This window comes from Streptomyces sp. NPDC050732 (assembly GCF_040654255.1).
GTDB lineage: Bacteria > Actinomycetota > Actinomycetes > Streptomycetales > Streptomycetaceae > Streptomyces.
In genome coordinates, this window is record NZ_JBFAHP010000052.1 from 1 (window position 1) to 47136 (window position 47136).

General features: G+C 70.9%; 40 protein-coding genes and 2 tRNA genes. 8 read left to right on the forward strand and 34 right to left on the reverse strand.

The annotated features are described in order from the left end of the window. Positions 1–264: 264 nt before the first annotated feature. From AB0H82_RS33585 to AB0H82_RS33610, 6 genes are all read right to left on the reverse strand, one after another. The gene (locus AB0H82_RS33585; protein WP_362999304.1) at positions 265–1095 is read right to left on the reverse strand and encodes a shikimate dehydrogenase; all 831 of its coding nucleotides are present in this window, start codon (positions 1093–1095) and stop codon (positions 265–267) included. Beyond that, positions 1092–2840, reverse strand: coding sequence for an endolytic transglycosylase MltG (gene mltG / locus AB0H82_RS33590; RefSeq protein WP_362999305.1), 1749 nt, complete (start codon positions 2838–2840; stop codon positions 1092–1094). Before mltG ends, AB0H82_RS33585 begins: the two co-directional genes overlap by 4 nt. Before the next feature lie 124 nt (positions 2841–2964). Continuing rightward, a complete protein-coding gene (ruvX, locus tag AB0H82_RS33595) occupies positions 2965–3459 on the reverse strand; it encodes a Holliday junction resolvase RuvX (RefSeq protein WP_362999306.1) in 495 nt (164 codons plus the stop codon). Then, on the reverse strand, positions 3459–6128 hold the full coding sequence (gene alaS, locus AB0H82_RS33600; RefSeq protein WP_362999307.1) for an alanine--tRNA ligase: 2670 nt from the start codon (positions 6126–6128) through the stop codon (positions 3459–3461). Before alaS ends, ruvX begins: the two co-directional genes overlap by 1 nt. Then, a complete protein-coding gene (locus AB0H82_RS33605; RefSeq protein WP_362999308.1) occupies positions 6128–6460 on the reverse strand; it encodes a DUF6167 family protein in 333 nt (110 codons plus the stop codon). Before AB0H82_RS33605 ends, alaS begins: the two co-directional genes overlap by 1 nt. 7 nt (positions 6461–6467) lie before the next feature. Further along, positions 6468–6923, reverse strand: a complete 456-nt coding sequence (locus AB0H82_RS33610) for a DUF948 domain-containing protein (protein WP_362999309.1) — start codon at positions 6921–6923, stop codon at positions 6468–6470. A gap of 173 nt (positions 6924–7096) precedes the next feature. On the opposite strand from AB0H82_RS33610, the gene AB0H82_RS33615 reads away from it, so the two are divergent. Further along, positions 7097–9229 carry an AAA family ATPase gene (locus tag AB0H82_RS33615; protein WP_362999310.1) on the forward strand — a complete coding sequence of 711 codons (2133 nt, stop codon included), beginning with the start codon at positions 7097–7099 and terminating at the stop codon, positions 9227–9229. Here the strand turns inward: AB0H82_RS33615 and rpsD are convergent. From rpsD to AB0H82_RS33640, 5 genes are all read right to left on the reverse strand, one after another. Further along, on the reverse strand, positions 9217–9831 hold the full coding sequence (rpsD, locus tag AB0H82_RS33620) for a 30S ribosomal protein S4 (protein WP_125511570.1): 615 nt from the start codon (positions 9829–9831) through the stop codon (positions 9217–9219). The genes AB0H82_RS33615 and rpsD overlap by 13 nt on opposite strands. A 341-nt stretch (positions 9832–10172) precedes the next feature. Continuing rightward, positions 10173–11534 carry a replication-associated recombination protein A gene (locus AB0H82_RS33625; protein ID WP_362999311.1) on the reverse strand — a complete coding sequence of 454 codons (1362 nt, stop codon included), beginning with the start codon at positions 11532–11534 and terminating at the stop codon, positions 10173–10175. A gap of 46 nt (positions 11535–11580) precedes the next feature. Then, positions 11581–12210: a vitamin K epoxide reductase family protein gene (locus tag AB0H82_RS33630; RefSeq protein WP_362999312.1), complete on the reverse strand. Its 630-nt coding sequence runs from the start codon at positions 12208–12210 to the stop codon at positions 11581–11583. Between the two features lie 129 nt (positions 12211–12339). Further along, entirely contained in the window at positions 12340–13605 is a 1266-nt protein-coding gene (gene hisS / locus AB0H82_RS33635) for a histidine--tRNA ligase (protein ID WP_362999313.1), read from the reverse strand. Between the two features lie 13 nt (positions 13606–13618). Continuing rightward, positions 13619–14332 (reverse strand): MBL fold metallo-hydrolase, encoded by a 714-nt coding sequence (locus AB0H82_RS33640; protein WP_362999314.1) that lies wholly within the window; start codon positions 14330–14332, stop codon positions 13619–13621. A gap of 168 nt (positions 14333–14500) precedes the next feature. Here AB0H82_RS33640 and AB0H82_RS33645 point away from each other — a divergent pair, with 168 nt between their 5' ends. Further along, positions 14501–15322 carry a peptidylprolyl isomerase gene (locus tag AB0H82_RS33645; protein WP_362999315.1) on the forward strand — a complete coding sequence of 274 codons (822 nt, stop codon included), beginning with the start codon at positions 14501–14503 and terminating at the stop codon, positions 15320–15322. A 134-nt stretch (positions 15323–15456) separates the two neighbouring features. Then, positions 15457–16689: a DUF349 domain-containing protein gene (locus AB0H82_RS33650; protein WP_362999316.1), complete on the forward strand. Its 1233-nt coding sequence runs from the start codon at positions 15457–15459 to the stop codon at positions 16687–16689. Positions 16690–16758: 69 nt separating this feature from the next. Here the strand turns inward: AB0H82_RS33650 and AB0H82_RS33655 are convergent, their stop codons facing one another. The 15 genes from AB0H82_RS33655 to pgsA all read right to left on the reverse strand — a co-directional run bounded on the left by AB0H82_RS33655 (position 16759) and on the right by pgsA (position 32148). Next, entirely contained in the window at positions 16759–19299 is a 2541-nt protein-coding gene (locus tag AB0H82_RS33655; RefSeq protein WP_362999317.1) for a bifunctional (p)ppGpp synthetase/guanosine-3',5'-bis(diphosphate) 3'-pyrophosphohydrolase, read from the reverse strand. Positions 19300–19528: 229 nt separating this feature from the next. Beyond that, positions 19529–20077 (reverse strand): adenine phosphoribosyltransferase, encoded by a 549-nt coding sequence (locus AB0H82_RS33660; RefSeq protein WP_362999318.1) that lies wholly within the window; start codon positions 20075–20077, stop codon positions 19529–19531. Beyond that, positions 20074–21198, reverse strand: a complete 1125-nt coding sequence (gene secF / locus AB0H82_RS33665; RefSeq protein WP_362999319.1) for a protein translocase subunit SecF — start codon at positions 21196–21198, stop codon at positions 20074–20076. The genes AB0H82_RS33660 and secF overlap by 4 nt, the downstream gene beginning before the upstream one ends. A gap of 1 nt (position 21199) precedes the next feature. After that, on the reverse strand, positions 21200–22972 hold the full coding sequence (secD, locus tag AB0H82_RS33670; RefSeq protein WP_362999320.1) for a protein translocase subunit SecD: 1773 nt from the start codon (positions 22970–22972) through the stop codon (positions 21200–21202). A gap of 164 nt (positions 22973–23136) precedes the next feature. Continuing rightward, the gene (gene yajC, locus AB0H82_RS33675) at positions 23137–23598 is read right to left on the reverse strand and encodes a preprotein translocase subunit YajC (protein ID WP_362999321.1); all 462 of its coding nucleotides are present in this window, start codon (positions 23596–23598) and stop codon (positions 23137–23139) included. A 197-nt stretch (positions 23599–23795) separates the two neighbouring features. Then, positions 23796–24893, reverse strand: coding sequence for a Holliday junction branch migration DNA helicase RuvB (gene ruvB, locus AB0H82_RS33680; protein ID WP_362999322.1), 1098 nt, complete (start codon positions 24891–24893; stop codon positions 23796–23798). Between the two features lie 56 nt (positions 24894–24949). Further along, positions 24950–25561 (reverse strand): Holliday junction branch migration protein RuvA, encoded by a 612-nt coding sequence (ruvA, locus tag AB0H82_RS33685; protein WP_362999323.1) that lies wholly within the window; start codon positions 25559–25561, stop codon positions 24950–24952. Then, positions 25558–26133, reverse strand: a complete 576-nt coding sequence (ruvC, locus tag AB0H82_RS33690; protein ID WP_362999324.1) for a crossover junction endodeoxyribonuclease RuvC — start codon at positions 26131–26133, stop codon at positions 25558–25560. The genes ruvA and ruvC overlap by 4 nt, the downstream gene beginning before the upstream one ends. A 127-nt stretch (positions 26134–26260) precedes the next feature. Next, the gene (locus AB0H82_RS33695; protein ID WP_362999325.1) at positions 26261–27013 is read right to left on the reverse strand and encodes a YebC/PmpR family DNA-binding transcriptional regulator; all 753 of its coding nucleotides are present in this window, start codon (positions 27011–27013) and stop codon (positions 26261–26263) included. A gap of 88 nt (positions 27014–27101) precedes the next feature. Further along, a complete protein-coding gene (gene pdxT / locus AB0H82_RS33700) occupies positions 27102–27707 on the reverse strand; it encodes a pyridoxal 5'-phosphate synthase glutaminase subunit PdxT (protein ID WP_362999326.1) in 606 nt (201 codons plus the stop codon). After that, the gene (gene pdxS / locus AB0H82_RS33705) at positions 27707–28621 is read right to left on the reverse strand and encodes a pyridoxal 5'-phosphate synthase lyase subunit PdxS (RefSeq protein WP_362999327.1); all 915 of its coding nucleotides are present in this window, start codon (positions 28619–28621) and stop codon (positions 27707–27709) included. The genes pdxT and pdxS overlap by 1 nt, the downstream gene beginning before the upstream one ends. Positions 28622–28768: 147 nt before the next feature. After that, positions 28769–29314: a hypothetical protein gene (locus AB0H82_RS33710; RefSeq protein ID WP_362999328.1), complete on the reverse strand. Its 546-nt coding sequence runs from the start codon at positions 29312–29314 to the stop codon at positions 28769–28771. 76 nt (positions 29315–29390) lie between these two features. Then, entirely contained in the window at positions 29391–30551 is a 1161-nt protein-coding gene (locus AB0H82_RS33715; RefSeq protein ID WP_362999329.1) for a glycosyltransferase family 4 protein, read from the reverse strand. Then, entirely contained in the window at positions 30548–31480 is a 933-nt protein-coding gene (locus tag AB0H82_RS33720) for a phosphatidylinositol mannoside acyltransferase (RefSeq protein ID WP_362999330.1), read from the reverse strand. The genes AB0H82_RS33715 and AB0H82_RS33720 overlap by 4 nt, the downstream gene beginning before the upstream one ends. Next, the gene (pgsA, locus tag AB0H82_RS33725) at positions 31477–32148 is read right to left on the reverse strand and encodes a phosphatidylinositol phosphate synthase (RefSeq protein WP_362999331.1); all 672 of its coding nucleotides are present in this window, start codon (positions 32146–32148) and stop codon (positions 31477–31479) included. Before pgsA ends, AB0H82_RS33720 begins: the two co-directional genes overlap by 4 nt. A gap of 259 nt (positions 32149–32407) precedes the next feature. Here pgsA and AB0H82_RS33730 point away from each other — a divergent pair, with 259 nt between their 5' ends. Together AB0H82_RS33730 and AB0H82_RS33735 are read left to right on the forward strand one after the other, a co-directional pair. Then, positions 32408–34615, forward strand: coding sequence for an elongation factor G-like protein EF-G2 (locus AB0H82_RS33730; RefSeq protein WP_362999332.1), 2208 nt, complete (start codon positions 32408–32410; stop codon positions 34613–34615). 180 nt (positions 34616–34795) lie between these two features. Next, positions 34796–36463: a hypothetical protein gene (locus tag AB0H82_RS33735; protein WP_362999340.1), complete on the forward strand. Its 1668-nt coding sequence runs from the start codon at positions 34796–34798 to the stop codon at positions 36461–36463. A 54-nt stretch (positions 36464–36517) separates the two neighbouring features. On the opposite strand, the gene AB0H82_RS33740 is transcribed toward AB0H82_RS33735, so the two are convergent. The 4 genes from AB0H82_RS33740 to AB0H82_RS33755 all read right to left on the reverse strand — a co-directional run bounded on the left by AB0H82_RS33740 (position 36518) and on the right by AB0H82_RS33755 (position 41029). After that, complete coding sequence (locus tag AB0H82_RS33740) at positions 36518–37081, reverse strand: HIT domain-containing protein (protein WP_362999333.1); 564 nt, start codon at positions 37079–37081, stop codon at positions 36518–36520. Positions 37082–37141: 60 nt separating this feature from the next. After that, positions 37142–39121, reverse strand: coding sequence for a threonine--tRNA ligase (gene thrS / locus AB0H82_RS33745; RefSeq protein WP_362999334.1), 1980 nt, complete (start codon positions 39119–39121; stop codon positions 37142–37144). Between the two features lie 121 nt (positions 39122–39242). Further along, positions 39243–40466, reverse strand: coding sequence for a hypothetical protein (locus AB0H82_RS33750; RefSeq protein ID WP_362999341.1), 1224 nt, complete (start codon positions 40464–40466; stop codon positions 39243–39245). Continuing rightward, positions 40463–41029 carry a DUF4365 domain-containing protein gene (locus AB0H82_RS33755; RefSeq protein ID WP_362999335.1) on the reverse strand — a complete coding sequence of 189 codons (567 nt, stop codon included), beginning with the start codon at positions 41027–41029 and terminating at the stop codon, positions 40463–40465. The genes AB0H82_RS33750 and AB0H82_RS33755 overlap by 4 nt, the downstream gene beginning before the upstream one ends. Before the next feature lie 168 nt (positions 41030–41197). On the opposite strand from AB0H82_RS33755, the gene AB0H82_RS33760 reads away from it, so the two are divergent. Then, positions 41198–41923 (forward strand): 3'-5' exonuclease, encoded by a 726-nt coding sequence (locus tag AB0H82_RS33760; protein ID WP_362999336.1) that lies wholly within the window; start codon positions 41198–41200, stop codon positions 41921–41923. A gap of 62 nt (positions 41924–41985) precedes the next feature. Here the strand turns inward: AB0H82_RS33760 and AB0H82_RS33765 are convergent. Both AB0H82_RS33765 and AB0H82_RS33770 read right to left on the reverse strand, forming a co-directional pair. Then, a tRNA-Val gene (locus AB0H82_RS33765) sits at positions 41986–42057 on the reverse strand. 39 nt (positions 42058–42096) lie between these two features. Continuing rightward, a complete protein-coding gene (locus AB0H82_RS33770) occupies positions 42097–42543 on the reverse strand; it encodes an SRPBCC family protein (protein ID WP_362999337.1) in 447 nt (148 codons plus the stop codon). A gap of 94 nt (positions 42544–42637) precedes the next feature. Between AB0H82_RS33770 and AB0H82_RS33775 the strand changes: the two genes are divergently transcribed. Beyond that, complete coding sequence (locus AB0H82_RS33775) at positions 42638–45655, forward strand: hypothetical protein (RefSeq protein WP_362999338.1); 3018 nt, start codon at positions 42638–42640, stop codon at positions 45653–45655. A 125-nt stretch (positions 45656–45780) separates the two neighbouring features. Here AB0H82_RS33775 and AB0H82_RS33780 read toward each other — a convergent pair. After that, positions 45781–45852 (reverse strand) — tRNA-Val (locus AB0H82_RS33780). 66 nt (positions 45853–45918) lie between these two features. Further along, positions 45919–46353: a TIGR02611 family protein gene (locus AB0H82_RS33785; RefSeq protein WP_362999339.1), complete on the reverse strand. Its 435-nt coding sequence runs from the start codon at positions 46351–46353 to the stop codon at positions 45919–45921. A gap of 191 nt (positions 46354–46544) precedes the next feature. On the opposite strand from AB0H82_RS33785, the gene AB0H82_RS33790 reads away from it, so the two are divergent. Next, complete coding sequence (locus AB0H82_RS33790; RefSeq protein WP_003959770.1) at positions 46545–46958, forward strand: SsgA family sporulation/cell division regulator; 414 nt, start codon at positions 46545–46547, stop codon at positions 46956–46958. The last annotated feature ends 178 nt before the right edge of the window (positions 46959–47136 follow it).

Below are 47136 nucleotides of genomic sequence, written 5' to 3' on the forward strand. Positions count from 1 at the left end.
ACGCCGGCGGGAAGACCCTCCAACGTCGCGACAAGCGCGGGTCCGTGCGACTCCCCCGCGGTCAGCCAACGCAACCTGCTCAACGGTGTGCTCCTCATGCTCGCGCCTCGAACTGCGGTCTTCGACGGCGCGGCCGGGTGCGCGGCCCTGGCCCGCCACCCCCGATCCTCCCACGACCTGAGGCGTGACCTGCCGTCCGGTCCATCTGACGGACGTCCTCCGGTCACCCCTCGGCCATGCCTCGACCACGGCGCGACCAGGGATTTACCGGGCGGCGAGCGCGCGCTCCCCCGCCTTGCGCATGGCGGCCAGCGGCGCGGGCGCGCGGCCCGTCATCTGCTCGACCTGGAGCACGGCCTGGTGGACGAGCAGGTCGAGTCCGCTGACGACCGCCCCCCCGTACGCCGACCAGCGTGCCGCGAGGTCGGTGGGCCACGGGTCGTACAGCACGTCGAAGAGGGTGGCGGGCCGCTCGGGAACCAGGGCGGCCAGCGCGTCCGTGGTGCCCGCCGGGGTCGTGGCGATCACCAGGGGGGCGGTCAGCGCCTCACGGGCGTCCTCCCAGGCCTCGGTCCTGACCTCCACGTCGAGGCGCTCGCCCCACTGCCGCATCTCAGCGGCGCGGGTGTCGCTGCGGACGTACACGACGACCTCGCCCGTGCAGATCCGGGCGAGCGCGGCCAGCGCCGACGACGCGGTGGCGCCCGCGCCGAGGATCGCGGCCGACTCGACCTGCTCGATGCCGTGCTCGCGGAGCGCGGCGACCATGCCGGGGATGTCGGTGTTGTCGCCGGTACGCCGCCCGTCGGGGCCGAACACCACCGTGTTCACCGCCTCGACGGACATGGCGGTCTCGCTGATCCCGTCGAGCAGCGGCATGATCGCCCGCTTCAACGGCATGGTCAGCGAGAGCCCGGCCCATTCGGGGCCGAGTTTCCCGATGAATTCGGGCAGCGCCGCCTCGTCGATCTCGAAACGGTCGTACGTCCAGTCGCTCAGGCCCAATTCGTCGTATGCCGCGCTGTGCAGCACCGGGGAGAGTGAATGGGCGATCGGGGAGCCGAGGACTGCGGCTCGTCGCTTCTGCGCGCTCATTGCCCCTTCAGGTATTTCTCGCGGTTCCGGTTCTGTTCCTCGTTCGTTTCGGCGAAGAGCGTCTTGTCCTCGCTGACGGAGACGAAGTAGTACCAGTCACCCTTGGCGGGATGCAGCGCCGAATTCAGCGCGACCTCGCCCGGGTTTCCGATCGGCCCGGGCGGCAGGCCCTTGATCTTGTACGTGTTGTACGGGTCCTTGAGCTTGCGGAGCTCGTCGACCGAGCCGGTCGCCAACTCGGACTTGCCGCGCAGGTAGTTCACCGTCGAGTCGAAGTCCAACAGGCCGTACGTCTCGGTGTTGTTGGGCTTCAGGCGGTTGTAGACGACCGTGGCGACCTTCTCGAAGTCGTGCTTGTACTTGCCTTCGGCCTGGACCAGGCTCGCCACGGTGAGCAGTTCGAGCGGGTTCTTGAGGTTCAGGTCCTTGGCCTTCGACGCGAGGCCGAGCTCGTCGTACTTCTCATTGGCGTGGGCGACCATGTTCTTGAGGACGTCAGCGGGCTTCTGGCCCTTGGCGACCGGATAGCTGGCGGGATAGAGGAATCCTTCCAGGGGGTCCTTGATGTCCTTGTTCGTATTGGCCCAGGCGGGCAGTCCGAGGCTCCGCCATTCCTTCTTGGCCACGTTTTCCGTGGTGCCCTTGGCCACGTCGAGGCGGTCGTCGATCTCTTCGTAGACCCATACGTTCCGCTTGCCCTCGGGAATGATGAGGTTGCTGCGGCTCTTCGGGTTGAGCATCAGGGCGACGGCGCTCTTCGCGGACATCTGCTTCTTGAGCGTGTAGACACCCGCCTGAATGGACTTCCCTTGCTGGTGCTGCCCCTGGGCCGAGACGAACGCGTCGACGCTCTTCACGACGCCCGCGTCCTTCAGCTTCTGCCCGATCGTGTATCCGCTGGAGGCCTTGGGGATCTCGACGACGGCTGTCCCCGAGCCGTCGCCCGCGTAGTCCGGCGCCGTGCCGAAACGATCCTGATAGAACTGGTAGCCGAAGTAGCCCACTCCGCCGAGGCCGCCGCCGAAGACCAGCGTGACGACCAGACAGGCGCAGCCGTTGCGGCGCTTCTTGGGCTTCTTTCCGCCACGGCCGGCGCGCCGGTCGCCCCGGCGGCCTGGCCCGTCGTCGTCCTCGGCGTCGTCGCCCGCGAAGAACGCGTGCTCGCCCTGGTCGGGGCCCGGGTCCCAGTCCGTCTCGGACTCGGGCCCGGACTCTGACTCGGGGGGCGCGGCCGGGCGTCGGCGGCCGGGCGGCTCCGGCGGCGCATAGGCGTCCGGCGTGGAGTAGTAGTCGTGGCTCTCCGAGCCGTAGCCGGCCTGCTGGCCGCCGTAGGGGTCCATCGGGTCGGCGCTGTACGGGGCCTGGCCCTGCTGACCGGTGTCCCAGCCACCGTCGCCACCGTTGTAGCCGTGCTCGGGACCGCCGTTGTAGCCCTGCCCTGAGTCGCCGTTGTAACCCTGGTCCGAACCGCCGTTGTAACCCTGGCCGGAGTCACCGTTGTACTGCTGCCGGCCGCCGTACTGCTGTTGCTGCCCGTAGGCCTGCTGCTGACCGGTGCTCCAGTCACCGCCGTACTGGGACTCGTGCGGCTGCTGATGCTGGTGCGGCTGCTGCGGGTACTGCCCCTGGCCGCCGTAGGCGGACATGCCGCCCGAAGGCTGCTGTCCTCCCCATCCGCTGTCCCCGTACAACGGGTCCTCCGGATGCCACGGTTCGGAGCCTGGGCCCCGGCCATACTCAGTCATCGATCCCCTACATGCCGCGAGGCGGGGCCGCCGTCTGGATGGCCGGGCAACCGTTCCGCCTCTTGATGCTGTGCGGCAGCTGTTCGAACGCCGCCGCATCGCGCGGAACGTTACCGTATCGCGATCAGATGACCACTTCGACGCCCTCGCCCGGAGCTTTACCTGACGCCCGTTCGGACTCCAGGGCCTGCTGGAGGATGATCACGGCCGCCGCCTGATCGATGACAGACCTGCCCTTTTTGGACTTCACGCCGGAGGCGCGCAGCCCCTGACTGGCCGTCACTGTGGTCATCCTCTCGTCCACGAGCCTCACCGCAATGGGGGCGACCATGCGGGCGAGGTCCCTGGTGAACGCGCGGACCTTCGCGGCCGCCGGGCCCTCGCCCCCGTTGAGGGAGCGAGGGAGGCCGACGACGATCTCGATCGGCTCGTACTCGTCGGCGAGCTGCTTCAAGCGGCGCTGGGCGGCCGGGACATCGCGCCCCGGCACCGTCTCCACCGGCGTGGCGAGGATCCCGTCGGGGTCGCACGAGGCGACCCCGATGCGGGCGTCACCGACGTCGATGGCGAGGCGGCGGCCGCGGCGCATGCCCCCCGGCTGCCCTGCCTGCTCCGTCATCAGGCCGTCTCGGTGACGAGGCGCTCGACCGCGGCGATGGCGTCGCCGATGGCGGCCGGGTTCTGGCCGCCGCCCTGGGCGACGTCCGGCTTGCCGCCGCCACCGCCGCCGAGGGTCTTGGCGGCCGTACGGACCAGGTCGCCGGCCTTGAAGCCGCGCTCACGGGCGGCTTCGTTGGTGGCGATGACCGTCAGCGGCCGGCCGTTGGCCGTGGCGAAGAGCGCGACGACGGCCGGGCGGTCGCCCTGGATGCGGCCGCGCACGTCGAGGACCAGCTTGCGCAGGTCGTCGGCGCCCGTGCCGTCCGGCACCTGCCCGGTGACGAGGGCGACACCGCGCACGTCCTTGGCGGACTCGACGAGCCCCGCGGCGGCCTGGAGGACCTTCTCCGCGCGGAACTTCTCGATCTCCTTCTCGGCGTCCTTCAGCTTGGCGAGCATGCCGGAGATCTTCTCGGGAAGCTCTTCAGGACGGCCCTTGACCAGCTCCTGGAGCTGGGCGACGACCGTGTGCTCCTTGGCGAGGAAGTTGTACGCGTCGACGCCGACCAGCGCCTCGATGCGGCGCACGCCGGAGCCGATGGAGGACTCGCCGAGGAGCTTCACCAGGCCCAGCTGGGCGGTGTTGTGGACGTGCGTACCGCCGCACAGCTCCTTGGAGAAGTCGCCGATGGTGACGACGCGCACGCGCTCGCCGTACTTCTCGCCGAACTCGGCGATGGCGCCCTGCTTCTTCGCGTCGTCGATCGACATGACCTCGGCCTGGACGTCCAGTTCCCTGGCGAGCACCGAGTTGATCTTCTGCTCGACGTCCGTCATCACGGCCGTGGGCACGGCGGACGGCGAACCGAAGTCGAAGCGGAAACGGCCGGGCTGGTTCTCGGAACCGGCCTGGGCGGCCGTCGGGCCGAGCGCGTCGCGCAGCGCCTGGTGCGTGAGGTGCGTGGCGGAGTGGGCGCGGGCGATGGCGCGGCGGCGGTGGGCGTCGATCGACGCCCACACCGGGGCGCCCACGGTGATCTCGCCGACCTGGACGACACCCTTGTGGACGTGCACGCCGGGCACCGGCTTCTGCACGTCACGGATCTCGACGATCGCGCCGCTGTCCAGGCGGATGCGGCCGGTGTCGCCGATCTGGCCGCCGCCCTCGGCGTAGAACGGGGTGCGGTCGAGGACGATCTCGACCTCGTCGCCCTCGGTGGCTGCGGGCGAGGAGACGCCGTTGACCAGCAGGCCGACGATCTGGGCCTCGTTCTCCGTGAGGGAGTAGCCGGTGAAGTCGGTGGCGCCGGAGGTGTCGGCGATCTCGCGGTAGGCGTGCAGGTCGGCGTGGCCGGTCTTCTTGGCCATGGCGTCGGCCTTGGCGCGGTCCCGCTGCTCCTTCATGAGGCGGCGGAATCCGTCCTCGTCCACGGAGAGGCCCTGCTCGGCGGCCATCTCCAGGGTGAGGTCGATGGGGAAGCCCCACGTGTCGTGCAGCAGGAACGCCTTGTCGCCGGAGAGGACCGTGCCGCCGGCGGCCTTGGTCTCGGTGACGGCGGTGTCGAGGATGTTGGTGCCGCCCTTGATGGCCTTCAGGAAGGCGGCCTCTTCGGCGAGGGCGACGGTCTCGATGCGCTTGCGGTCGGTGACGAGCTCCGGGTACTGCTGCCCCATCGTCTCGATCACGACGTCGACGAGGTCCTTGACGACCGGCCCGGTGGCGCCCAGCAGACGCATGTTGCGGATGGCGCGGCGCATGATGCGGCGGAGTACGTAGCCACGGCCCTCGTTGCCGGGGGTGACGCCGTCGCCGATGAGCATCGTGGACGTACGGATGTGGTCGGCGACCACGCGCAGGGAGACGTCCGAGCCGTGCTCGGCGCCGTAGCGCACGCCGGTGAGCTCGGTGGCCTTGTCCATGACGACGCGCAGGGTGTCCGTCTCGTACATGTTCTGTACGCCCTGCAGGATCATGGCGAGGCGTTCGAGACCGAGGCCGGTGTCGATGTTCTTGGTCGGCAGCTCGCCGAGGATCTCGAAGTCCTCCTTCGAGGTGCCCTCGCCGCGCTCGTACTGCATGAAGACCAGGTTCCAGATCTCCACGTAGCGCTCGTCGTTGACGGCCGGGCCGCCCTCTTCGCCGAACTCGGGGCCGCGGTCGTAGTTGATCTCCGAGCAGGGGCCGCAGGGTCCGGGCACGCCCATGGACCAGAAGTTGTCCTTCTTGCCCAGGCGCTGGATGCGCTCGGCCGGGACGCCGACCTTCTCGCGCCAGATCTGCTCGGCCTCGTCGTCGTCGAGGTAGACCGTGATCCACAGCCGGTCGGGGTCGAGGCCGAAGCCGCCCTTCTCGACGGGGCTGGTAAGCAGCTCCCAGGAAAGCGTGATGGCGCCTTCCTTGAAGTAGTCGCCGAAGGAGAAGTTGCCGCACATCTGGAAGAACGTGCCGTGACGCGTGGTCTTGCCGACCTCTTCGATGTCGGGCGTGCGCACGCACTTCTGCACGCTGGTGACGCGCGGCGCGGGCGGCTTGACCTCACCCAGGAAGTAGGGCTTGAAGGGCACCATGCCCGCGGGGACGAGCAGCAGAGTCGGGTCGTCCGCGATGAGCGACGCCGAAGGGACGACGGTGTGCCCGCGCTCCTCGAAGAAGCTCAGCCAGCGGCGGCGGATTTCAGCCGACTCCATCAGTGGTCCTCATTCCAGTTGTACTGCGTCTTCTTGTGGTTCTTGTTGCTGGTGTGGTTCTCGATGACCGCGAAGCGGTGCGACGCGGGCAGCTCGGCGTCGGGGTGGTCCCGCAGCCCCAGCGCCTCGTCCAGCTCGGCCTCGCGCTCGGCCATGCCGTCGCGGACGTCGAGCGCGAAGTCCTTCAGGCGGTGACCCGCCTCGATCGCCTTGTTCGCGGCCTGCGCGGCGAGGCTCTCGGGGGTCAGCTGCTTGAGCTTGCGGTTGACCTTGGTGGTGGCCCATACGCCGGCGGCTGCGCCCGCGGTGAACCAGAACGTACGGCGGAACATCGCTGCGTCAGTCCCTCTTACTCCGGTTGGCCCGCTTGGTCCGCCGCGCGGACGGCACGGTTCGGCCCACGATCACGGTACGACGGGACGGCTTGACGGGCACTTCCTCCGTGGGGGCGGCCTTGCGGCTGATGGCCCTGCGCACGCCGTAACCGAACGCGGCCACCTTGACGAGCGGGCCGCCGAAGGTGGAGGCGACCGTCGTGGACAGCGCCGACGCGTTCGACGTGACCTCCTGGACGTCGGAGGCGATGGCGTCGACGCGGTCGATCTGCGTCTGCGCGGAGCGCACCGCGGTGGAGGCGTCCGCCAGCAGGGGCACCGCCTGCTCGGTCACGTCCGCGACGAGCTTGGTGGTCGCCCTGAGCGTCTGGGCCAGCCTCGCCAGTGCCACCGCGAGGAAGGAGACCAGGATCGCCCAGAAGACGGCCACCAGGATCCCGGCAACCTCTCCACCGGACACTTGGCACCGCTCCCTGAATCTCGTCCCTGAACTACGTACCTGAACATCTAAAAGTCGTCCTCCGACCCTATCGCGCCGGTGGCGTCGCTCCGTACCGCATTCCCCGCCGCTTGCCCAGGAGTTGTCCGGCCTGTTTGTACGGAGCGCGTTCGACTGGGTACGCTCCGTACCCCATGCGACCTTCCCAGCCCGGCAATCTTCCCCTGGAACTGAACGCCTTCGTCGGGCGCGAGACCGAACTCACCGAGCTCACGGCCGCGTTGGAGGCCGGGCGGCTGGTCACGGTCACCGGGGTCGGCGGGGTCGGGAAGTCCCGTCTCGCCGTGCGGGCCGCGACGCGGTGCGGACCGCGCGACGGCGCCTGGCTGGTGGATCTCACGGCGCTGCGGGACCCGGACCTCCTCGACCACGCGGTCGTCGAGGCCCTGGAGCTGACGGACCACACGAAGAGACCGCCGCGCCAGGTGCTGCTCGGGCACCTCGCGGAGCGGGAACTGCTCCTCGTCGTCGACGGTTTCGAGCACCTCGTCGACGCCTGCGCCTCGCTGGTCCGCGAGCTGCTGGTGCGCTCCGCCGGGCTGCGGGTGCTCGCCGTGGGGCGCCGACCGCTGGAGACCGAGGGCGAGCGGCTCTTCCCGCTCGCGCCGATGCCCGGCCCGGACGCGGCCGCGCTCTTCACCGACCGTGCGGCGGCCTGCCTGCCCGGTTTCGTCCTCGACGACGGCAATCGCGCGGACGTCGTGGAGCTGTGCCGGCGGCTCGACGGCATCCCGCTCGCCGTGGAGCTGGCCGCGGGACGGCTGCGGGCGCTCTCGCCCGCGCAGCTCCTCGCCCGGCTCGACGACCGGTTCCGGCTGCTCACCGGCGCCCGGCGCGACACCCCGGCGCGGCACCAGACGCTGCGGACCGCGATCGGCTGGAGCCACGAGCTGTGCACGCCGCGGGAGCGGCTGCTGTGGTCACGCCTGTCGGTGTTCGTCGGACCGTTCGACCTGGAGGCCGCCGAATACGTCTGCGCCGGGGACGGGCTGCCCGCCGACGATGTGCTCGACGTGCTGGACGAGCTCCTCGCGCAGTCCGTCCTCACCCGCGAGGAGGGGCCCTCGGGGGTGCGCTACCGCATGCTCGACACGGTCAGGGCCTACGGCGCCGACTGGCTGGAGGCGGCGGGCGAGGGCGCGCGGATGCGGCGCAGGCACCGTGACTGGTACGTGGGGTTCGCCACCTGGTGCGAGCTGGACTGGTTCTCGCCGCGCCAGCAGGAGATCGCCGCGCTCGTCGACGCCGAACTGCCCAATCTGCGGGCCGCGTTGGAGTTCTGCCTGACCGAGCGGGACGAGACCCATCTGGGGCAGCACCTCGCCGGGACGCTGTGGTTCTACTGGGTCGGCTGCGGGCGGCTCACGGAGGGCAGGCACTGGCTGGACCGGGCCCTGGAGCTCGACGGCGGCCGCGCGGAGTCACGGCTCAAGGCGCTGTGGGTGCTCGGCTATGTGGCGGTGCTGCAGGGCGACGCGGTCGCCGCGCTGGCCGCGCTGCACGAGTGCCGTGACGGCGCGCGGCACGCGGGCAGCGCGATCGCCGCGGCGTACGCGGAGCACCGCATCGGCTGCCTGGCCCTGGTCACGGACGACCTGCCGCGCGCGGAGGCGCTGCTGCGCGCGGCGCTGGAGCGGTACCGGGAGATCGGCGAGCTCAACAGCAACGTCCTGATGGGGCAGACGGAGCTCGCCATGGTGCTGGCCTTCCGCGGCGAGCTCGCCGCCGCGGTGGAGCTCTGCGAGGACGTGCGCCGGGTCTGCGAGGACCACGGCGAGCGCTGGACCCTCGCGTACGCCCTCTATGTCCTCGGGTACGCGGCGTGGACCCGAGGTGAGGCGGCGACGGCGCGGGAGCTGCTCGCCGAGTCGCTGGATCTCGACCACCGCTTCCACGATCTGCTCGGCACGGTCCTGTCCATCGAGCTGCTCGCGCTGTTCACCGCGGCGGAGGGCGATCCGGCGGAGGCGGCGGTGCTGCAGGGCGCCGCGTCCCGCATCTGGACCTCGGTGGGTCTGCCGCTGTTCGGCTCGGTCCATTTCGGCGGGCCGCACGTGCTCTGTGAGCGGCAGGCCCGTGAGGCGCTCGGCGACGAGCGGTACGAGGAGTGCGTGCGCGCGGGGGCCGCGCTCGGTCTGGAGGCGGCGGTGGCCCGGGCGCTGCGCGGCGGCCCCGGAAACGACCGAACCCGCCGCCTCCCCCACCACGAGGGGCGGGAAGGCGACGGGCTGCAGCAGGGTGAGCTACGTCCGGGTCAGCGGGCGTAGTACTCGACGACGAGCTGCTCGTCGCAGATCACGGGGATCTCCTTGCGGTTCGGGTCGCGGTCCAGGCGGAAGGCCAGGGCCTTCAGGTTCACCTGGAGGTAGCGCGGGATCTCGCCGTCGGGGGCGAAGCCACCCTCGCGCGCGACCTGGAACAGCGGCTTCTCGCGGCTGCGCTCGCGGACCATCACGACGTCGTCGGGACGGACGCGGTACGACGGCTTGTCGACCTTGCCGCCGTTGACCTCGATGTGGCCGTGCACGACCATCTGGCGGGCCTGGTAGATCGTGCGGGCGATGCCCGAACGCAGAACCAGGGCGTCGAGACGACGCTCCAGCTCGATGACCAGGGCCTCACCGGTCTTGAGCTGCGTCTTGGACGCACGCTCGTAGGCACGGACGAGCTGGCGCTCGGAGAGGTCGTACTGCGCACGCAGCCGCTGCTTCTCCAGCAGACGGACCTTGTAGTCCGAGTTCTGCTTGCGCCCACGGCCGTGCTCGCCCGGCGGGTAGGGGCGGGCCTCGAAGTACTTGACGGCCTTCGGGGTCAGCGCGATGCCGAGGGCACGCGACTTCTTGACCTTGGGGCGGGACTGGTTCGGCATGAACCAACCTCTCTGTTCTCTGTGAAATCGGCTTCACCAGTGGTTAGGGGAGGTCGCAATCCGCAGCCTGGGAAACCCGGCTCGTCCTGACGGACGGGCCCGGCAGCCGCTCCCTGGTCTGGGCACAATGTGCAGCACGCGAGTGGCCCACCGACCGATTCCCGGAGTACGAGATGGTGGTGGGCTGCCCGCGACACCTTCGACGGTGCGCGACGCTCCTGGATCCCCCTTGCCCTACGGCGGTGGGGCTCCGGCTGGATGTCCCGTTCTGGTGGTGCCGGTACGAGACCGGACACGGGACGCAGCACTCCGGACAACTATACCGGGTGCGGCGAGATGCCTCAGCCCTCGGGCTGCTCACCCCTGAGGCGGGAGCGGACCCGCTCGACCACGTCGGCGTACCGCGCCTCGGCGCCGTACCTCGTGGGGTGGTAGTAGCGCTTGCCCTCGATGGTGTCCGGCGCGTACTGCTGGGCGGCGATGCCGCCGGGGACGTCGTGCGGGTACACGTACCCCTGGGCGTGGCCGAGCTTGGCCGCGCCCTTGTAGTGGCCGTCGCGCAGGTGGGGCGGGACGGGTCCGGCGAGGCCGCCGCGGACGTCGGCCTGGGCCTGCTGGATCGCGATCGTCGCGGCATTCGACTTCGGGGCGAGGGCCAGGGCGATCGTGGCGTGGCTGAGGGTGAGCGCGGCCTCGGGGAAGCCGATCATGGCGACGGCCTGGGCGGCGGCGACGGCGGTGGGCAGCGCGGTGGGGTCGGCGAGGCCGATGTCCTCGCTGGCGGAGATCATCAGGCGCCGGGCGATGAAGCGCGGGTCCTCGCCCGCCTCGATCATGCGGGCCAGATAGTGCAGGGCTGCGTCCACGTCCGAGCCGCGGATGGACTTGATGAGGGCGCTCGCGACGTCGTAATGCTGGTCGCCGTCCCGGTCGTACTTCACGGCGGCCCGGTCGACCGACTCCTCCAGGGTCTGGAGGGTGATCTCCCGCTCGCCCTTGGCGAGGGCCGAGCCCGCGCCCGCCTCCAGGGCCGTGAGCACGCGGCGGGCGTCGCCGCCCGCGATGCGCAGCAGGTGCTCCTCGGCATCCTCGGGCAGCTCGACCGCGCCGGCCAGGCCGCGCTCGTCGATGAGCGCCCGGCGGAGCAGGGCGCGCAGGTCGTCGTCCGTGAGCGGTTCGAGGGTGAGGAGCAGGGAGCGGGACAGGAGGGGGGAGATGATCGAGAAGTACGGGTTCTCGGTGGTCGCCGCGATCAGGGTGACCCAGCGGTTCTCCACGGCGGGCAGCAGGGAGTCCTGCTGGGCCTTGCTGAAGCGGTGGATCTCGTCGAGGAAGAGGACGGTCTCCTTGCCGTGGCCGCCCATCGCCCGGCGGGCGCCGTCGATGACCGCGCGCACTTCCTTCACGCCGGCGGTGATCGCGGAGAGCTCGACGAAGCGCTTGTTCGTGGCTTTCGAGACGACGTACGCCAGGGTGGTCTTGCCGATGCCCGGCGGGCCCCACAGAAAGACGGATGACGGCCCCGCGGGGCCGCCGCCGCCCTCGCCGACGAGGCGGCGCAGGGGCGAGCCCGGCTTCAGCAGATGCTGCTGGCCGACGACTTCGTCGAGGGTACGCGGGCGCATCCGGACGGCCAGGGGGCTGCTGGACGGATCCTTCTCCTGGCGGTCTTCGGCTGCGGCGGTGAACAGGTCGGGCTCCACGTCGAGAACCCTATGTCACCCCACTGACAATCCCTCCGGGCGCCGGTCAGGCCCAGAGGTCGGCGCCCCAGCGGGTGAGGATCAGCATCGCGATGACGCCGGTGTGCATCACCGGCAGCGCCCAGGTGAAGTCGGCCAGGAAGCTCTTGGCCCAGGCCGGCGCGGGCAGGAAACCGGCCCGGATGTTGAAGGACGTGATGTACCAGAACATCAGGAGCGTGGCGATCCAGGCCAACGTGCACCAGAGGCAGAGCGCGTTGATGTGGTAGAGCGACTGGATCATCAGCCAGGTGCAGAACCCGACGCCGAAGAGCGCGCCCGCGTTGAACGTGAGCCAGTACCAGCGCGGGAAGCGGGCCCCTGCGAGGAGGCTCATGCCGACGCAGACCACGATGCCGTAGGTGACCAGGCCCAGCATCGGGTTGGGGAAGCCGAAGGCCTCGGCCTGCTCGCTCTTCATGATGCTGCCGCAGGCGACGACGGGGTTGATGCTGCAGCCTGGCTGGAAGTTCGGGTCCTTCAGGAGCTCGAACTTGTCGATGGTGATCACCCAGGAGGCGAGCAGACCGGCGGCGCCCGTGATCACCAGAAGCAGGGCGAGCGCACGACTGCCGCCGACGGCGCCGGGCGCGCCCGTGCGCTCCCGCTCGTCCGAGGCGTCGTCCTTCGCTGACATCGTTTTGCTCATCACGCCGTTCCGTCGCTCGATGTGTCCGCGGGCACGCACATTGTGCCGTACGCGCCTGTGTGTCCACCCTCCGATGGACACAAGCAGGCACGGACGATGGACGGATGGGGCGGGGCGCTACTTTCCGAGCCGGTCCTTCAGCACCGTCACGATCTCGTCCGCCGCCACCGCGTCCTGCTCGCCGGACTCCATGTCCTTGAGCTGGACGACGCCGTCCGCCAGATCGCGCTCACCGGCGACGACGGTGAAGCGCGCGCCCGAGCGGTTGGCGTTCTTCATCGCGCCCTTCAGGCCCTTCCCGCCGTACGAGAAGTCAGCCGCGACCCCGGCCCTGCGCAACTCCGTCACCTTGGCGAAGAGGACGCGGCGCGCCTCCTCGCCGAGCGGCACCGCGAAGACGCTGGTGGACGCGGGCAGTGCGAGCTCGACGCCCTCCGCCTCCAGGGCGAGCACGGTGCGGTCCACGCCGAGCGCCCAGCCGACCGAGGGCAGCGAGGGGCCGCCGATCATCTCGGACAGGCCGTCGTAGCGGCCGCCGCCGCCGACCGCGGACTGCGAGCCCAGGCCGTCGTGGACGAACTCGAAGGTGGTGCGGGTGTAGTAGTCCAGGCCGCGGACGAGCTTCTCGTCGTCCTCGAAGGCGACGCCCGCCGCCGTGATCAGTTCGCGGACCTGCTCGTGGTACGCCTTGCACGCGTCGCACAGGTAGTCACGCAGCGAGGGGGCGCCCACCAGCTGCTTCTGGACGTCCGCGCGCTTGTCGTCGAGGACCCGCAGCGGGTTGATGTCGATACGTCGACGTGTCTCCTCGTCCAGGTCCAGGCCGCGCAGGAACTCCTGGAGCGCGGCGCGGTAGACGGGGCGGCACTCCTTGTCGCCGAGGGAGTTGAGCAGGATGCGGAAGTTCCGCAGGCCGAGGGCGCGGTACGCCTGGTCGGCCAGGATGATCAGCTCGGCGTCGAGGGCCGGGTCCTCGGCGCCGATCGCCTCGGCGCCGACCTGGGAGAAGTGCCTGTAGCGGCCCTTCTGGGGGCGCTCGTAGCGGTAGTACGAGCCGGAGTACCAGAGCTTGACCGGGAGGTTGCCCGCCTTGTGGAGGTTGCCCTCCAGGGCCGCGCGCAACACGGACGCGGTGCCCTCGGGGCGCAGCGCGAGCTCGTCGCCGCCCTTGGTCGTGAAGGCGTACATCTCCTTGGTGACGATGTCGGTGGACTCACCGACACCGCGCGCGAACAGCTCGACGTTCTCAAAGCCGGGCGTCTCGATGTAGCCGTAGCCGGAGTTGCGCAGCGGCGCGGCGATCGCCTCGCGCACCGCGAGGAACTTCGCGGAATCGGGCGGAAGCAGGTCGTACGTGCCCTTGGGGGCCTTGAAGGTGCTCACGGGAGTTCTCTCGTCACATTCCTCGTCGCGGGGCGGACGTGTCGTCCGGACCCAGGCCGGCGGCCACCTGCCGCAGATACGGGTTGGTGGCGCGCTCCTGGCCGATGGATGTCTGGGGGCCGTGGCCGGACAGCACCACGGTCGAGTCGTCGAGCGGCAGGCACACGCGGGCCAGCGACCGGAGGATCTCGGTGTGGCTGCCGCCGGGCAGGTCGGTGCGTCCGATGGAGCCGGCGAAGAGCAGATCGCCCGAGAAGAAGACCGAGGGGATCTCGGCCGTCTCGGGCATCTGGAAGGTCACCGACCCCTTCGTATGGCCCGGCGCGTGCGCGACGGTGAAGTCGAGCCCCGCCAGCTTCAGCCCGGCGCCGTCGGTCAGCTCGCGGAGATCATCGGGCTCCCCCACCGTCAGCTCGCCCATGAGAGGCATCCCGATGGAGCGCCCGAGGGCCTTCTCCGGGTCACTCATCATGTACCGGTCGGAGGGGTGGATCCACGCGGGCACGTCATGCGCTCCGCACACCGGGACGACCGAGGCGACGTGGTCGATGTGGCCGTGGGTGAGGATGACCGCGACGGGCTTGAGCCGATGCTTCTTGAGTGCGTCCTCGACTCCCTGGGCGGCCTGGTGGCCCGGGTCGATGATCACGCACTCCTCGCCTGCGGCGGGGGCGACCACGTAGCAGTTGGTGCCCCAGGCCCCGGCGGGGAACCCGGCAATCAGCACGATCGTCCTTCATTTCGTCGTCCGGCGGGAGGGAGCCGCGGCCCCCGGCGGGAGAACGCGGCAGATCAGAGCCTACCGGCGCTGCCGATTCCACAGGTAACCCATATACGGTACGGGGCACTACGCAGCGTATGACGAGACATGCGCGGGAGAAGGGGAGAAGAGCCGGTGGTCAGCCAGGAACAGCGGCGCAAGCAGCTCGCGCGGGAGAAGTTCTTGCGGCAGCAGGAGCGGCGCGAGGCCGCGCGGCGCCGGGTACGGGCGCGCAACGCGGTGATCGCGGGGACGCTCGCGGTGGTCGTGGCCGGTGGCGCCGTGTCGTACGCGGCCGGGGCCTTCGACGGGGACGGCGCGAAGGACGACGCGAACGCGCAGGCGAGCAGCGCGCCGAAGGACCCGTGCGCGAAGGCGGCGCCCGGCAAGGTGAAGCCGCTGAGCTTCGACAAGGAGCCTGCGCTCAGCATCGACAAGTCCGCCGACTACAGGATGGACCTGCGGACGACGTGCGGTGACATCGAACTCAACCTGGACGCGGCGAAGGCCCCGCGCACCGTCAACTCCTTCAACTTCCTGGTGAACAAGGGCTACCTGGACCACACCAAGTGCCACCGCCTGACCACCGGCGGCATCTACGTCCTCCAGTGCGGCGACCCGAAGGGCACCGGCAAGGGCACTCCGGGCTACCGGATCCCGGACGAGAACCTGAAGGACAAGCGCCTGAAGGGGAACGTGTATCCGGCCGGCACGGTCGCCATGGCGAACCAGTACGACGCCCGGGCGAAGAAGGGCAGGAACACCGGCGGCAGCCAGTTCTTCCTCGTCTACCAGGACAGTCAGCTCCCGCCCGACTACACACCGTTCGGGACCATTTCCGATTCCGGGATGAAGGTCCTGAAGAAGATCGCCGCCGCCGGCGAGAGCACCGGGCAGGGCGACGGCGCCCCGAACGCGACGGTCGTCATCGACAAGGCCACCGTCACCAAATCCTGAGCGCCGCCAGGCAAACTTCGGTCGTGCGGGATGCGGACAGCCGCCCCGCCGGTCGCCTATGTTGGCGGTGACGAAACTGTGGACGATGCCGGGGGCCCCGAGGCCCTGCGCAGGCATCATGTGGAGGAGGCGCTGTGAGCAGCGACCCGTGGGGCCGCGTCGACGAGACGGGGACCGTGTACGTGCGTACGGCCGACGGCGGCGAGCGAGTGGTCGGTTCGTGGCAGGCAGGATCTCCTGACGAGGCCCTGGCCTACTTCGAGCGCAAGTACGACGGTCTGGTCGTCGAGATCGGACTTCTCGAGCGCCGGGTGAAGACGACCGATCTGTCGGCCAAGGACGCGATGACCGCCATCGACCACCTGCGCCAGCAGGTCGACGAGGCGCACGCGGTCGGTGATCTGGACGCCCTGAGCAAGCGGCTCGACAAGCTGGTGGAGACCGTCGAGGCGCGCCGCGAGGAGCGCAAGGCGCAGAAGGCCAAGCAGTCCGACGAGGCGCGGCACGCCAAGGAGGCCCTGGTCGTCGAGGCCGAGGAGCTGGCCCAGAGCGAGCAGTGGCGGGCGGCCGGTGAGCGGCTGCGGGCCCTGGTGGACACCTGGAAGGGTCTGCCGCGCCTCGACCGCAAGTCGGACGACGAACTGTGGCACCGCTTCTCGCACGCGCGCTCGGCGTTCTCCAAGCGCCGCAAGGCGCACTTCGCCTCGCTGGACGCGCAGCGCGAAGAGGCCCGCAAGGCCAAGGAGAAGCTGGTCGCCGAGGCCGAGGCGCTTTCGAGCTCGACGGACTGGGGGCCGACGGCCGCACGGTACCGCGAGTTGATGGCCGACTGGAAGGCGGCGGGCCGCGCCCAGCGCGAGCACGAGGACGATCTGTGGAACCGCTTCCGCGGCGCCCAGGACGTCTTCTTCGCGGCGCGCAGCGCGGTCTTCGCGGAGCGCGACGCCGAGCAGGGCGAGAACCTGAAGCTCAAGGAGGAGCTGGCCGCCGAGGCCGAGAAGCTCGTCCCGGTGACGGACCTGAAGACGGCGCGTGCCGCGTTCCGGTCCATCAACGAGCGCTGGGAGGCCATCGGCCACGTCCCGCGTGACGCCCGCCCGAAGGTCGAGGGCCGGATGCACGCCGTGGAGCGTGCCCTGCAGGAGTCCGAGGAAGCCGAGTGGCGCCGGACGAACCCGGAGGCACGGGCTCGGGCCGAGGGTCTCACCGGTCAGCTGCAGGCGGCGGTGGACAAGCTGGTCGAGCAGATCGACAAGGCGCGCGCCGCCGGCAACAACGCCAAGGCCGACAAGCTCCAGAAGGAGCTCGACGGCCGGCAGGCGCTGCTCGACCAGGCCCTGAAGGGCCTGCACGAGTTCGGCGGCTGAGTTTTCGGCACGTTACGGAGAGGGGCTCCCGCACATCGCGTGCGGGAGCCCCTCTCCGTAGTACCGCGTTTACGGCCTTCGCGCCGACGTCACCCGATAGACGTCGTACACGCCCTCCACGCCCCTGACCGCCTTGAGCACGTGGCCCAGGTGCTTGGGGTCGCCCATCTCGAAGGTGAAGCGGCTCGTGGCGACGCGGTCGCGGGAGGTCTGCACGGCCGCCGACAGGATGTTCACGTGCTGGTCCGAGAGGATGCGCGTGACGTCCGACAGGAGGCGCGAACGGTCCAGGGCCTCGACCTGGATGGCGACCAGGAAGACCGACGACTGGGTGGGCGCCCACTCGACTTCCAGGATTCGCTCGGGCTCGCGCGAGAGCGAGTCCACGTTCACGCAGTCGCTGCGGTGCACCGAGACGCCGCTGCCGCGCGTGACGAAGCCGATGATGGGGTCGCCCGGCACGGGCGTGCAGCAGCGGGCCAGCTTGACCCACACGTCCTCGACGCCCTTGACCACGACACCGGGGTCGGCGTTGGAGCGGCGCTTGCTGCGGCCGCGCGAGGGCGGCGCGCTCTCCGCGATGTCCTCGTTGGCGGCCTCCTCGCCGCCGAGCGCCTGGACGAGCTTCTGCACGACGGACTGCGCGGTGACGTGACCCTCGCCGATCGCCGCGTACAGCGACGAGATGTCGGGGTAGCGCATCTCGTGCGCGAGGGTGACCAGGGAGTCGCCCGTGAGGATCCGCTGGATCGGCAGGTTCTGCTTGCGCATGGCGCGCGCGATGGCGTCCTTGCCCTGCTCGATGGCCTCGTCGCGGCGCTCCTTGGAGAACCACGCGCGGATCTTGTTGCGCGCCCGGGGCGACTTGACGAAGCCGAGCCAGTCGCGGGACGGGCCAGCGCCCGCGGCCTTGGAGGTGAAGACCTCCACCAGGTCGCCGTTGTCCAGGGTCGATTCGAGCGGTACCAGGCGGCCGTTGACCCGCGCGCCTATGGTGCGGTGGCCGACCTCGGTGTGCACCGCGTACGAGAAGTCGACGGGGGTGGCGCCCGCCGGCAGCGCTATGACGTCGCCCTTCGGCGTGAACACGAAGACTTCGTTGCGCGACAGGTCGAAGCGCAGGGACTCCAGGAACTCGCTGGGGTCCTCGGTCTCCTTCTGCCAGTCGAGGAGCTGGCGCAGCCACGCCATGTCATTGAGGTGGTCGTCCTTGCCGCCGGCCTTCCTCGGCACGTCGGTGCGCACCTTGGAGGCACCGGCTACGGCCTCCTGCTTGTACTTCCAGTGCGCGGCGATGCCGTACTCGGCGCGGCGGTGCATGTCGAACGTACGGATCTGGAGCTCGACGGGCTTGCCGTTGGGACCGATGACCGTCGTGTGCAGCGACTGGTACATGTTGAACTTCGGCATCGCGATGTAGTCCTTGAACCGGCCGGGGACCGGGTTCCATCGCGCGTGGACGGTGCCGAGCGCGGCGTAGCAGTCGCGCACGGTGTCGACGAGTACCCGAATACCCACCAGGTCGTAGATCTCGGCGAAGTCCCGGCCTCGCACGATCATCTTCTGGTAGACGCTGTAGTAGTGCTTCGGGCGGCCGGTGACGGTGGCCTTGATGCGGGCGGACCTGAGGTCGGCCTGGACCTCGTCGGTCACTATGGCGAGGTACTCGTCGCGCTTGGGGGCCCGCTCGGCGACGAGGCGCACGATCTCGTCGTACATCTTGGGGTAGAGGATCGCGAAGGCGAGGTCCTCCAGCTCCCACTTGATGGTGTTCATGCCCAGGCGGTGCGCCAGCGGAGCGTAGATCTCCAGGGTCTCGCGGGCCTTCTTCTCCTGCTTCTCGCGCTTCAGATACCGCATCGTGCGCATGTTGTGCAGGCGGTCGGCGAGCTTGATGACCAGGACGCGCGGGTCCTTGGCCATGGCGACGACCATCTTGCGCACGGTCTCGGCCTGCGCGGCCTCGCCGAACTTGACCTTGTCCAGCTTGGTGACGCCGTCGACGAGCAGGGCGACCTGGTCGCCGAAGTCGCGCTTGAGGGTGTCCAGGCCGTACTCGGTGTCCTCGACGGTGTCGTGCAGCAGGCCCGCCATCAGGGTGGCGGGGTCCATGCCCAGCTCGGCGAGGATCGTCGTCACGGCGAGCGGGTGCGTGATGTAGGGGTCGCCGCTCTTGCGCTTCTGGCCGCGGTGCCAGCGCTCGGCGACCTGGTAGGCCCGCTCGATCTGGCGGAGCGTGGACGTCTCGATCTTGGGGTCGTTGCTGCGCACTATGCGCAGGAGGGGCTCCAGGACCGGGTTGTACGGGTTCGAGCGCTGGACGCCGAGCCGGGCGAGCCGGGCCCGGACGCGGTTGGAGGAGCCCGTACGCGCGGGCTGGCCGGTGGCGGGCCGGATCGCGGGGGCCGTCGGGTGGTGGTCCGCGGGCGGCTTCGGGCGGGGCTGCTCGGCCGGTTTGTCTCCCCGGGCTACCTCTCCCTGGGCGCGCTGCGCGGCCGTGCCGCCCTGCCCGCCTTCTGCCTTCTTCGCGGGCGCGCCTGAGCCCGCCGCGGCCTGCTGGGCCTGCTGCGCGGCCTTGGCGGCGGTGAGTGGCTGGGACTCGTCTGGCAAGAGCGCTCCCTGTGCGCGATCGGGGTCCCCCGGTCAGGCCCCGAAGAGTCCATGGTATCGATCCTGGGCCGTCGGCTCGCCCTGGGCCGGTGAGACAGCTCTGTACTGGAGAAACGCGAGAGGCGGGGGTCCGATTCCCCGGGGCCGTCCGGGCGGGGACCGGCCGGGACGGCGACGGGCGCCCCGGTGGATACCGGAACGCCCGTCGTGTCGTCCTGCGAACCGTCTGTCAGACGGTGATCAGCGCCTCCAGCGGTGCCCCGTCCAGGGCCTGCGCCAGCTTCTGGCGGCCGTCGAGGAAGCCGAGCTCCATGAGGACCGCGACACCGGCCACCTCGGCGCCCGAGCGGCGGATCAGGTCCAGTGAGGCCGCCGCGGTGCCACCGGTGGCGAGGACGTCGTCGATGACCATGACGCGGTCGCCCGCGTCCAGGTCCTCGGCGTGCACCTCGATCTCGGCGCTGCCGTACTCCAGGTCGTAGCTCTGCTTCAGCGTCGCTCCGGGGAGCTTGCCCGCCTTGCGTACGGGGATGAAGCCGAGCCCGGCGCGGAGCGCGACGGGGGCGCCGAGGATGAACCCGCGGGCCTCCAGGCCGACGATCTTCGTGGCGCCGTGCCGCACGCTGAGGTCGGCGAGCGTCTCCGTGAGCGCGGAGAACGCCACCGGGTCGGCGAGCAGCGGCGTGATGTCCTTGAACATCACGCCCGGCACCGGGTAGTCCGGGACGTCACGGATGCGGCTGAGCAGCAGCTCCGTGACGCCTGCGAGCTCGGTCATCGGCGCTTCCCCGAAGGACGGCCCTTGCCGCGGCCGCGCGACGCGGACTGCGTGCGGGGACCGACGACGGCCGGGGTGGCGTCGCCGACCACGACGTCCTGCGGCTCCTCGTCACCGGCGGGCTCCTGCGCCTCCTGGGACTCCCCCTTGGCCGCGGCCGCCGCGCGCTTGGCGAGCACCCGCTTCTTGAGGGCCTTCATCTGCGGCTCGCGCTCCTTGAAGTCGGCGACGAGCGGCGTGGCGATGAAGATCGAGGAGTACGCGCCGGCCGCGAGGCCGACGAACAGCGACAGCGAGATGTCGTTGAGCATGCCGGCGCCGAGGACGCCGCCACCGATGAAGAGCAGGCCCGCCACCGGGAGCAGCGCGACGACCGTGGTGTTGATGGAGCGCACCAGGGTGCCGTTGATGCTGCGGTTGGCGACCTCGCTGTAGGTGTATTGCGTCTGCTTGGTGAGGTCCTTCGACTGCTCCTTCAAGCTGTCGAAGACCACCACTGTGTCGTAGAGCGAGTAACCGAGGATGGTCAGCAGACCGATCACCGTGCCCGGTGTGACCTCGAAGCCGACCAGCGCGTACACGCCCACGGTGATGGTGATGTCGTGGATCAGCGCGATCAGTGCCGCGAGCGCCATGCGCCATTCGAAGGCGATCGCGAGGTAGATCACCACGAGCACCATGAAGATGGCCAGGCCCTGCCAGGCCTTGTTGGCGATCTGCTCACCCCAACTGGGGCCCACCAGGTCGGCGTTGATGTCGCCGGCCTTGACGTCCAGGTCCTCGGCGAGCGCTTCCTTGATCTGGTCGGACTTCTTGATGTCCACGCCCGCGATCTGGATGCGCATCGCGTCGTCGCCCAGCTTCTGGACGATCGCGTCGTGGCCCGAGGCCTTCTCCGCGGACTCCTCGGCCTCGGAGACCGAGACACTCGTCTTCGGGGTGTTGAAGACGGCGCCGCCCTCGAACTCGATGCCCATGTTCAGGCCGCGCACCGCCAGGCCGACGATGGCCGTGATGGTGATCAGTATCGAGATGCCGTACCAGATCTTGCGCTTGCCGACGAAGTCGTAGCCGACCTCACCGCGGTAGAGCCTGGCGCCGAGATTGCCGAGCTTCGACATCTCACGCCTCCTTCGGGTCGACAGGGCCGGCGGGGGGAGCGGTGACGCGGCGGGACCGGCGCAGCGGGGGCTTGGCGCCGAGCCGCTCCGGGTCCAGGCCGGACCACTTGTGGCCGCCCGCGAAGAACTTCTTGCGGGCCATGAGCGTCATCAGCGGCTTCGTGAAGAAGAAGACGACGACGACGTCGAGCAGCGTGGTCAGGCCGAGCGTGAACGCGAAGCCCTGCACCTTGCCGACCGTGACGACGAAGAGCACGGCGGCGGCGAGGAACGACACGAAGTCGGAGACCAGGATGGTGCGCCGGGCGCGGGGCCAGCCCCGCTCGACGGCGGGCCGCAGCGTGCGGCCCTCGCGGATCTCGTCCCGCACGCGCTCGAAGAACACGATGAACGAGTCCGCCGTGATGCCGATCGCGACGATCGCACCGCAGACCGCCGGCAGGTTCAGCGCGAACTTAATGGTCGGGCCGAGCAGCGTCATGATCGTGTACGTCAGCGCCGCGGAGACCAGGAGGCTCGCGATGGCGATGAGCGAGAGGCCGCGGTAGTAGGCCACCAGGTAGACGATGACCAGCGCGAGGCCGATGGCGCCCGCGATGAGGCCCGCCTCCAGCTGCTCGCCGCCGAGGGCCGGGCTGACCGTGGTGACGCTCTGCTCGTGGAAGGAGAGCGGCAGGGCGCCGTACGAGAGGACGTTCGCCAGGTCCTTCGCGGACTGCTGGGTGAAGCTGCCGGAGATCTCGGCGTTGGCGCTCAGGGTCGTGTTGACACTGGGGGCGGAGACGACGTCACCGTCGAGGACGATCGCGAACTGGTTCTGCGGGGGCTGCTGCTGCGAGAGCTTGCTGGTGACCGCGGCGAACTTCTTCGAGCCGCCCTTGGTGAAGTCCATGTTGACGACCCAGGCACCGGACGCCTGGTTGATGACCGCCTGGGCCTTCTTGACGTCCTTGCCGTTCACCTCGGCCGGGGCGAGGATGAACTTGTCCCACGACTTGCCGTCGGGGCTCTTTCCGCACGCGATGGTCGGCTGGGAGGGCTTGATGCCCTGGCCGGCCGCGGCCCGCGCCTTCTTGTCGGTGCAGTCCAGCTTGGTGAACTGCTCCTGGAGCTTGGCGGTGGCCGGGTCGGGAGTCGGCGTCTTGTCCTTCTTCTTGCCGTCGTCACCGTCCTTGGCCTTGTCCGACGGCGTCGGGTCCGCCTTCAGTGCCTCGCTGACGGCGCGGCCCTGGGTCGACGGGGAGGCGGTGGGAGAGGTCGCCTTGTCGGTGGCCTTGTCCGTGGCCTTGTCCGTGGCCTTGCTCTTGTCCTTCTCCTTGTCCGTCCCGGACGACGAGGAGCTGGGGGACGGCTCGGGCATCGGCTCGCCGCTGGTCTGCGTGATCACCGGACGGAAGTAGAGCTGAGCGGTCGTGCCGACCTGCGCGCGCGCCTGCTTCTCGTTCGAACCCTTGGGGATGTTGACAATGATGTTCTTGTCGCCCTGGGTCTGAACCTCGGCCTCGGAGACACCCAGGCCGTTGACGCGGTTGTTGATGATGTCAACCGCGGTGTTCATGTTGGTCGGGTTGATCGCGTTCTTCTGACCGGGCTCGTTCTTCGCCTCAAGCGTGATGCTCGTGCCGCCGGCGAGGTCGATGCCCAGGCGAGGCGTGGTGTGCCCCGAAAGGAACATTCCCCCGGTCAGCGCCACGAGGGCGATCAGGATGAAGACCAGTGAGCGTCCCGGCTTGCCCGGCGCGCTCTGCCTTCGGCCCTTCTTGGGTGCTGCCACCTTCTCGTTCTCCCTGTCCAACCGCCCGGCGTCCGGTCTGCCCCCTTGCGGTGCGGGGAGGCCCGGGCGGGCGGCCATGAAGTGGTGTCGAGATTCGGCGCGAAATGCACGTGATCCGGGGCCCGTGGCGCGCGAGCGGCGCGCCCCACGGGCCCCGGCCGTGACTACTTCGCGTCGGACTCGCCGTCGGTCTTCTTCGGCTCCGCGTCGTCGGTCCCGGCCGCGTCCTTCTTGCCGAGGTCGATGGGCGAGTCGGCGGAAGCGTCGGCGGGCTCGTCGGTCTCGGTCAGGGAGGAGGCGTCGTCCGGAACGACGGGGGTGTCGTCCTCGTTCAGGTCGTCCTCGGTGCCGTGCACGATGCGGTTGTACTCGTCGTCGGCGAGAACGGCGCCGATCGAGTTCTTCGCGTAAACCGCGTGGACACCGGGAGCCACCTCAAGGAGGACGGCTTCGTCGTGAACCTCCTTGACGGTGGCGTACATGCCACCGATCGTGCGGATGCCGGTGCCGGGCTGCATCTCGTTACGCATCTGCGCGGCGGCCTGCTGCTTCTTCTTCGCAGACCGGGTCATCAGGAACATGGCCCCGATGAGCACGATGAACGGGAGGAGGGTCACGATATTCACGGGACGGAGTTTCCTTCGCACGACCGCGCGGGTAAGCGGCCATTGGGATGGGGGTGGGTACACCGCCCACAAGGGCGGCATCGGCGGAGTCTAAGCGAGTCCGCACCTAACGAACAACGCTCAGCATGGCACCGCAGTTCCTGAGGGGTCGACTATCCGCGCCGTTGTCCTGCGGCCGCGGTGCCGTCTCGCCGGTCTCACGCCCCGAACAGGTCCTGTTGTCCCTTTCCGCCCGCCTGGCGCGGGGGCACCAGGCCGAGGTGCGCCCAGGCCGCGGGCGTCGCGACGCGGCCGCGCGGGGTGCGGGCGAGCAGCCCCTCCCGTACCAGGAAGGGCTCCGCCACCTCCTCGACCGTCTCGCGCTCCTCCCCCACCGCGACCGCGAGCGTCGACAGGCCGACGGGACCGCCGCCGAACAGCTTGAGCAGCGCTTCCAGGACCGCCCGGTCGAGGCGGTCCAGGCCCCGTCCGTCCACCTCGTAGACCGCGAGGGCCGCGCCCGCGATCTCGCGGTCGATCCGGCCGTCGGCCTTGACCTGGGCGTAGTCCCGGACGCGGCGCAGCAGGCGGTTGGCGATACGGGGCGTGCCGCGTGAGCGGCCCGCGATCTCGGCGGCGCCCGCCGGGTCGATCTCCACGTCGAGGAGCTGGGCGGAGCGGTGGACGACGCGCTCCAGCTCGGCGGGTTCGTAGAACTCCATGTGGGCGGTGAAGCCGAAGCGGTCGCGCAGCGGCGGGGGCAGCAGGCCCGCGCGCGTGGTGGCGCCGACGAGGGTGAAGGGCGGCAGTTCGAGGGGGATGGCGGTGGCGCCGGGGCCCTTGCCGACGATGACGTCGACGCGGAAGTCCTCCATGGCCATGTAGAGCATTTCCTCGGCGGGCCGCGACATCCGGTGGATCTCGTCGAGGAAGAGGACTTCGCCCTCCTGGAGGGAGGAGAGGATCGCGGCGAGGTCGCCCGCGTGCTGGATGGCGGGGCCGCTGGTGATGCGGATCGGGGCGCCCATCTCGGCGGCGATGATCATCGAGAGGGTGGTCTTGCCGAGGCCGGGGGCGCCGGAGAGCAGCACGTGGTCGGCGGTGGCGCCACGCGCGCGTGCCGCCCGCAGGACCAGGTCGAGCTGCTCGCGGACCTTCTCCTGGCCGATGAACTCGCCCAGGTCCTTGGGGCGCAGGGCGGCCTCGACCGCCTGGTCCTCGCCGTCGGCGCCGGAGTCCACCAGCCGCTCCGCGGCGGGCCCGACGAGCCGCTCGGCCGCGCCGGCAGCTTCGTCGGTCGTGTCGTCCCAGTTCATGCGGTGTGCCTCGCGATGCGGTTCAAGGGGTGGCCGTCGGGTGCGTACGGATAGGGCTAGCGGGTGCGGTTCAGGGTCTGGAGTGCGGCCTTGAGGAGCTGTCCGACCTGGGGCGTGCCCTCGGTGGCCTCGGCCTGCGGGGTGACGGCGGCGACGGCTTCGTCGGCCTCGCGCGTGGCGTATCCGAGGCCGATGAGGGCTGCGTGCAGCTGGTCGCGCCAGCCCGCGGTGACGGCCTTGCCGATCGCCGGGCCGCCGGTGCCGAGGGGCTCGCCGAGGCGGTCCTTGTACTCCAGGAGGAGCTTCTGGGCGCCCTTCTTGCCGATGCCGGGGACGGCGGTGAGCGCCTTCTCGTCGCCGGTGGAGACGGCGCGGCGCAGGGCGTCGGGGCTGTGCACGGCGAGCATGGCCTGGGCGAGGCGCGGGCCGACGCCGCTCGCGGTCTGGAGCAGCTCGAAGGTCTGGCGCTCGTCGTCGTCCGCGAAGCCGTACAGGGTGAGGGAGTCCTCTCGGACGACCAGGGAGGTGGCGAGCTTGGTCTGCTGGCCCACCCGGAGCGTGGAGAGCGTGTTGGGCGTGCACTGGACGGCCATGCCGATGCCACCGACCTCGACCACCGCGGTATCGGGGGCGAGGGCGGCTACGGGGCCGCTGACGAAGGCGATCATGCGGTTCGGCCTTTCTGGGCTGTGGGGGTCCTGGCGGCGTGCTGGGCGGCGGCCTGCTGGAGCCGGTTCTGGGCGACGGCCTGTTGCAGGCGGTTCTGCGCGGGGGCGCGCCAGATGTGGCAGATGGCGAGGGCCAGGGCGTCCGCCGCGTCGGCGGGCTTCGGGGGCGCGTCGAGCCGCAGGAGGCGGGTGACCATCGCCCCGACCTGGGCCTTGTCGGCGCGGCCGCTGCCGGTGACGGCGGCCTTGACCTCGCTGGGGGTGTGCAGGGCGACGGGGATGCCGCGGCGGGACGCGCAGAGCATGGCGACGGCGCTGGCCTGGGCGGTGCCCATGACCGTGCGCACATTGTGCTGGCTGAAGACCCGCTCCACGGCGAGGACTTCGGGGCTGTGCTCGTCGAGCCACTGCTCGATGCCCTGCTCGATGGCGACGAGGCGGTGGCCGAGCTCCGCGTCGGCCGGGGTCCTCACGACCCCGACGCCACGCATGGTCAGCGGTCGTCCGGCGACGCCCTCGACGACACCGACACCGCACCGGGTGAGTCCCGGGTCGACCCCCAACACGCGCACGTAGCCCCTCCCATTGCCTGTCCGTGCAGGTTATCGGGTCCCTCTGACAACGCGATGGGCCGACGGGGCGTGTCCCGTCGGCCCATGCGCGCCCCACAGGGGCGCGGGGAACTGCGCGAGCTGCCGCTTACGCGTCGACCTTCGCCATGACCTCGTCCGAGACGTCGAAGTTGGCGAAGACGTTCTGCACGTCGTCGCTGTCCTCCAGGGCGTCGATCAGCTTGAAGATCTTCCGGGCGCCGTCCTCGTCCAGCTCGACCTGCATGGTCGGGACGAAGTTGGCGTCGGCCGAGTCGTAGTCGATGCCGGCCTCCTGGAGCGCGGTGCGGACCGCGACCAGGTCGGTGGCCTCGCTGAGGACCTCGAAGGTCTCGCCCAGGTCGTTGACCTCTTCGGCGCCCGCGTCGAGGACGGCGCCGAGGACGTCGTCCTCGCTCAGCTCGCCCTTGGGGACGATGACGACGCCCTTGCGGTTGAAGAGGTACGACACGGAGCCCGGGTCGGCCATCGAGCCGCCGTTGCGCGTCATGGCCACGCGCACGTCGGAGGCGGCGCGGTTGCGGTTGTCGGTGAGGCACTCGATGAGCACCGCGACACCGTTCGGGCCGTAGCCCTCGTACATGATCGTCTCGTAGTCGGCGCCACCGGCTTCGAGGCCGGCGCCGCGCTTGACCGCGGAGTCGATGTTCTTGTTCGGGACCGAGCTCTTCTTGGCCTTCTGGATGGCGTCGAAGAGGGTCGGGTTACCGGACACGTCGGCGCCGCCGGTACGGGCCGCGACCTCGATGTTCTTGATCATCTTCGCGAAGAGCTTGCCGCGCTTGGCGTCGATCACGGCCTTCTTGTGCTTCGTCGTAGCCCATTTAGAGTGGCCGGACATCTGCCTGTCTCCTTCGCGTTACCCAACAACCAGTACGAACTCTCCCAGACCTTCAGGCCTTGAGGCCACGGTGGGATCCCCGGAGATCCTACAAGGATCCCGCGCGGGGGTTACCCCGCGCCATCTCCACGAACAGCGCGTGAATCCGGTGGTCGCCCGTCAGCTCGGGGTGGAACGACGTGGCGAGCGCGTTGCCCTGGCGCACGGCGACGATGTGGCCCCCGTGCTCGGCCAGCACCTCGACCTCGGCGCCGACCGACTCCACCCAGGGGGCGCGGATGAAGACGCCCTCGACCGGGGCACCCTCGACGCCCTTGACGTCGACGGCCGCCTCGAACGACTCGTTCTGCCGTCCGAACGCGTTGCGCCGCACGATCATGTCGATGCCGCCCACCGTCGCCTGGCCCGAGCGCGGGTCGAGAATCTTGTCGGCGAGCATGATCATGCCCGCGCAGCTGCCGTAGACCGGCAGGCCGTCCCGCACGCGCGCGCGGAGGGGCTCCATCAGGCCGAAGAGGGTGGCCAGCTTGGAGATGGTGGTGGACTCACCGCCGGGGATGACCAGGCCGTCGACCTCGGCGAGCTCCTCGGGGCGCCGGACCGGCCTGGCCACGGCGTCCGCCGAGGCCAGGGCGATCAGGTGCTCCCGTACGTCCCCCTGAAGGGCGAGGACGCCCACTACGGGAGTGGTCATTACCAGCCTCGGTTCGCGTAGCGCTCGGTCTCCGGCAGGGTGTCGCAGTTGATGCCGACCATGGCCTCGCCGAGGTTGCGGGAGGCGTCGGCGATGATCTTCGGGTCGTCGAAGAAGGTGGTGGCCTTCACGATGGCGGCGGCGCGCTTGGCCGGGTCGCCGGACTTGAAGATGCCGGAGCCGACGAAGACGCCCTCGGCGCCGAGCTGGCGCATCAGGGCGGCGTCGGCCGGGGTGGCGACGCCACCGGCGGAGAAGAGGACCACCGGGAGCTTGCCGAGCTCGGCGGTCTCCTTGACCAGCTCATAGGGGGCGCGCAGGTCCTTGGCGGCGGCGTACAGCTCGTTGTTGTCGAAGCCGCGCAGCTTGGCGATCTCGTTCTTGATCTGGCGCAGGTGGCGGACGGCCTCCACGACGTTGCCGGTGCCGGCCTCGCCCTTGGAGCGGATCATGGCCGCGCCCTCGGCGATGCGGCGCAGGGCCTCGCCCAGGTTGGTGGCGCCACACACGAAGGGGGTGGTGAAGGCGAACTTGTCGCTGTGGTTGACCTCGTCGGCCGGGGTGAGGACCTCGGACTCGTCGATGTAGTCGACGCCGAGGGACTGCAGGACCTGCGCCTCGACGAAGTGGCCGATGCGGGACTTGGCCATGACCGGGATCGAGACGGCCTCGATGATCTCTTCGATCATGTTCGGGTCGGACATCCGCGCCACGCCGCCGTCCTTGCGGATGTCGGCGGGCACCCGCTCCAGCGCCATGACGGCGACGGCGCCGGCGTCCTCGGCTATCTTCGCCTGCTCGGCGTTGACGACGTCCATGATCACGCCGCCCTTGAGCTGCTCGGCCATGCCGCGCTTCACGCGGGCGGTGCCGGTCTCGGGCGTCGGGTTGGTGCTGTCAGGGGTGCTGGACACGGAGTTGACCTCACTCGCTGAAGAGGATTTCTACAGCTCCGAGGAAACGCCCGGCGACCAGGCCACAGCAAGGGCCAATGGATGACCGGTGGCTCATTTTCCTCTGGTGCCCCTGGTCAGAGCCGCACCGACCGGCCTCTCGTGCCGCTACGTAGTCGCACGGTCCGCCAGTGCCGTCGGCGGCTCGTCGTCCATCTCGAAGGCCATCGGGAAGGGCGCGTGCCCCGCGAGACGGAACCAGCGGACCGTGCGGTGCCTGCGCAGGGCGCGGGCGGCGCGCACGGAGTCGTTGTGGAAGCGCCGGGCCATCGGCACCCGGCGCACGGACGCGGCCAGCTCGGTGGCCGCCTCGTCCCCGCCCGGGGCCTCGCGCACCGCCTCGACCTGCTGCACCTCGCCGAAGATCGCCCGCAGCGCCTGACTGAGCTCGCTCTCGGCGACCTCGCGCTGCTCCTCCTCCGCCTGCCGGGCCGCGTGCGCCGCTTCGTAGAGCACGATCGAGGCGGCGGGGTCGAGCACTCCGGAGGTGGCCAGTTCCTGGGCGACCGAGGCGCGGCGCAGCAGTTGGGCGTCGAGGGCGGCGCGCGCCGCGTCGATGCGCGCGTGCAGCCGGTCGAGCCGTCCGGCGGTCCAGCTCAGGTAGAGGCCGATCGCGAACAGGGCGACGGCGATCCAGATCAGTGTGGAGGTCACGGGCGTTCAGGCTAGTCGCCCCGCGGCCACCGGTCCGCCACCGGGCACCCGCGGGGCGCCGGAGCGCGGCGGTACGTCAGGTACGGGTGAGCCCGAACCGCGCCCGCAGCCCCACTCTCTCGTCCTCCGCGACCGACGCCGCGCCGTCCGTGACCGTCTCGTACACCGCGAGGATGTCGGAGCCGACCGTCGACCAGTCGAAGCGCCGCACGTGCGCGCTGCCTCGCTCGCGCAGGCCCTCGCGGCGGTCGGGGTCGGCGAGGAGCCGTACCGCCGACTTGGCGAGGGACTCCGCGTCCTCGTTGGCGAACAGGTCGCCCGCCGCGCCCTGGCCGAGGACCTGTGCGAAGGCGTCCAGGTCGCTGGCGAGCACGGGCGCGCCCGCGGACATCGCCTCGACCAGGATGATCCCGAAGCTCTCGCCGCCGGTGTTGGGGGCGACGTACAGGTCGACGCTGCGCAGCAGCCGCGCCTTGTCCTCGTCGCTGACCATGCCGAGGAACTCCACCCGGGAGCGCAGTTCGGCGGGGAGCGAGGCCACCGCCTCCTCCTCGTCGCCGCGGCCCGCGACCAGCAGCCGGGAGTTCGGCCGCTCGGCGAAGATCTGCGGCAGCGCCTTCATCAGCACCGGGAGGCCCTTGCGGGGCTCGTCGATGCGGCCGATGAAGCCGATCGTCTCCCCCTGCCACTCAGGTCTGGGATCGGCCTCGGCGAAGAAGTCGACGTCGACGCCGTTCGGGATGACGACGGCGTCGCCGCCGAGGTGTTCGACGAGCGTGCGGCGTGCGTACTCGCTCACGGCGATGCGGGCGCTGATCTTCTCCAGGGCGGGCTGCAGGATCGGATACGCGGCGATCATGGCCCGGGAGCGCGGATTGGACGTGTGGAACGTCGCGACGATCGGGCCCTGCGCCGCCCAGCAGGCGAGCAGCCCCAGCGAGGGCGAGGCGGGCTCGTGGATGTGGATGACGTCGAAAGTGCCGTCGTGCAGCCAGCGGCGCACCCGCGCGGCCGACAGGAAGCCGAAGTTGAGCCGTGCGACGGAGCCGTTGTACGGCACGGGGACGGCGCGGCCGGCCGATACGACGTACGACGGGAGCGGTGTCTCGTCGTCGGCCGGGGCCAGTACGGACACCTCGTGCCCGAGGCGGATGAGGTGCTCCGCCAGATCGCGGATGTGGAACTGGACGCCGCCCGGCACGTCCCACGAGTAGGGGCAGACGATGCCGATCTTCACGAGGGCTCCCCCGCCCGGCGGGTCGCGGCCTCGTCGTCGGGGCGGGGCTCCAGGTCGGCGAGCCACAGTCGCTGCAGCATGTGCCAGTCCTCCGGATGGTCGGCGATACCGGTGGCGAAGGCGTCGGCCAGCGCCTGTGTCATGGCAGACGTCTTCTCGACCCGGTTACCTGTCTCGGGGACGTCGACGGGCGGATGGACGCGCCCCTTCATGACGGGCGAATCGTCATACCAGAGGGTGACGGGCAGCAACAGGGCGCCGGTCTGCTGCGCGAGCAGTGCGGGCCCCGCGGGCATCCGGGCGGTGTCTCCGAAGAACTTGACCTCGACTCCGGAGGACGACAGATCGCGGTCGGCGACGAGGCAGACGAGACCGCCCGCGCGCAGCCGCCGCGCCAGCGTGCCGAAGGCGGCGCCGCCGGTGTGCGGCAGGACCTCCATGCCGAGGCTCTCGCGGTAGGCGACGAAGCGGTCGTACAGCGTCTCGGGCTTCAGGCGCTCGGCGACCGTCGTGAAGGGGGTCTCCAGCTTGGTGGTGACCCAGGCGCCCGCGAGGTCCCAGTTGCCCAGGTGCGGCAGCGCGAGGACGACGCCCTTGCCTGCGGCGAGCCCGTCGGTGAGGTGGTGGACGTCCTTGACGTCGAGGCCTTCGACGATGCGGTCCCTGCTCCAGGACGGCAGCCGGAAGGACTCCATCCAGTAGCGCAGGTAGGAGCGCATGCCCGCCTTGGAGAGCTCGGCCAGGCGCTGCGGGCTCGCGTCGGGCACCACGCGCGCGAGGTTGGACTCCAGCCGCAGCACGCCCTTGCCCCGCCGCTTCCACACCGTGTCGGCGATGGTCCTGCCGAGCCGTTGGGCGGCCGGCTCGGGGAGCCTCTTGACGGTGCTCCAGCCGAGCCCGTACAGCGCGTCGGTGAGTCGGTCCTTCACTGCGCGGCCTCACTCTCCTGCGCGTCGGCGGCCGCGGCGGCGTCCGCCTCCGCGGACTCCCGGCGCACGGTCACGACGCGCTGGACGAGGGTGACCATGCTGCCGGCCGCGACGATCCACAGGGCGATGGGCAGCAGGATCTGGATGCCGGGGACGCCGAACTTGTGAAGGCCCGCGAGGCCCGCGGCGACCAGGGAGATCACCAGGCGCTCGGCGCGCTCCACCAGGCCGTTGACGGCGACGGGCAGGCCGATGGCCTCGCCGCGTGCCTTTGTGTACGAGACCACCTGGCCGCTCGCCAGACAGAAGATGGAGACGGCGCAGAGGATGTTGTCGTCGCCCGATCCCGCGTACCAGAGGGCGAGGCCTCCGAAGATCGCGCTGTCCGCCACCCGGTCGAGCGTCGAGTCCAGGAAGGCGCCCCAGCGGCTGGAGCGGCCGAGCTGGCGGGCCATGTTGCCGTCGACGAGGTCCGAGAAGACGAACAGGGTGATGACGATCGTTCCCCAGAAGAACTCTCCCCGGGGGAAGAAGACCAGCGCTCCCGCCACCACACCGGCGGTGCCGATGAAGGTGACCGCGTCGGGGCTGACCCCGCGGCGGATGAGAAACGCGGCGAACGGTGTGAGGACACGCGTGAAGAATGCACGCGCGTACTTGTTCAGCATGGCCTTCCCGAGGGTTCGGTGCGCCGTGTGGCCCCGTTGGCCACCGGCTGGCCCATCGTAGTCACGCCCTTGACGGACCGGCTCGCCCCCTCACGATCGCGTACGACGTATGGACGCAGAGTGACCCGAGTGGAAAGCTCGAAAGCATGACGGGCGCCGCCGGGGCCGCCCCGCACCCGGCCCCCGCGCGTCCGCGAGCAGCCAGCATCCCCGAGGGGGCTGAGCCTCCTCACCGTGCACGTGACCGGGAGGCCAAGGCATGGGCGACAAGGCGAACGCACACCCCGGAGCCGCCGGCAGGGCAGCATCGGCCGACCACCCCGCGTCCGTACGGAATGTGGTGCTGGTCGGCCACAGCGGTTCGGGCAAGACGACTCTGGTGGAGGCTCTCGCACTGACCGCGGGGGCGGTGAACCGGGCGGGCCGCGTGGAGGACGGCGGCACCGTCTCCGACTACGACGAGATCGAACACCGGCAGCAGCGCTCGGTGCAGCTGTCCCTGGTCCCCGTCGAATGGGGCGGCTTCAAGATCAACCTATTGGACACCCCGGGATACGCCGACTTCGTCGGGGAGCTGAGGGCCGGTCTGCGCGCCGCGGACGCGGCCCTCTTCGTCGTCTCGGCGGCGGAGGGCATCGAGGGCATCACCGGCGCGACCCGCATGGTGTGGGAGGAGTGCGCGGCGGTCGGCATGCCGCGGGCCATCGTGGTCACCCACCTGGAGTCGGCCCGAGCGGACTTCACGGAGATGACCCGGACCTGTGCCGAGGCATTCGGCGCCGACGACCCCGATGCCGTACTGCCGCTGTATCTGCCCCTCTACGGAGAGCAGGGGCCGGACGGCCACGCCCCCGTGACGGGTCTGATCGGGCTGCTCTCGCAGCGGATATTCGACTACGCCTCCGGGGAGCGCAAGGAGTCCGAGCCCGGCGAGGACCAGCTGCCGCTGATCGAACAGGCGCGCAACACCCTGATCGAGGGGATCATCTCCGAGAGCGAGGACGAGTCCCTCATGGACCGCTATCTCAGCGGTGAGGACATCGACTTCAAGACACTCGTGGACGACCTGGAGCGGGCCGTCGCGCGGGGCATCTTCCACCCGGTGCTCGCCGCCGCGCCCGCCGCGGAGGGCGCCCGCCAGGGCATCGGCACGGTCGAGCTCCTGGAGCTCGTCACGGGCGGCTTCCCGACCCCGCTCGAACACCCGGCACCGGCCGTGACCACACCGGACGGCAAGGCGCGGCCCGCGCTCACCTGCGACCCGGAGGGACCGCTCGCGGCCGAGGTCGTCAAGACCGCGTCCGACCCGTACGTGGGCCGGATCTCACTCGTCCGCGTCTTCTCCGGAACCCTGCGCCCCGACGAGACCGTGCACGTCTCCGGGCACGGCCTGGCCGACCGCGGCCACGAGGACCACGACGTCGACGAGCGCGTCGGCGCCCTCTCCTCCCCCTTCGGCAAGCAGCAGCGCACGCTCACCCGGTGCGTCGCGGGCGACCTGGCGTGCGTGGCCAAGCTGAACCGGGCCGAGACCGGCGACACGCTGTCCGCGAAGGACGACCCGCTCCTGATGGAGCCCTGGGACATGCCCGACCCGCTCCTGCCGCTCGCCATCCAGGCGCACAGCAAGGCCGACGAGGACAAGCTGTCGCAGGGCCTCTCACGGCTCGTCGCCGAGGATCCGACAATGCGGCTCGAACAGAACCAGGACACCCATCAGGTGGTCCTGTGGTGCCTGGGCGAGGCGCACGCCGACGTGGCCCTGGAGCGGCTGCGCAGCCGGTACGGCGTCCAGGTCGACGTGGTGCCGCACAAGGTCTCCCTCCGGGAGACGTTCGCCGGCAAGTCCGGTGGCCGGGGCCGCCATGTGAAGCAGTCGGGCGGGCACGGCCAGTACGCGATCTGCGAGATCGAGGTCGAACCGCTGCCCGGCGGCAGCGGCATCGAGTTCGTCGACAAGGTCGTGGGCGGCGCGATCCCGCGGCAGTTCATCCCGTCCGTCGAGAAGGGCGTGCGCGCACAGGCGGCCAAGGGCGTCGCCGCCGGGTACGCGCTGATCGACGTACGCATCACGCTGCTCGACGGCAAGGCGCACTCGGTGGACTCCTCCGACGCCGCGTTCCAGACGGCGGGCGCCCTCGCGCTGCGCGAGGCCGCGGCCGAGGCCCGGATTCATCTGCTCGAACCGGTCGCGGAGGTGACGGTCCTGGTCGGCGACGACTACGTGGGCGCGGTGATGAGCGACCTGTCGGGCCGCCGCGGCCGGGTGGTCGGCACCGAGCAGGCAGCGGGCGGGCGGACCCTGGTGCGGGCCGAGGTGCCCGAGATCGAGATCGGCCGGTACGCGGTGGACCTGCGGTCCCTCTCGCAGGGCACCGCGCGCTTCAGCCGTACGTACGCACGCCACGAGCCGATGCCTCCGCAGCTCTCCGAGAGGATCCGCGAACAGGCGCGGGGCGGCTCGTAGTTCGGACCTTCCGGCACCGGCCGCCCGCCGCCCTCTCCGGGCGGGCGGCATTCCGCCGTCCCCTGACGGATGTCGGTGCTCCCCGATACGCTGATGACCTGATCAACGGTGTACCGGACAGCAACAGGTGTGCCGGACAGGGAAGTCGGGAAGAGCCGCAGCAGCGAAGGCGTCGCGGCGATGGGGGCGGCAGTGGCGGACGATGTATTCGACTTCAGGCCCGGGGCCCAGGTTCCTCTCTCGGGCGCCGCGGGACAGACGGCGGCGACGCATGCCCTGGCCTCGGCGGCGTACCGCGACGGCGACGTCGAGGGCATCCTGGCGGCCAACAGCGAGTGGCACAAGTCCGAGGTGAAGCCCGGCCTCTTCTCCCTCTTCAAGCCGAACCTCGGCGAGGCGTTCGCGCGGACCGTACAGGTGCGGATGCTCGGCGGCGGCCGGAATCCGCTCATCCAGTCCTTCGGGACGGAGCCGCAGGCGGTCGTCGAGCACTGCCTCGCGGCGAACCGTATCCGCAAGGAGCGCGACAGCTGGCTGACCGCCGTGATGGTCCTGTGCGGGGTGCTGTTCCTGCCGGGGCTGCTCGTCTGGCTCCTCGTCTTCACCATCCGCAGGCAGGTCGCCAAGAGCGAGGACAAGCGCGCGGGCGCGCTCGCGACGGCCGTCCTGGTGGCCGTGGGGGTGCTCGCCGCCCTCGCCCTCCTGAAGCTGCCGTTCGGCGGCTTCTGGGCCTGGTATCTGCGCGCGGCGATCGTGCTCCCCGTGGTGGGCTGGTTCTGGGCCAAGCAGATCGCCGAGCGCACCGCCCACGACCTGCGCGACCGCTGGTCGAGCCTGCTCGCGGGCGGCGGCATCGGCGCGAAGATTCCCGAGGCGGTGCCCGGCAGCCCCGGTGAGACGGCCGCCGAGCGGCTCCGCCAGGGCCTGGCGCGGCTCTCCGCGGAGCAGCAGAGCAACTCCGTGTTCTACGCCGGGCCCAAGGGCATATTGGGCATGGGCACGCGCTGGGGCAGCTGGCAGCTGGCCGAGGAGCTGGTGCCCGCCGACCCGAGCAAGGAGATCCACCCCTTCCGCAGCTGGGACGTCATACGCGCGGTGCATGACCAGCTGCGCATGCTGGAGCGCGGTCCCCTGCACACCGGCGGCTTCCCCACCCCGGACATAAAGCACTGGATCGTCTCCCCCATCGGGGAGAACGCCAAGGCGGTGTCCCGCCCCACCGGCACGGACGTCGAGGCCTTCCAGATCCGCGGCCACGAGATACAGCGGATCTGCAACGAACAGCAGTTCGGCAGCGGCAACCGCCACTACCTTGGCGTGCAGTTCACGCTCTGGGACGGCCAGTTGGTCATCACGATGCTGATCACGGTGACCGTGCTGCACGAGACGCTGCGCATCGAGGTCACCGGCCACGCCCTCGGCCCGGTGCACTCGCTGTTCACCACCAAGCCCTCGCCCAAGACGAAGACGGTCTCCAAGGCGATCAAGTTCTGGGAGACCACCACCCGCAACCTGCCGCTGATAGACGCCGACGAGGTCGTGCGCCTCGCGGTCCGCGCCCCCTTCACCTGGTACCCGCCGCTCCTGGACTACCTCGGCGGCAGGCTCGTCCTGCCCGAGCCCTTCGGCCTGCGGCACGCCTGGGCGGACAAGCCCTGGCGGCACCGCTTCATGGCCGACGACGCGCTGCGCGCCGCCACGCCCGTGCTGCGCGTGGTGCACTCGGCTGCGATCAAGGTCCTCGACGAGAACGGCGTGGACACGACCAAGTTCGGCGCCCGTTCCGGCTTCCTCAGCGGGGCGATCCAGGACCCGATGCCGAGGAAGGCGGACGTGTACGACGCGTAGGGGGCGTACGAACGAGGAAAGGCCCGCGGGCCGGCCCGCGGGCCGGCCCGCGGACTAGAGAGCCGCGGGCCAGGCGTCCGCGAGCATCTTGCGGGTGTCGGCGAGCAGCTGCGGCAGCACCTTCGTGTGCCCCACCACCGGCATGAAGTTGGTGTCGCCGCCCCAGCGCGGGACGACGTGCTGGTGCAGGTGCGCGGCGATCCCCGCGCCCGCCACGGCTCCCTGGTTCATGCCGATGTTGAAGCCGTGCGCGCCGGACGCAGCGCGCAGCGCCTTCATCGCCTGCTTGGTGAGCTCGCCGAGCTCGGCCGTCTCCGGGCCCGTCAGGTCCGTGTAGTCGGCGACGTGGCGGTAGGGCACGACCATGAGGTGCCCGCCGTTGTACGGGTACAGGTTGAGGACCGCGTACACCTGCTCGCCGCGCGCGATGACGAGACCGTCCTCGTCGGACTTGGCCGGGATGGAGCAGAAGGGACAGCCGTCGTCGGCCCCCGGGCCCGTGGGCTTGTTCTCGCCCTGGATGTACGCCATCCGGTGGGGCGTCCACAGGCGCTGGAACGCGTCCTGTGCCCCGACTCCGATCTGCTGCTCCGGCTCACTCGTCATGAGGTGAAGCATATGACTTGGCCCCGGGGAGAGGTCCCCGGGGCCTGAGCTCACCGCAGTGTCACCGTGACATCAGACCTGGACGCGGTCCTCGACCGCCTTCGCGATCTTCGCGATGGCCTCGTCGACGGGGATGCCGTTCTCCTGCGAGCCGTCGCGGTAGCGGAAGGACACGGAACCGTTGTTCATGTCCTCGTCGCCCGCGATGACCATGAAGGGCACCTTGGCCTTCTGCTGGTTGCGGATCTTCTTCTGCATGCGGTCGGACGACGCGTCGACCTCGACGCGCAGCCCCTGGGCGCGCGCCTTCTCGGCGAACTCCTGGAGGTACGCGACGTGCGCGTCACCGATCGGGATGCCGACCGCCTGGACGGGCGCCAGCCAGGCAGGGAACGCGCCGGCGTAGTGCTCCAGGAGCACTCCGAAGAACCGCTCGATCGAACCGAACAGGGCGCGGTGGATCATGACGGGCTGCTGGCGCGAGCCGTCCGCGGCCGTGTACTCCAGGTTGAACCGCTTGGGCTGGTTGAAGTCGACCTGGATGGTCGACATCTGCCAGGACCGGCCGATGGCGTCCTTGGCCTGCACCGAGATCTTCGGGCCGTAGTACGCGGCGCCGCCCGGGTCGGGCACCAGCGGCAGGTTCTGCTTCTCGGCGGCGAGCCGCAGGGCCTCGGTGGCCTCCGCCCAGTCCGCGTCCTCGCCGATGAACTTGTCGGAGTCGTCGCGGGTGGACAGCTCCAGCTCGAACTCGGTCAGGCCGTAGTCCCGCAGCAGGTCGAGCACGAAGGTCAGGAGCGTGTCGAGCTCCTGCGGCATCTGCTCCTTGGTGCAGTAGATGTGCGAGTCGTCCTGGGTGAAGCCGCGCGAGCGGGTCAGGCCGTGCACGACGCCCGACTTCTCGTACCGGTACACGGTGCCGAACTCGAAGAGGCGCAGCGGCAGTTCGCGGTAGGAGCGGCCGCGCGACCTGAAGATGAGGTTGTGCATCGGGCAGTTCATCGCCTTGAGGCGGTAGTTCTGCTCGTCGAACTCGATGGGCGGGAACATGCCCTCCGCGTAGTGCGGCAGGTGACCCGAGATCTCGAAGAGCTTCTCCTTCGAGATGTGCGGGGTGTTCACGAACTCGTAGCCGGAGACCTCGTGGCGGCGCCGCGAGTAGTCCTCCATGACCTTGCGGATCACGCCGCCCTTGGGGTGGAAGACCGCGAGGCCCGGGCCGAGCTCCTCCGGGAAGGAGAAGAGGTCCAGCTCGGAGCCGAGCTTGCGGTGGTCGCGCTTCTCGGCCTCGGCGAGGAACTCCAGGTGCGCCTTCAGCTCGTCCTTCGACGGCCACGCGGTGCCGTAGATGCGCTGGAGCTGCGGGTTCTTCTCGCTGCCTCGCCAGTAGGCGGCGGCGGAGCGCATCAGCTTGAAGGCGGGGATGACGCGGGTGGTGGGCAGGTGCGGGCCTCGGCAGAGGTCCTTCCAGCACAGCTCGCCGGTCTTGGCGTCGAGGTTGTCGTAGATGGTCAGCTCGCCGGCGCCCACCTCGGCGTCGGCGCCGTCGGCGGCCTGCGCGGCGTTGCCCTTGAGGCCGATGAGCTCCAGCTTGTACGGCTCGTCGGCGAGCTCGACGCGGGCGTCGTCGTCGGTGGTGACGCGACGCGAGAACTTCTGCCCGCGCTTCTGGATCTCCTGCATCTTCTTCTCGATGCGCTTGAGGTCCTCGGGGGTGAAGGGCTCCTTGACGTCGAAGTCGTAGTAGAAGCCGTCCCGGATGGGCGGGCCGATGCCCAGCTTGGCCTCGGGGAAGAGCTCCTGCACTGCCTGCGCCATGACGTGCGCGGTCGAGTGGCGCAGGATGTTCAGGCCGTCCTCGGAGGAGATCTCGACGGGCTCGATCTCGTCGCCGTCGGCCACGGCGTACGCCAGGTCCTTCAGCTCGCCGGCCACGCGCGCGGCGACGACGGTGCGCTCGCCGGGGAAGAGCTCGGCGGCCGTAGTGCCCGTCGTCACCACGCGCTCTTCCCGCTCGGAATCGCGTTGGATGATCACACGGACGTCTGACACCGGTCTCTCCTAGCTGAAGGGGGTTGCGACGCTTTCCACTGCGCGCGCAAGAGGGATCGTACCGAGCCGCGGGCCCCCGCCGCGAAACGGATCTCCCCCGCACCCCTTCTCCCCGCACCCTTCAGTCCGTGCCGCACGCCTCCTCGAAGAAGTCGAGGTTCTCCTGGAGCGACTTCATGAGCCGGTCCCGCTCCGCGTCGTCCACCTGCACGGGCACCACCCCGGTCGCCCCGGTGAGCCTGCGGAAGCCACCCCGGCTCTCCAGGCGGCCGTGCACCCGGATCGGCAGCCCGACCAGGTGCGCGTGGCCCGCGATGCGGTACGCCTCCTCGTCCAGGGTCGTCCGCACGTGCGGGACCTCGGCCCCGGCGATCACCCGGATCCGCACCGTGCCGTCCCCGCTCGGCGCCGCCCGCCGCATCCGCACCACGGTCCCGGTGATCCGCACCGGCACCGACGGCTCGGCGCGCAGGTACCGGGCGCCCGCCGCGCGCAGCGCCGCCAGGTCTCCGGGCGAGAACTCGACGGGTCCGGCGCCTGCCGTACAGCCCTCGGGCACCCCGGCGGCCGGCGCCCACTCCACCGCGACGCGCGCCCCTTCCGTGCCGCGCACCAGCGCGACGAGCGCCTCGGTCAGCTCGTGGCTGACGCCCGCTTCGACCGCGCCGTCGAAGGCGTCCATGCCGCCGGTGGCGCGCTGGTAGTCGACGGCCTCCCGGGCCGCGTACAGGGCCTGGTGCAGCCGGACCGCGAGGGGCCGCCCGGTCATGACGGGGACGAAGGCGGTGAGCCTGCGCCCGCCCGTCGCGGGGCCCACCAGGACGTCGTCCAGGGACGCGGCAGCGGGCCCGCGGTGGCGTGCGCCGTGGTACCCGGCGCGGGCTCGGGCGGCGAGCGCCCCGGCGAGCAGCATCCGGCGCGCGGCGGAGCGCAGCTGTTCCTCCGCCGGCCAGGTGGCGGTGCCTGCGGGCCCCACCGGTTCGTCGCGCCACCAGTGGATCTCGTCGCTGGGCACGGCGAGTCCGACGAGGACGTCGCGGGCGGCGGGCGACCCGCTGCGGGACAGCGCGACGAGTGCCTCGCCGATCAGGTCCTCGCAGTCGGGGAAGGCGCGGTTCTCGGGCACGAGGAGGCTGGTGCCCGCGCCGCCGGGGCCCGGCGGGGTCCACCGGGCGTAGCGGCCGGGGGCTCCGCCGCGCCGCTGCCAGCCGTGCCGGGCCAGGAGCGCGCCGAGGACGGCGGGGTCGACGGAGGACGGTTCGGGCGGCCGTGCCCAGTGGGCCGGGGCCGGGTGCGGGCGTCCCGGCGGCAGGGGCTCGTCGTGGTCGAAGGGGCGGTGCATCAGGGTCGTCCTCCCGTACCGACGCGCGTCATGATCTCGCAGAGGGCCCGGTCGTCGAAGATCCGCGAGGTCGGGACGCGCACGGTGGTCCTGCGCCGGCCGGTGACGGGGTGCCCGGCGAGGTTGGTCCAGTAGCAGCAGTGCCGCAGGTCGAGCCGGTCGTGGCCGGCGCGCAGCCAGTCGTCCCGCGACCGGGGGACGAGCATCACGACGAGGATCTTGTGGACCGAGACCGGGGTGCGGGCGAGCTTCTCCAGGTGCGCGTTGTCGAGCGTGAAGGAGAAGGCGGGTCCCGCCGGGTTCGGCGGTATCTGGTACGTGCACTTCAGCTGGACCTTGATGGTCACTTCGTCGTCGACCGTGTGCCCCGGCGCGCTGTGGCTGACGTGCCAGTCGATGCCGTTGTCCGGGAACGGCTGGGAGAGCGAGCATCCCGCGGCCGCCGCGACGGCGTGCAGATAGCCCACCTGGAGCGTCTCCATACAGGCGGTGGTGGCGAGTGTGCCGCGCGGCGGTGCGATCCGCCCGGGCAGCAGCCCACCCTGTTCGGGCTGCGCGAGCGCCATGGTCAACAAGCCTTCCGAACCCGGTAGTTGCCCGCTCGGGCGGTCAATTTCAAAGCCCCGTACCTCTGTTGTCTCCGGGCCGCGTACAGCGCAAACGGCCCGGGTATCACCGTCGTGGGCAGGGGACCGAACGTCATCTGCCGGGACTGAACGAGGAGTTGCGTCATCATGACGTGCTGGTACGAGGGCCCCTTGGCCGCATTCGACACGGAGACCACGGGCGTCGACGTCGAGACCGACCGGATCGTGTCGGCCGCCGTCGTCGTCCAGCAGGGCGCGGGAACCCGACCGCGCATCACCCGCTGGCTGGTGAATCCGGGCGTACCCGTGCCCGAGGCCGCCACCGCGGTGCACGGACTGACGGAGAATCACCTGCAGCGCACCGGCCGCTGGCCCGCGCCGGTGATGGAGGAGATAGCGCGGGACCTGGCCGAACAGGGCGCGGCGGGCCGGCCGATCGTGGTGATGAACGCGCCGTTCGACCTGACCATCCTGGACCGGGAGTTGCGCAGGCACCGCGCCTCGTCGCTGAGCCGCTACATGGAGGGTTCATCGCTGTGTGTGATCGACCCCCGGGTCCTGGACAAGCAGCTCGACCGGTACCGCAAGGGCCGCCGCACGCTCACCGACCTGTGCGCGCACTACGAGGTGGAGCTGGCCGAGGCCCATGACGCGGCGGCGGACGCGCAGGCCGCGATGGATGTCGTACGCGCGGTGGGGCGCCGTTTCGCGGCGCGCCTGGAGCGTCTGTCGCCGGCCGAGCTGCACACGCTGCAGGCGGTCTGGCACGCGGCGCAGGCGCGCGGTCTGCAGGCGTGGTTCGCGAAGAGCGGCACACCGGAGGCCGTGGACCCGGCGTGGCCGCTGCGTCCCGAACTCCGGGCGGCCGCCTGAGGCGAGGCCTCGGCGGGCAAGAAAAAACCGGTCCGTCTGCTGACGGACCGGCATTCTCCGGGTGGGCGATACTGGGTTCGAACCAGTGACCTCTTCGGTGTGAACGAAGCGCTCTCCCACTGAGCTAATCGCCCGGGAACGCACTGAACAATACAGGTCCGGGCGCCCTTCCTTCAAACCGCTGCCAGCCGGGCGGCGAGGCCGCGCCGGCCGGCCCGCATCATCAGGGCGTGGTTGAGCAGGAACAGTGGGCGTCCGGGGACGGCGAGGCGGCGCATCAGGGGACTGCGCACGTCGACCTCCTGGTCGTAGCGGGCCCGCGTCCCGGCGGGCGCGGCCGTGAGGGTCCAGCGCGCCCAGCCGTCCAGGTCCCCGGTCATGCCGATCTCCAGGACCCCGGCCGCGGGGTCGCGGCGCCGTTCCTCCGCGGTGACGACGAGGTCGTACGGGAGGAAGGACCGGAAGCGGATGACGCCGCTGCGGTCGTCGATGGGTTTCACCTCGCGCACCTGCGGCCACCACAGCGGATAGTCCTCGGCGCGCTCCAGCTCGGCATAGGCGTCCGCGGGCGCGCCGGGGACGTGCCAGACGCTGCGGAATCGGTAATGACACCAGTCCATGGACCGAGTCTGCCCAATCGTGCGCCGAATCTGAGTACGTCCCTGAGTATCCACACCCATGTCGCACGGGGTGGCGCGGACCACACTCCGAGGCATGACGAACATTCCGCCCCCTGCCGAGGAGCTCCGCCTCCTCGACCGGGAGCTGCGCCAACTGGAGGCGCGCAGGACGCTGTTGCTGCAGCGCCGGGCCTGGCTGCTCGGCGTCGCCCTGCGCGCGGCGGGCCCGGCCGGGCCGCCCCCTCGCCCGGTCGGCCCGCCCGCCCCCGGGGCCGCTCCGCCGAGCGCGCAGAACGTCCTGCTCACGCTGGGCGGGGTGCTCCTGACCGTCGCGGCGATCGCCTTCACGGTGGTCAGCTGGGGCCACTTGGGCATCGGCGGCCGCAGTGCGGTCCTCGGCGCGGTGACGCTGGCGGCGCTCGCCGCTCCCGCGCTCCTGCTGCGCCGTTCGCTGCGTTCGACGGCGGAGGCGGTGGCGGGCCTCGGGCTCGCGCTGACCGTCCTGGACGCGTACGCGCTGCGCTACCTCTCCCTCTCCGACACGGGCGCCCTCGGTTACGCGGCGGGGGCCTCCGCGGTCCTCGCCACGCTGTGGGCGGGGTACGGGCTGCTGCTCGGCGGGCTGCGCTCGCCGCTGCCGACGGCGGTCGCGACCGCCCAACTGCCCCTGGTGCTGTGGGCGGGCGCCGCGCACGCCGGTGACCACGCGATGACGGCCGCGCTGCTCGTGACGGCGGCCTTCGACACCGCACTGGCGCTGCGGGCGGGCGTCCGTTCCGTACGGGTCGTCGCGACGGCCGGTGCCTGCGTGCTGGGTCTGTGGGGTGCGGTGGGCGCCGGCTGGCTGTCCACCCGGGCCACGGACCCGGCCGGGGCGGCACGCGCGGGCATGCTGCTGCTCTTCGCCGCCCTGATCGCGCTGGCAGCCGCGTGGTGGGCGAAGAACCGGGAGGTGACGACCGGCGCGGCGGCCATCGCCGGCCTGCTCGTGGTGGCCGCGTCCGGCGGCGTGCTGCGCACCGTGCTGCCCGCCGCGTGGACGGTGCCGGGTTATCTGCTCTGCGGCATCGCGCTGTTGGGGGCCGCCCGCGCCGCGCTGCCCGGGGCGCTGCGGCGCGGGATCGTCGTGGCGTCGGCGGTGGCGCAGGGCTGCGCGGTGCTGTGGGCGCTGCCGGTCGCCTGGATCGCGCTGATCGGGCCGTTCGGCTGGGCGACCCGGGTCTGGTCGGGCGCCCCCTCGGACGCCCGGGACGCCCTGCTCCTCGAACTGCCGCTCCTCCACCCGCTCCTGGCCCCGCTGGTGCTCGTGGCCGTCGCCGCCGTACTGGTCGCGGCGAGTGGCCCGCTGGGCGGGACGGCCCGGCGGGCGGCCCGGTACGGTGCGCCGGTGCTCGTCTGGTCGGCGGCGATCGCACTGCCGGCCGCCCTCCGGCTTCCGTACGAGGCCGGGCTCTCGGCGCAGATCCTGGTGACCGCAGCCCTGCTCGTCACCGCGACCCGGAGCGAGTCCGCCGCGCCGCTCGCGTCCGCCGACCCTGCCACGCCCAGCGCTCCGGCTGTGTCATCGGCGACCTCCGCCCCTCATCCCACGTCCGCCACGTCCGCCACTTCCGGCACTCCAACCACGCCGACGGCGCCCGGCGCTTCCGGCACTCCAACTACGCCCACAGCACCCGGCGCTTTCAGCACCCCAGCCGCGCCCGGCGCTTCCGGCATGCCCGCCGCACCCAGCGCGCCGGCTGCCTCCGCGGTGCCCGCCGCACCAGACACGCCCGCCGCTTTCGGCACTCCAGCCACGCCCGGCGCTTCCGGCATGCCCGCCGCACCCAGCGCGCCGACTGCCTCCGCGGTGCCCGCCGCACCAGACACGCCCGCCGCACCCGCCATGCCCGCCGCTCCCACCGCACCCGCCGGTTCCGGCACTCCAACCACGCCTACAGCGCCCGCCGCTTTCGGCACTCCAGCCGTGCCCGGCGCTTCCGGCGCTTCCGGCATGCCCGCCACCCCCACCGCGCGGACTGCGTCCGACGCACCAGACACACCCACCGCACTCGCCGCTTCCGGCACGCCTGCAACACCCACCACGTCGGCTACCTCTGCCACCCCCACGCCCGCAACCCCCACCACCGCGCCCATAACCCCCGCACTCATCGCCTCCGTCCTCGCGCTGGTGTCCTCGGTGGGCGTCGCGTTCCTCTCGTTGGCGACGAGTGCGGCCACCCTCTCCACGCTGGGTGTGCTCACGGTGCTCCACCTCGTCGTCTGCGTGCGCATGGCGCGGGGCGTGGTCTCGGCGCCGGGTACGGCGGCGATCGCCGGGTGTGCCGTCGTCGCCCATGCCACCGCGCTGGTCTGCGCCGCGGGTGCCGCGTGGGGGCTGCGTCCGGAGCACACCGGGCTGCTCACCCTCACGGTCCCGGCCCTTGCCGCACTCGCCGCGGCGCGCCTCTGCCGGCATGCCCTCGCGCCGCCCGTCGAGATCACGGCGGCCGCGTCCGGAGCCGTCGCCGTCCTGCTCGCCGCGGGCACCGCGCCCACGCTGGCGCTCGCCCTCGCGCTCGGCGGGCTCATCGCGTCCGGCACCGCGCTGCGCCCGGACCGCAGGCCCGTCGGCTACGCGGCCGCGGCGCTGTTCGTCCTGGCGAGCTGGGTCCGTCTCGCGTCATGGGAGGTGTCGGCCCCAGAGGCGTACACCCTGCCGGTGACGATTCCCGCGCTGCTCCTCGGCCTGCTGCGGCGGCGCCGTGACCCCGAGGCCTCCTCCTGGACGGCGTACGGACCCGGCCTCGCGACCACGCTGCTGCCGAGCCTCGCCGCCGCCTGGGGCGATCCGTACTGGCAGCGTCCGCTGCTGCTCGGCACCGCGGCCCTCGCCCTGACGCTGCTGGGCGCCCATCACCGACTGCGCGCCCCGCTGGTCCTGGGCGGCTCGGTCCTCGCCCTGGACGCGCTGCACGAACTGGCCCCGTATCTCGTGCAGGCCGTGGGGGTCCTGCCCCGCTGGCTGCCGCCCGCGCTCGCGGGTCTGCTGCTCCTCGTCGTCGGCGCGACGTACGAACAACGGCTGCGGGACGCGCGGCGGTTGCGGAATGCGCTCGACCGAATGCGCTGATTCCCGATCGCCGACACGACATGCGGAGTCAATGAGCCCATATGTCGACCCGTCAATTCTGTTGCAGAACGCGGGAATACGAGAACGGCCCGGAGGCTCAAAAGCCTCCGGGCCGTAATCCGGGGTGGGCGATACTGGGTTCGAACCAGTGACCTCTTCGGTGTGAACGAAGCGCTCTCCCACTGAGCTAATCGCCCCGGGCGCAGAGAGAACATTACCGCATGTCAGCGGGTGCTCCGGACCGCCCTGGAGTCACCCGGAGGTCACTCCTTGATCTCCCACGGCATGGTGATGCCGAACTTCCACACGTAGACACCGACGAGCACCGCGACGATCACGAGCCCGATCGTCGTCAGGATGATGTTCCTGCGGCGCACCTTCGGGTCGAGCGCGCGCTGTGCGGCCTCGGTGACCTTGCGCTTCGTCCAGCGCAGCACCAGCTGGGCCCAGACGAACTCGGTCGCCCAGATCGCCATGCCGCCGAAGATCACCAGCCAGCCCGGCCCCGGCAGGGGCAGCATGATGATGCCCGCGACGACGACCGCGAGACCGACGATGAAGACGCCGACCTGCCAGCTCAGGTGCAGTGCCTTGCGGGCCTGGACGAACCCCGGCGCCCGAGAGCCGAGCGGCTGTTCCGGCTTGACTCCGGCGACGGGATCCGTGACCCCCGCCGGCTCGTTACTCCCCGTATTCATGCGGCCAAACCTTACCGGACGGAAACCCGTCACCGGAATGGGCGCACGAAGAGACGGGACAACCCGCCATACGAGGCGTCTAAAGACACGCAAAGCCCTCAGAGGGGTTTACAACGGCACCGTAGGTGGCATGTCGATTTCGCCGACGTGCGAATCCCCGAGCGCACACTGAGCGAAAGGCCCTGGCGCTTATGAACACCACGGTCAGCTGCGAGCTGCACCTGCGCCTCGTTGTGTCGAGCGAGTCCTCACTGCCTGTACCCGCAGGACTGCGGTATGACACGGCCGATCCCTATGCCGTGCACGCCACCTTCCACACCGGAGCCGAGGAAACCGTCGAGTGGGTGTTCGCCCGCGACCTCCTCGCCGAGGGCCTGCACCGGCCCACCGGTACCGGCGACGTCCGAGTCTGGCCGTCCCGGAGCCACGGTCAGGGCGTCGTCTGCATCGCCCTGAGTTCCCCGGAGGGCGAGGCTCTGCTGGAGGCCCCGGCGCGGGCCCTGGAGTCCTTCCTGAAGCGAACGGACGCAGCCGTGCCACCCGGCACGGAACACCGCCATTTCGATCTCGACACGGAGCTCTCTCACATCCTGGCCGAGAGCTAGCGCCGCAAGGCAGCGTCGAGAACCACCACGCCGTCCGACTCGGGGCGACGGCGCAAGCAGTCACGGCACGACGACACAAGGCGAACAGACGCAGACACCGGCGCGGGGGGGCGCGGCCCCCCCCCCCGCCCGGCGCGGGCCGCCGCCGCGGCCCCCCCCCCACCCCCCAAGCCGCCCG

What these genes read in the sequence shown, in the direction of transcription:
- AB0H82_RS33585 (WP_362999304.1), bottom strand. Translation starts at nt 1,095, where the DNA reads ATGAGCGCGCAGAAGCGACGAGCCGCAGTCCTCGGCTCCCCGATCGCC.
- mltG (WP_362999305.1), bottom strand. Translation starts at nt 2,840, where the DNA reads ATGACTGAGTATGGCCGGGGCCCAGGCTCCGAACCGTGGCATCCGGAG.
- ruvX (WP_362999306.1), bottom strand. Translation starts at nt 3,459, where the DNA reads ATGACGGAGCAGGCAGGGCAGCCGGGGGGCATGCGCCGCGGCCGCCGC.
- alaS (WP_362999307.1), bottom strand. Translation starts at nt 6,128, where the DNA reads ATGGAGTCGGCTGAAATCCGCCGCCGCTGGCTGAGCTTCTTCGAGGAG.
- AB0H82_RS33605 (WP_362999308.1), bottom strand. Translation starts at nt 6,460, where the DNA reads ATGTTCCGCCGTACGTTCTGGTTCACCGCGGGCGCAGCCGCCGGCGTA.
- AB0H82_RS33615 (WP_362999310.1), top strand. Translation starts at nt 7,097, where the DNA reads ATGCGACCTTCCCAGCCCGGCAATCTTCCCCTGGAACTGAACGCCTTC.
- rpsD (WP_125511570.1), bottom strand. Translation starts at nt 9,831, where the DNA reads ATGCCGAACCAGTCCCGCCCCAAGGTCAAGAAGTCGCGTGCCCTCGGC.
- AB0H82_RS33630 (WP_362999312.1), bottom strand. Translation starts at nt 12,210, where the DNA reads ATGTCAGCGAAGGACGACGCCTCGGACGAGCGGGAGCGCACGGGCGCG.
- AB0H82_RS33660 (WP_362999318.1), bottom strand. Translation starts at nt 20,077, where the DNA reads ATGACCGAGCTCGCAGGCGTCACGGAGCTGCTGCTCAGCCGCATCCGT.
- secF (WP_362999319.1), bottom strand. Translation starts at nt 21,198, where the DNA reads ATGTCGAAGCTCGGCAATCTCGGCGCCAGGCTCTACCGCGGTGAGGTC.
- ruvB (WP_362999322.1), bottom strand. Translation starts at nt 24,893, where the DNA reads ATGAACTGGGACGACACGACCGACGAAGCTGCCGGCGCGGCCGAGCGG.
- ruvA (WP_362999323.1), bottom strand. Translation starts at nt 25,561, where the DNA reads ATGATCGCCTTCGTCAGCGGCCCCGTAGCCGCCCTCGCCCCCGATACC.
- AB0H82_RS33695 (WP_362999325.1), bottom strand. Translation starts at nt 27,013, where the DNA reads ATGTCCGGCCACTCTAAATGGGCTACGACGAAGCACAAGAAGGCCGTG.
- pdxT (WP_362999326.1), bottom strand. Translation starts at nt 27,707, where the DNA reads ATGACCACTCCCGTAGTGGGCGTCCTCGCCCTTCAGGGGGACGTACGG.
- pgsA (WP_362999331.1), bottom strand. Translation starts at nt 32,148, where the DNA reads ATGCTGAACAAGTACGCGCGTGCATTCTTCACGCGTGTCCTCACACCG.
- AB0H82_RS33730 (WP_362999332.1), top strand. Translation starts at nt 32,408, where the DNA reads ATGGGCGACAAGGCGAACGCACACCCCGGAGCCGCCGGCAGGGCAGCA.
- AB0H82_RS33735 (WP_362999340.1), top strand. Translation starts at nt 34,796, where the DNA reads ATGGGGGCGGCAGTGGCGGACGATGTATTCGACTTCAGGCCCGGGGCC.
- AB0H82_RS33740 (WP_362999333.1), bottom strand. Translation starts at nt 37,081, where the DNA reads ATGCTTCACCTCATGACGAGTGAGCCGGAGCAGCAGATCGGAGTCGGG.
- AB0H82_RS33755 (WP_362999335.1), bottom strand. Translation starts at nt 41,029, where the DNA reads ATGGCGCTCGCGCAGCCCGAACAGGGTGGGCTGCTGCCCGGGCGGATC.
- AB0H82_RS33760 (WP_362999336.1), top strand. Translation starts at nt 41,198, where the DNA reads ATGACGTGCTGGTACGAGGGCCCCTTGGCCGCATTCGACACGGAGACC.
- AB0H82_RS33770 (WP_362999337.1), bottom strand. Translation starts at nt 42,543, where the DNA reads ATGGACTGGTGTCATTACCGATTCCGCAGCGTCTGGCACGTCCCCGGC.
- AB0H82_RS33775 (WP_362999338.1), top strand. Translation starts at nt 42,638, where the DNA reads ATGACGAACATTCCGCCCCCTGCCGAGGAGCTCCGCCTCCTCGACCGG.
- AB0H82_RS33785 (WP_362999339.1), bottom strand. Translation starts at nt 46,353, where the DNA reads ATGAATACGGGGAGTAACGAGCCGGCGGGGGTCACGGATCCCGTCGCC.
- AB0H82_RS33790 (WP_003959770.1), top strand. Translation starts at nt 46,545, where the DNA reads ATGAACACCACGGTCAGCTGCGAGCTGCACCTGCGCCTCGTTGTGTCG.